This window comes from Sphingomonas sp. Leaf231 (assembly GCF_001421995.1).
GTDB lineage: Bacteria > Pseudomonadota > Alphaproteobacteria > Sphingomonadales > Sphingomonadaceae > Sphingomonas.
Map to the genome: position 1 here is coordinate 1 of NZ_LMLS01000001.1, position 55,520 is coordinate 55,520.

Sequence of the window (55,520 nt, forward strand, 5' to 3'; positions counted from 1 at the left end):
CCGAGTGCATGCGGTGCCGGTTGTAATAGCCTTCGATCTATCCGAACAGCGCCTGTCGGGCTTCCGCCTGGGTCGCCCAGCGGCATTGATGGACCAGTTCAACCTTCAGGGTGTGGAAGAAACTCTCCATCGGGGCATTGTCGTAGCAATTGCCGGTGCGGCTCATCGAGGGCACGGCGCGGATCGCCGACAGGTAATCGACATAGGCACCGGYGGCACATTGCGACCCGCGATCCGAGTGGCAGATGAGGCCGGGCGCTGGACGCTGCCGCTGAGCGGCCATCATCATGGCAGCGAGTGGCAACTCGGTTCGCATATGGTCAYGCATCCCCTCCACAGCCATCCCACGATGCTGCGCATCGTCGGAACCTTGGGCTGCTCCGCCCACCCGACGATCTTGCGGGTTGCCAGGTCGAGCACGGCCGCCAGATACAGCCAGCCTTCGCCGGTCGCTATGTAGGTGATATCGGCGAGCCAGATCGTATTCGGCGCGGTCGCCACGAAGTTCTGCGCCAGCAGGTTCGGGGCAATCGGCAGATAGTGACGGCTGTCGGTCGTGCAGGGCCGGAACCGGCGCCCGGCCAGCGCACGGATGCGRTGTCGACGCATCAGGCGCTCGACGCGGCCMCGGCGGCACTGCCGGCCCTCCGCCCGCAGGGCGGCATGCATCCGGGGAGACCCGTRGCGCCCCTGATGGCGCGCCTGGAGCCGACGCACGTCGCCGAGCAACGCCAGGTTCGCCATCGTTCGCGCGCTCGGTGCCCGGCCACGCCAGTCGTAATAGCCGCTCCGCGACACGCCGAGCATGCGGCACATGACGTTCACCGACCAGGTAGACGCATGCTGCTCGATAAAGGCGAACTTCACCGCGGCATCTCCGCAAAGATGCCGACGGCGTTTTTTAATATGTCGCGCTCCATCCGCGCCCGGTCCAGCTCGCGCCGCAGCCGTGCGATCTCCGACGCCTGATCCGCTGGCGACGCCAGCGCCAATACTGGCGGCTTCGCCGCCGGGCTTGCCGGCACAGCGCTGCCATCCCCCAACTKGCGCTGCCAACGACGCAACATCGTCGGCATGATCCCCAACTCGGCGGCCACCTCGGTCTGCATCCGACCGCTCGTCTCCCACAGCGCCACCGCTTCACGCTTGAACTCGTCCGTGAACCGACGCTTCGTCGTAATCGCCATTMTACACCTCCTGGCTCCGCAGAACCTAGGTCAGGATGTCGGAGGGCTTGAGATCCTNTGATCCCCAACTCGGCGGCCACCTCGGTCTGCATCCGACCGCTCGTCTCCCACAGCGCCACCGCTTCACGCTTGAACTCGTCCGTGAACCGACGCTTCGTCGTAATCGCCATTCTACACCTCCTGGCTCCGCAGAACCTATCATCGGTGTCCGTCAAACCGAGGGAAGATCACCCGCACGTACATCGTGCGTGACGCACACAGCCGCACATGAGACCTTCACGCACATCGGCTTGCTCGCGATCTCGACGTCCTCGTGGCTCCGGTCCAACTGATATCGCGCTGCGATGAACGAACTGGGCAACGCCAAGAAGCAGGAGGTCGGACGGTGGGCGAACAACCGGGTCGAGAACAGCCACCTGCCGTTTCGACGAAGAGAACGAGCAATGCAGCGGTTCAGGCAGATGAAGACGCGGCAAAAGTTCGCCTCCGTGCACGCCAACGTCCACGATCATTTCAGCCTGGAACGCCACCTCATCGATCGACAGACGTACCGGGAAAGACGCTCCGCCGCACTGGCGGAGTGGCAGGCGCTCGTCGGCTGAGTGCAGCCGTCGAAGGTCGGCCTGCATCGTGTAGAGAGCGGTTCGCATTAGACTGACAGCACCCATGCGGGTGATAGCGCTGCCGGGCTTCGTCGGGATCGCGGGTGTGCTTATACTCGCTCGCGCCACCGTCGAAGAACGGGCGGAGTGCGACCGGGATGATGCGGCGGAAGTGGAAAATGCCGGTGTGAGGATCTTTGAACGGAGCAGCCATACGGATCACCTTGTACGCATCCTTTGTACACAAGGATGGGTGCAGCGTCCGTGAAAACCTAAGAAACCGAGCTTTTCCGCCACTTGGGCAGATGCTGGTGACCCCTACGAGAATCGAACTCGTGTTTTCGCCGTGAGAGGGCGACGTCCTAACCGCTAGACGAAGGGGCCGTGCGCGGTGTGAGGCGCGCTGTTAGGAGGCGGTGGAAGAATCGTCAAGCGACTTTATCGCGCACGCCGCGCTTTCCCGACGCGCCCCCCGGTAACGGCGGCGCGCCGGGCTGCAGTTCACGCTGCCTTGCGCCGCTCCGCCATTTCCGTGTTGAGCATTTCCGCGAGCAGGAACGCCAGCTCCAGGCTCTGCCCCGCGTTCAACCGCGGGTCGCAATGCGTGTGGTAGCGATCCGCGAGACTTTGTTCGGTGACGTCGATCGCACCACCGGTGCACTCCGTCACGTTCTGTCCGGTCATTTCGGCATGGATGCCGCCGGCGTGCGTCCCTTCGGCACGATGTACCGCGAAGAACCCGCGCACCTCTGCCAGGATGCGGTCGAACGGGCGGGTCTTGTACCCGCTCGCCGCCTTTACCGTGTTGCCGTGCATCGGATCGCAACTCCACACCACGGGATGCCCGGCTCGTGTCACCGCACGTACCAACCGCGGCAAATGTGCTTCGATCCGGTCATAGCCATAGCGGGTGATGAGCGTCATCCGCCCGGGCACCCGATCCGGGTTGAGCGTGTCGAGCATCCGCAGCAGCGCATCCGGGTCGAGTGACGGCCCGCACTTCACGCCGATCGGGTTGCCGATCCCGCGGAGGAACTCGACGTGTGAAGACCCTTCGAAGCGCGTCCTGTCACCGATCCACAGGAAATGCGCCGAGGTGTCGTACCAGTCGCCGGTCAGCGAATCCTGCCGGGTCAGCGCCTGTTCGAAGGGCAGCAGCAGCGCCTCGTGACTGGTGTAGAAGGTCGTCTGCGACAGTTGCGGAACGGTGTCCGGACTGATCCCGCACGCCTCCATGAAATCGAGCGCCTCTCCGATCCGGTCGGCGGTCTCGGCGTATTTCTTCGCCCACGGGCTGCGGCCCATGAAGTCGTGCGTCCAGCGATGCACCTGATGCAGGTTCGCGTAGCCGCCTTGCGCGAACGCGCGCAGCAGGTTCAGTGTCGCCGCGGATTGCGCATAGGACCGGATCATCCGCTCGGGATCCGGGATGCGCGATTCAGCGGTGAACGCGATGTCGTTGACGTTGTCGCCGCGATAGCTGGGAAGCTCGACGCCGTCGATCGTCTCGGTGTTGGTCGAGCGCGGCTTGGCGAATTGCCCCGCCATCCGCCCGACCTTCACCACCGGCAGCTTCGACGCGAAGGTCAGCACCACAGCCATTTGCAGGATCACGCGGAACGTGTCGCGGATCGTGTTCGCATGGAATTCGGCAAAGCTTTCCGCGCAATCGCCGCCCTGAAGCAGGAATGCCTTGCCCTCCGCTACCTTCGCGAGATCGGCGGTCAGGTTGCGCGCCTCGCCGGCGAATACCAGCGGCGGAAAGGATGACAGCCGTCGCGTCGCGTGATCCAGTGCCACGGGGTCGGGATAGACGGGGAGCTGGCGCGCCTCTGCAGTCGTCCAGCTGTCCGGGGCCCAGTTGGGCATCGCATTCATCCTTCCAAAAACAGCCGCCGCCTTGAACCAATCGTGCGCACGTCGCAATCGACTTCCTCTTTAAAGGACGCCGGGATAGGCACCGCCGTCGATCAACAGGCTTTGTCCTGTGATGAAGCCGGACGACGCCGCGCACAGGAAAGCGCACGCCTCGCCGAATTCGCGCGGCTCGCCAAAGCGCTGTGCCGGGATACGCTCGCGCGCAGCGGCCTCCGCCGCTTTGATCGACATCCCCCTCGTCTGTGCGTTATAGGCGTGGACCCCCGCCAAACGTCGCGTGGCGAACAACCCCGGCAGCAAGAAGTTGATCGTGACGTTGGCATGCGCGACCTGCCGGGCAACGCCCGCAAGGAAGCCCGTCAACCCGATGCGTGCGCCGCTCGACAGGTCGAGGCCGCCGACCGGGGCCTTGACCGAGCCGGAGGTTATGCAAACGATCCGCCCGAAACGACGCTCGATCATCCCGTCGACCACCTTCTGGATCAGCCGGATCGGCGCGACCATGTTCGCATCTATCCCTGCGTGAATTGCGGCTCCGTCGAGGGTGCGGAAGTCACGCAGGGGCGGGCCACCGTTGTTTGCGACCAGAACGTCGATCACGCCGCCGGCAGCGTCGATCAACGCCTGCTGCACCTGCTCGTCCGCGATGTCGCCAGCGACCGTCCGTACGGTCGCGCCACTTGCGCGCAGCGACGCCGCAGCCTCAGCGAGGCCCGCTTCATCGCGACCATTGAGGATGACGGTACATCCCGCCGCAGCAAGCGCCGTCGCGCACGCGCGACCAAGCCCCTGGCTGGAGGCACAGACGATGGCGGTACGCCCACCAAGGCCAAGATCCATATCGCTCAATCCCTCGCTGTCGGCAGCTTCCAGTCCCACCCGAGCGGGTCGCCGTCCATCAACTCGACTCCCGCGTGCGCAAGTTCGTCGCGAATCGCGTCGGAGCGGGGGAAGTCCCGCGCCGCCCGCGCCTCGCGGCGATCGGCCAGCCGGGCTTCTATCGCGGCCTCTTCGATCGTGGCATCGCCGGGTCGCGTCCGCAGTGCCTTGCGCGTCAGAACCCCAAGGTTCAGTCCCAGTACCGCATCGAAGGCGGCCAACGTCGCCAGCCGGTCGGCCGGCGACAGTTTCTTGTCGGCAAGCAGGCCATCCAACACAGGCAGCGCGCGCGGGGTTGCGAGGTCGTCGCTCAGCGCGGCATCAAGCTGTTCGACATACGCGCCTGCGATCGAACCGTCTCCAGATCCGTCTCGCGCCCGCAAGCCTTCGATCGCGTGCACCCAGCGTTTCAGCCGCACCTGCGCTGCGGCCAGGTTCTCCCACGAAAATTCCAGTTCGCTGCGGTAATGCGCCTGGAGGCACATCAGGCGATAGGACAGCGGGTGAAAACCGCGCTCGATCAAACGCGCCAGCGCCAGGAAGTCACCGGAGGATTTGCTCATCTTTCCCGTGCGATCGACCAGAAAGTTGTTGTGCATCCACAAGCTGGCACCGGTATCGGCGCACTCGCAATGCGCCTGGTTCTGCGCGATCTCGTTCGGGTGATGGATCTCGCGATGGTCGATCCCTCCGGTGTGGATGTCGAATGCTGGCCCGAGATATTTCGTCGCCATCACCGAGCATTCCAGGTGCCATCCCGGCGCGCCGCGCCCCCACGGCGAGTCCCATTCCATCTGGCGGGTTTCTCCCGGCGGTGTCGTTCGCCAGATCGCGAAGTCCTGCGGGTGGCGCTTGCCCGCCACCGTTTCGATCCGGCCGTGCGCGGCATCGTCGACAGCGCCGGCCAGCCGCCCGTAATCAGGCACGGTCGTCGTGTCGAAATAGAGGCCGTCGTCCAGCAGGTAGCAATGCCGCGGCGCGATCTTCTCACCCCAGGCGATCATCTCCGCGACATGATCGGTAGCCTTCGGCATGTGCGTTGGCATGCGGATGTTCAGGTCGATTAGATTTTGTTTAAATGCATCGGTATAATGCTTTGCAATTGCCCAGATGTCGCGCCCTGACCTACGTGCCGCCGCCTCCATCTTGTCATCCCCGGCATCGGCATCCGAGGTCAGGTGGCCGACGTCGGTGATGTTGATGACGTGCGTCAGCGGCCATCCTCTGGACGTGATCGTGCGGGTCAGCGTGTCTGTGAAGACATAGGCGCGCAGATTCCCGACATGGGCATAATGGTAGACGGTCGGTCCACAGGAATAGACGCGCACGTTGCCGGGATCGCGCGGCGCGAACACCTCGAACTCGCGGGTGAGGCTGTTATAGAAGGTGAGGGGCATGCCGGTCATGGCGCGTTCTTAATCGGCGAAGCGCGGGACGCCAACCGTTCGCGCGAATGTCGATGCTGCAACGGTTGCGCCACTGATGCGCTTGCTGTTCCGCTACATGTACCAAAGGAGTGATGCGTGACGAAGATTGCCGTCGTCCAGACCACGACCGGGATCGACCCGCAGGCGAATGCGACAGACCTGGTCGCCGCGATCGAGGAGGCGGGGCGGAGCGGCGCCACAATGGTGTTCACGCCTGAAATGTCCGGCCTGCTCGACCGGGATCGGGCGCGCGCCGCGGCGATCGTGGCGAAGGAGGGCGACGACGGGGTTCTGGTTGCGGTTCGAGAGGCGGCGATGCGGGTCGGTGTCTGGGTCCAGTTGGGATCGCTGGCGCTGCGCCGTCCCGACGGCCGATTGACCAACCGGAGTTTCGTAATCGACGCAGCCGGCAACATCCGCGCACGCTACGACAAGATGCATCTGTTCGACGTCGACCTGCCCAACGGCGAAAGTTGGCGCGAGTCGGCATCTTACGTGGCGGGCGAGCGACCGGTGGTGGTCGGCAGTCCGCTTGGGCCACTTGGACTGTCGATTTGTTACGACATGCGCTTTCCCGATCTCTACCGTGCGTTGACCGACGCAGGCGCGCAGGTCCTGTCGGTTCCCGCCAGCTTCACGCGCCCGACCGGCGCGGCGCACTGGCACGTGCTGCTTCGTGCCCGCGCGATCGAGGCAGGAGTACATCTGGTGGCCGCCGCACAGACCGGCATCCACGAGGACGGGCGCGCCACCTACGGGCATTCGCTGGTCGTCGATCCATGGGGAGATGTGTTGCTCGACATGGGCGACGCTTCCGGGATCGGTTATGCGGAGATCGACGATGAGCGGCGCCGCGACGTTCGCGCGCGGGTGCCCGCGCTCCAGCATCGACGGGTCGTGAGCGCGCCGATCGTCATCGCGTGAGTGCTTGCGGCACAAGGTGGTTGCTGCTAGGGCCGGTGCGTTCGGCGCGAGCCTTCGCTCGCCGCCGCATTAGCTGTTTGATCCGGAGTTGAAGGTTCCAATGCAGATCATCGTTCGCGACAACAATGTTGACCAGGCTCTCCGTGCGCTCAAGAAGAAGCTGCAGCGGGAGGGGGTGTATCGCGAGATGAAGCTGCGCCGCCACTACGAAAAGCCGTCGGAAAAGCGTGCACGTGAGCGTGCTGCTGCCGTGCGTCGCGCTCGCAAGCTGGAGCGCAAGCGCGCTGAGCGTGACGGCGCACGGTAGACGTTGTCGGATCGCGGCGCGCCTGTCGGGGCTGCCGCGATGACTCGTTACCGTAAGATGCTCTGACACGCGGCCGTTCTGTGGTTCGCGCAAGCAAGGTTGCCTCGCCCATGACGACTGTCACCGCCGTTCCGATCCCGCCCGTCAAGCGCGCCTACGTGCTGTGGCTGGTCGCCGGATTGCTGATCGCGCTGGTGGCAGGCGTGGCGCTCGCCCGGGCCGGGGACACGGGGATCATAACCACTCCCTCGGGACTCCGCTATCAGGTTCTGAAAGCGGGCGAAATCAAGGGAGCCCGTCCGACGGATGCGGACGTCACACTCGTGAATTACGAGGGACGGCTGGTCGATGGGACCGTGTTCGACAAGTCCCAGCAACCGACGCCTTTGCCCGTCGGCGGCGTCGTGCCAGGTTTCTCCGAAGGGCTGAAGCTGATGCACAAAGGTGCCAAGTATCGCTTCTGGATCAAGCCGGAGCTTGGCTATGGCGATCGTTCCACCGGGCCGATCCCGCCGAATTCCACCTTGGTGTTCGACGTCGAGTTGCAGGATTTTATTCCGGAGGCGACCCTGCGTCAGCTACAGATGCAACAAAGCATGATGGGCGGTATGCCCGGGGCTGGTGGCCCAAGCGGCATGCCGGGCGGGACGGGGATGCCTGCTGGCCCCGGTGGCCCCGGCGGCCGCTGAACACCTCACGTTCTGGTTAGAAAAGGGCGGCCTGCGGGTCGCCCTTTTTTCGTTGCGTCACGATCGGACCGCACGGATGGGATCGACTGGTCAAGGCTCGCGGTCTCGTCACTCGATGTTGAACACGAGCACCGCACGATTAGGCACTGCACGAGCCGCATGCCGTCTGGAACAGTCCGCCATGGCGCGGATCGACATCAGCCGCATCTGCCGCAGGTGCCGTCATCGCGAGCCTCGCAAGGCGATCCAGGGCGTCGCGCGGAACGATGGATCGCTTCGCTACGCTCGTGATGAGGGGTGGATGGAGCATATCCTCCCGATCATGCATGCGAGCGTGGTCCGCCCGAGCAGATGGACCATCTTCGATGGCGAGCAGCTCGACACCCGTGAAACGCTGAAGGTCGATCATACCGGACGATTGGCAATCACGCCATCAGACAGCCGGCGGTGCGCCGAGCGGCGGACGTGATGATCCTGATCCCTCACGTCGCCGTACACCGTCCAGTGCCTCCTGGCCGGTCGGGGCGGGCGATACACTCGGCGCGCTGATCGGCACGACCTGTCGTTTCATGCAAAGGCCCGGGCCGGTGTGCGGGAACTCGCGGCAATTCCACAACTCGCGCTCGAGACCCGCGTCCTTGTCACGCAGATAGCTGAACGACATGGCCGCCATCTGCTGGGGCGTCATGGCGCTGCCGGCGGGCAGCGAAGCGCGATCGGTCCAGCCGAGGAACTTGCACTTGGCCCGCGTGCCGCAGGCCGCCTTCGCGATGTCGGGATAACGTTCCGGTGCATCGCTCTTCACGATCGCCATGAAGCTGTCCGGGTCTCCCGGCACCGCTGCCGTGGTGACCGAAGCAGCGTCGAGTAGCGGAGTGGCGGCCGTGATCGCCGTCGCCGCCTCCGATAGAGCGGTTCCCAATCCGTGTGCCGTCGAAATGGTGGCCAGCCCTACGATCACCGGCTCGTCGCTCGACACCACGCGACGGAACGCGGCCGGCGTGCCCCACCATCCCGTCCAACGGAAGAACAAGTGCGTATGCACCTCCGCAAGCTTGTCGAGGCTCGCACTCCAATAGGGTACGACCCAGTCGGTATGGTAATGCGTCGCATAGCCGACCTTGCCGAACACCGCCCCGTCGAGCGCCGCCGCCGCGACCTTGCGGGCACGATCCCAGGCCGGCTCGGACGGATGGCGGCCTAACGCACCGTCACAGGTGAAGGTGAACTGGCACCCCGTGCTGCGCTCGTGACCCTGGAAGACGACGCCACAGACGGTCTTCGGAAATGCGGGATGGCGTAACCGGTTAAGCACCACCTGTACGACCCCCCGTTGTCCGACCGGATCGTCGCCTGCCTCGTACCACGCTGCGGCGGCGAGACAGTCGGTCGCGCGGGCGCGCTGCGCATCGTCGCCGACGAAGCGGAACGCCTGCGCTGCGGGACGGGGGCCGCGTACGAACGGAATGCCGGCGTTGTAGAGGCGCGCGTCCTGCGGTGTCAGCGCCTGCATCTCGACGGGATCGACCGCCGGCAATTCCGTCGCGGCCACGACCCGTTGCGGGCGCGTCACCTTGGCCGTGATCGCAAGCGGTACCGCGTGCGTGCGGCTGACCACGACCGCGGGGACGGCGATCGCCAGCGCCGCGACCCCGCCAAGGATCGCGCGCATCGTCCAGCTTGGTTCGGGCAGGTCAGCTCTCCGGCAAGAAGTCCGGTACCGACAGGTACCGTTCGCCAGTGTCGTAGTTGAAACCGAGCACGCGGACGTCATCGGGCAGGTCGGGCAACTTCTGGAGAATAGCCGCCAGGGTCGCACCCGACGAGATGCCCACGAGCAAACCCTCCTCGCTGGCGGATCGACGTGCCATGTCCTTGGCGACCGCCGCATCGACCTCGATCACGCCGTCCAGCGCGCGAGTGTGCAGATTGGCGGGGATGAAGCCTGCACCGATTCCCTGGATCGGATGAGGTCCGGCCTGCCCGCCGGAAATCACGGGCGACGCCTTGGGCTCGACCGCGAACACCTTCAGCTGCGGCCATTCCTTCTTCAACACCTCCGCCACACCGGTGATGTGTCCGCCGGTGCCGACCCCGGTGATAATCACGTCGATCGGCGAGTCGCGGAAGTCTTCGAGGATTTCGCGAGCGGTTGTCCGTACATGCACGTCGATGTTCGCAGGGTTCTCGAACTGTTGCGGCATCCATGCGCCCGGCGTCCGCTCGATCAGTTCCATCGCGCGCTCGATCGCGCCCTTCATGCCTTTCTCGCGTGGTGTCAGGTCGAACTCCGCGCCATAGGCCAGCATCAGCCGGCGGCGCTCCACGCTCATGCTTTCAGGCATGACCAGCACCAGCTTGTAACCCTTGACCGCGGCGACCATCGCCAGCCCGATCCCGGTATTGCCGCTCGTCGGCTCGACGATCGTCCCGCCGGGCTGCAAGGCGCCGGACGCTTCGGCGGCCTCGACCATCGCCAAGGCGATACGATCCTTGATCGACCCGCCCGGATTGGCGCGCTCGGACTTGATCCACACTTCGGAGCCGGGGAACAGCTTCTGCATGCGAATGTGGGGCGTGTTGCCGATCGTCTCCAGGACGCTGTGGGCCTTCATGGCTGCGCTACTCCGTGCTGTGGTGCGGTATCGATCATGTCGGGCGGATCAAAGGTTCTGGCGCGGCGGAGTTCCGGAAACAGCCGCGACCAGAGCAACGTGATCGCGATCGCGCCGGCTCCGCCGAACACGACCGCACCCACTGGCCCCAACAACCAGGCGAGCACGCCGCTTTCCGCCTCGCCGAGTTCGTTCGAGGCCGAAATGGTGAGTTGCGACACCGCGCTGACGCGCCCGCGCATCGCGTCCGGCGTATGAAGCTGGATCAGCGAGGTGCGGACGTACACCGACACCATGTCGGCACCGCCCGCCACGATCAATGCCACGAGGCTGACGACGAAATCGACCCGGATGACCCCTTCATCGGTCACGATACTGGTGATGCCGAGCAGGTCGGTCAGTTGCGTCGCGACGCCGAACGTCAAGATAGCCAGCCCGAACACGATCACGGCGGTCAGCATCTTCACGCCGACATTCGACTTCATCGGCCGAAAGGAAAACCAGATAGCGGTCGTGCCGGCGCCGATCCCCATGCCAGCCGCCAGAAAGCCCAGCCCGCTCGCACCGACGTGCAGGATATCACGAGCGAAAATCGGCAACAGCGCGGTCGCGCCCGCCAGCAACACGGCGAACAGATCAAGCGTGATCGCGGCCAGAACCAGACGATTGCGCCCGACGTAGGCGAAGCCGTCCAGAATACGGCGCAGCGGGTGGCGGTCCTTCTGGGCGGGCGGCTGCGGCACCTTGCCGATCAGGAACATCGTTCCCAGCGCGAAGGCCAGCAACGCGGACACGACGCCATATGCGACATCCGGGTGGATCGCGTACAGCAACCCGCCGACACTTGGCCCGGCGACCGTTCCGAACTGCCAGGCAATCGAGGAAATCGCGATGGCGGTCGGCAAACTTTCTCTGGGCACCAGATTGGGCGCGAGCGCCGAGTACGCCGGTCCGGAAAACGCGCGCGCGATCCCGATCAACACCGCGGCACCGAACAGGAACGGCAATGAAAGATTACCAGACCACGTCAGCCACCCCAATGTGGCGGCGTTGACGACCAGCAGAGCGGTGGTTGCGCGCACGATCCAGCGGCGATCGACGCTGTCCGCCACCAGGCCCACGATCGGCGTTAGCAGAAACAGGGGTATGAACTGCACCAGGCCGATCATGCCCAGCATGAACGCAGCCTCTTGTATGCCCATGGATTCTCTGGCGATTCCATAGACCTGCCAGCCAATGATGATCGCCTGTGCGCTGACGGCGATCGTGCCGGCAAAGCGCGACAGCCAATAGGCCCGAAAATTGGCGATCCTGAGTGGATGCAAGGGCGTTGGCTGGTCGATCGATGCGCTCATCGAGGCCGGCGTAGCCGTGGCCCCAAGGCCTTGCAAGTCGGTGGGGTTTGCAGTCTGCACCGTGCCGTGGCTATAGGCCGCAACGTCTTCCAAGAAACGAGGTAGTGTCCATCGTGGCAAAAGCCCCAGCACGCAGCGAAGCACCGGCTGCCGAACCGCAGAAATCGAATCGCGAGCGGCCCGCCGATCCGCGCCCCTATGAGGCGACGAGGGAGGAGCTGCTCAAATTCTACGAGGACATGCTGCTGATCCGCCGCTTCGAGGAGAAGGCCGGACAGCTGTACGGCCTCGGCCTGATCGGCGGCTTCTGCCATCTCTACATCGGCCAGGAAGCGGTCGCGGTCGGCCTCCAGTCGGCGCTCACCGACAAGGACTCGGTCATCACCGGTTACCGCGACCACGGCCATATGCTGTTGTGCGGGATCCCGCCCAAGGACGTCATGGCCGAGTTGACCGGGCGTCAGGCCGGCATCTCCAAGGGCAAGGGCGGCTCGATGCACATGTTCAGCGTCGAGCATAAATTCTATGGCGGCCACGGGATCGTCGGGGCGCAGGTGTCGCTCGGCGCCGGACTGGCGTTCAGCCACAAATATGCCAACGATGGTGGTGTGTGCCTCGCGTATTTCGGCGATGGCGCAGCGAACCAGGGCCAGGTGTATGAAAGCTTCAACATGGCAGAGCTATGGAAGCTTCCGATCATTTTCGTTATCGAAAACAACCAATACGCCATGGGCACCAGCGTAAACCGCGCCTCGTCCGAGGATCAGCTGTACCGCCGCGGCGAAAGCTTTCGCATCCCCGGCCTGCAGATCGACGGCATGGACGTGCTGGCGGCGCGCGGCGCTGCCGAGGAAGCGCTGGCATGGGTTCGCGCCGGCAAGGGGCCGATCATCCTTGAGATGAAGACCTATCGCTATCGCGGCCACTCGATGTCGGATCCCGCCAAATACCGGTCGCGCGACGAAGTTCAGGCGGTCCGGGACAAATCCGATCCGATCGAACACGTCAAGAAGCTGCTGACCGAGGCGCATGGCACCAAGGAAGAGGACTTCAAGGCGATCGAACAGCGTATCCGCAAGCAGGTCGCCGAGTCCGCCGATTTCGCGGAAAGCACGCCGGAGCCGGAGCCGGCCGAACTGTATACCGACGTTCTGGTGGAGAAGTACTGAGATGGCGATCGACATCAAGATGCCGGCGCTGTCGCCCACCATGGAGGAGGGTACGCTCGCCAAGTGGCTGGTCAAGGAAGGCGACACGGTGAAATCCGGCGACATCATGGCCGAGATCGAGACCGACAAGGCGACGATGGAGTTCGAGGCGGTCGACGAAGGAACCGTTGCGAAGATCCTGATCGCGGAGGGCACCGACGGCGTGAAAGTCGGCACGGTCATCATGCAATTGACCGGTGACGATGAAGCCGCTGGCGAGGATGCCGGACCGGCGACCAAGGACGATTCGGCGAAGCCTGACGCCGCGGCCGACGTCAAGAAACCCGACCAGGTCGAGGATTCTGCGCACCCGGCGCAGGAGAAGGTCGACACGGGCGCGCGTCAGTTGTTCGATGCCGCCAGCCACAAGGCCGAAGTCCGCGATCCCGCGATCCCCGCCGGCACCGAAATGGTGAAGACCACCGTCCGTGAAGCGCTTCGTGACGCCATGGCGGAAGAAATGCGCGCCGATGAGCGCGTGTTCGTGATGGGTGAGGAAGTCGCGCAATATCAGGGCGCGTACAAGGTGACGCAGGGCTTGCTCGACGAGTTCGGCGAGAAGCGCGTCATTGATACCCCGATCACGGAATATGGTTTTGCCGGCGTGGGCACGGGCGCGGCGATGGGCGGATTGAAGCCGATCGTGGAGTTCATGACCTTCAACTTCGCGATGCAGGCGATCGATCACATCATCAACTCGGCCGCGAAGACCAACTACATGTCGGGTGGCCAGATGCGCTGTCCGATCGTATTCCGCGGGCCGAACGGTGCAGCCAGTCGCGTCGGCGCGCAGCATTCGCAGAATTATGGTCCGTGGTACGCCTCGGTCCCCGGTCTGATCGTGATCGCGCCTTATGACGCGGCGGACGCCAAGGGCTTGCTGAAGGCGGCGATTCGCTCCGCCGATCCGGTAGTTTTCCTCGAAAACGAACTGCTTTACGGCCGGTCGTTCGAGGTGCCCAAGCTTGATGACTGGGTCTTGCCGATCGGCAAGGCGCGGATCATGCGTGAGGGCAGGGACGTGACGATCGTCAGTTACTCGATCGGGGTGGGGCTGGCGCTGGAGGCCGCGGAAACGCTGGCTGGTGAAGGCATCGAGGCCGAGGTCGTTGATCTGCGAACATTGCGGCCGCTCGACAAGGCGACCGTCCTCAAGTCGTTGGCCAAGACGAACCGCATGGTCGTGGTCGAGGAAGGTTGGCCGACTTGCTCGATCGCTGCGGAAATCGCTGCAATCGCGATGGAAGAGGGCTTCGACGACCTCGACGCGCCGGTGCTGCGCGTCACCAACGAGGACGTGCCGCTTCCGTATGCGGCTAACCTTGAGAAGCTCGCGCTGATCTCGACGGACAAGATCGTCGCGACGGTCAAGAAGGTCTGTTACCGCGGCTAAACCAAGCGCCCCCTGTCCGCCGAAAGACGGGCAGGGGGCCGACCGCCTGCGAAGTATCTTGTTCTATCTGGCGTCTGGCCTGCTGCCGATCCTGTGCGTCGGAGAGGGAGGCATCGCCGTTGTGTGCCTATGGCTGACCCGTTACCCTCCGACCCAGAGCGTGCATTAGCGCTGACGTACGCTCCGCCCGGCTCACGCCGCGCGTTCGCGGCCCTACTGGCGCTCGACGATCGTCTGGGGACCATTGTGCGCACGACGCGCGAGCCGTTGGTCGGCCAGATGCGATTTACCTGGTGGCACGCGGCGCTTGCCTCGCTGGAAAGCGGTCCTATCCCCGCCGAGCCGCTGCTCCAGGAACTCGCCGGCGAGGCGGTCACACATGCTCCCGGAGCGGCGCTCGCGACGATGGTCGAGGGTTGGGAGGCGTTGCTCGAACCGGATCTCGACGAAGTGAGCCTGAACGTGCATGCCGAGCGCCGCGGGGAGGGCTTGTTCGCTGCTCTTGGAGCAGTCTGCGGTGCCGCGCCGCTCGTTCCGCGCGCTGCCGGCCGGGGTTGGGCGCTTGCCGACTTGTCGCGGCACCTGCGCGATCCGCTTTTGCAGCAACGCGCCAGAGTAATGGCTTGTGACGCACTCTCCGAAACGACGGCGACGCATTGGCCTCCGGCCTTGCGCGCCGTAGGCGCGTTGACGCAGACCGCGCGTATGGACCTTGTTCCGTCGCCGCGCCCGCACGGCCATCCCGCACGTACGGCGCGACTTCTCTGGTTGCGGCTGAGCGGCCGCTGATCGTCGCCTTGCATGCCCCACATCCCGCGCTACCGTAGCGTCGTAACAGGGGGGTGTTGAAATGTGGCGGTACCTAATCGGCGGTGTGGCGGCGTTGCTGGCGGTCGCTGCGGGATGGCTGCTCGTAGGCAGCGCTGCACATACGGAGCCGGCATTGCCCGGAGCGCGCCATACCCTTGCCGAGAACCTTGCACCCGCCATCGGGTCAACTCCCGCGCTCCCGCAGGCACCAGCACGCGATCGTGAGCAGAAGCGTTTCGACCGATATGACAAGGATCGTGATGGCCGGGTGACACGGGAGGAGTATCTCGCGTCGCGGCGCAAGGCCTTCGCCAAGCTCGATACCGACGGCGACGGACGACTGGGCTTCGATGAATGGTCGATCAAGACCACGAGGCGGTTTGGCGTGGCAGATCGCGACCGCTCGAACTCCATGGATGCAAATGAATTCGCAGCCACGGCGCCGAAACGGAAGGCGCCTCGTCCTGCTTGTCGTTGTGCTGCGGCATCACCCGTTGAAGAGTGAGATCGCATGACGTGGGTCGCGTGCTGCCCGTGAGGACCTATATCTGGAAGGCTGAAGCAGCATTCCGATAAGCATCATTATGTAAACAGGCGAGCTGTAGTTTTCATTAAAGCTGGAATTCCAGTCCGTCGTATCCGGGTTTGATCCCCGCCGGCAGACTGCCGCAAAGTTCTTCATAGTCCATGGACTGGTCCATGTGGACCAGCGCCGTTCTCGCCGGCTTCAATTGCGCATGCCAACCGATCACCGTCGCGAGATCGGGATGTGTCGGATGTGGACGTCGACGCAGCGCATCGACGATCCAGACATCCAGTCCCTCGTACAGCCGGTGCATGTCGTCGGTCATTTCATGCAGGTCGGTCGCATACCCGATCGCGCGACCGTCTGCCTCGAAGCGCAGGCCCGCAGAAGTGATCCCGCCATGTGGCTGATCGACGACCTGCACTTCGATGGCTCCGATCCGCAATCTATCCGGCAGGTCGGAAAGTCGGACCGTCGGCGGATAGCCGCCATTCCCCTGAAAAACATAGTTGAATTGTTGGCGCAAGGCGGCCGCCGTCCGTGGTCGCGCGTAACCCGGTACCGGATGACCGAGCGCATGGTAGACCTGACGCAGATCATCGATTCCGAAGACATGATCGGCATGCTCGTGAGTCCACAACACCGCGTCGAACGTGCCAACCTGGGCGTCGAGCAGCTGCTGCCGCATGTCGGGGCTAGTGTCGATCAGGATGCGCGTACCCTGATGCTCTACCATGATCGACGACCGCATGCGCCGGTTTCTGGGCTCGGCAGGATCGCAATCCCCCCAGTCGTTGCCGATGCGCGGCACGCCTGATGAGGTGCCCGAACCGAGAATACGAACCTTCACGCGGCGCGTGTCTTCGCGAACAGAGTGTGGAAGTTAGTGGCTGTATACTCCTGTAAATTCAAAACATCCTCGCCGCGGAGCTTGGCAAGGAATGCAGCAGTATCGGCAACGAACGCGGGCTCGCCTTGTTTGCCGCGATGCGGAACCGGCGCAAGAAAAGGCGCGTCTGTTTCGATCAGCAATCGCTCTTTTGGCAGCCGGGATGCGGTCGCCTGAAGGTCCACGGCATTGCGGAACGTGACGATCCCGGAAATGGAGATGAACAATCCCAGTGCCAGCGCCTTGTCCGCGAAGGCATCGCTCGCGGTGAAACAGTGGATGACGCCGCTATAGGTCCCCTGCTCCATTTCCTCCCGCATGATCGCCGCGGTATCATCCTCGGCATCGCGGGTGTGGACAACGATCGGGACGCCGGCACTACGTGCCGCGGCGATATGGGCGCGAAAGCTCGCCCTTTGGCGCTCGCGATCGGAGTGATCGTAGTGATAGTCGAGTCCGCTTTCACCGATGCCCACGACGCGGGGATGACGCGCGCGCTCCACGAGTTTGGCGGTGTCCACGTGTGGATGGTCGTCCGCCTCGTGCGGGTGAATGCCGACCGTTGCCCAGACGTCGGGTTCGCGCTCGGCGGTTTCCAGCACCGCATCCCACTCACTCTCACGCGTCGCGATATTGAGCATGGCCGACACGCCGCGCGACCGTGCGCGTTCCAGCACGACCTGTTGTTGTTCGAACACCCCCTTGTAATTGAGGTGGCAATGACTGTCGGCGAGCATCAGGCGGGCTCCGCCTCGGCAGGCATTTCCAATCGCGGAAACGCCGGCGCGGGCGCAGCCAGCGTGAATCCCGCCTCGACCTGGCGCTGATACCAGCCATCGTCGTCGATCGCGGCATGGTCGCGGTCCGTAACGCCGAGCAGATCGAGCACCCTGCCCGCGCCATTGGGCACGACCGGAAGGATCGTGATCGCCAGCATCCTTATCGCCCGCACCAACGTTCCCAGCACGGCGTGCATGCGTTCGGGATCGGCCTTGCGCAGTGCCCAAGGAGCCTGAGCATCAATATATTGATTGCAGGCGAAAACCCCGCGCATCCACGCCTCGATGCCCTGGCTCAGCAGCAGGTCGCCGAAGGCCGCCTTGAAGCCGGCGCAGGCGACGATGACCTCTTCGATCAACTGCCCGTCGGACGCATCTGCGCGGCCGGTTCCGGGAAGAGCGCCGCCTAGGTTCTTGGCAATGAACGATAAGGTCCGCTGCGCCAAATTGCCGAACGAGTTTGCGAGCTCGGCGTTGACCCGGGTCACGATCGCCTCGGCTGCATAGCTGCCGTCCTGTCCGAAACTCACTTCGCGCAGCAGGAAGTAGCGCAGCCCGTCCACCCCGAAAACGCGTGCAAGATCAAGCGGATCGACGACATTTCCGACACTCTTCGACATCTTCTCCCCGCGATGGAGAAGGAAGCCGTGACCGAAAATCGTTCGGGGCAAGGCGATGCCGGCAGACATCAGGAACGCGGGCCAGTAGACTGCGTGGAAGCGAACGATATCCTTGCCGATCAGATGCAGGTCGGCTGGCCAGTGCGGCATCGCGGCATCCGGATAGCCCGCACCGGTCAGGTAGTTGGTGAGCGCATCTACCCAGACATACATGACGTGTCCCGGGCTTCCCGGCACCGCGACTCCCCAGTCGAAGCTGGTGCGCGACACGGATAAGTCAGACAAGCCCCCCTCGACGAAGCGCAGGATCTCGTTACGGCGCGTCTCGGGCCGGATGAAATCAGGGTTTGCGGCAAAGTGGGCGAGCAGCGGCTGCTGGTAACGGGATAGCCGAAAAAACCACGTTTCTTCGGCGGTCCAGGTAACGGGTGTACCCTGCGGCGACAGCTTCGCGCCGCTCTCCCCTTCGACCAGTTCCTTTTCGTCGTAGAATGCCTCGTCCCGAACGGAATACCAGCCCTCGTAACGGTCGAGGTACAAGTCGCCCGCGTCCGCCATCGCCTGCCAGATTGCCTGGCTGGCGCGGTGGTGGTCGGCATCGGTGGTGCGGATGAAACGATCATAGCTGATGTTCAGTGCGTCACACATCGCACGAAAATGGCCGGACATTTCGTCGGCGAGATCGCGCACTTCCACGCCCTTTTCGCGCGCGGTCTGCACCATCTTCAGCCCATGTTCGTCGGTGCCGGTCTGGAAACGCACGTCGCGCCCCGCCTGTCGCTGGAAGCGCGCGATCGCGTCTGCGGCGATCGCCTCATAAGCGTGCCCGATATGCGGGTGGCCGTTGGGGTAGCTGATTGCGGTGGTGATGTAGAAGGGTTCGCCCATGGCGTCCTCCTAACGTCCTCCATCCCGCGACGCCAGCCGTGCGACGATGCCGGTCAACTCGTAGACGGTGCCCTGCGCATCGAGCGAAAGGCTGCGGGCCGCGGCAGCGATGCCGCGTGCCTCGTCATAGGCGTCGAGCGCGGCGCGCAGGTCCGCGCCGAAGCGCAACGCGGTCATCCGCGCGATCACCGTCGGCACCCGGTCGAGGAACGCTTCGTAGCGTGGCTGCGCGGCCTTTGACGACAAAGCGCGCGCCAGCGCCGTGCGCCGGGTCAGCGCCGGATCGCCATCCCGACCGATCGCCTCCACCGCGCTGTCGATCGCGCCGAGATCAAGCCCGGCATAGCCGATCGCCCGCCCCGGTGCGCCCTGCCCGATCCGTACCAATCCAGCGCGCTCGTCCGCATCGGCGTCCGGCAGCGCGTTCGCCAGCACCGCCGCCATATCCGCATCGTCCAGCGGCTCGAACCGCAGCAGCCGGCAGCGCGAGCGGATCGTCGGGAGCAGGCGGCCCGGCGCATGGCTGACCAGCAGGAAGACGGTGCCTGCCGGCGGTTCCTCCAGGCTTTTGAGCAGGGCGTTCGATGCGCCGGGCCGCTCCAGATCGTCGGCGGCGTCGATCACGATGACGCGCCGCGACGACAGCGAAGGCATCGTTCCAAGGAATGGCCCGAGACTGCGGATCTGGTCGACGGTGATCGACCGCGCCAGTTCGTCTTCCTTGTCCTTCTTCGCCAATCGGCGCAGCACGCGCAGATCCGGATGCGATCCCGCTGCCGTCAATCGCGCGGCGCGATGATCGGCGGGCACGCCAAGTCCTGCGGGCAGCACGCCGGGCGTCATGGCCTCCGCCAGCAGCCGCAACGCGGCCGCGTGCGCGAAGGTCGCCTTGCCTACACCCTGCGGCCCGGCCAGCAACCAGGCATGGTGCAGCGCGCCGCCAGCACTCGCGGCAAGAAACGCATCGGTCGCCGCGCGATGGCCGCGGACGCCGGTCACGGCAGCCAGTCCGCCAGTGCATCGAGCATCGCCTGCGTCACCGCCGATGGCGTCAGCGTCGCGTCGATGCGGCGAAAGCGCTCCGGCTCCGCGGCGGCAAAGCCCGCGAACGCCTCCGTCACCGCGCCGTGGAAATCGTTCCCGCGCCGCGCGAAACGATCGGCGCTCTCACCGTCACGGCGCGTCGCCCGTGCCGCGCCGAGTTCGACCGGAAGCGCGAGCCAGAACGTCCGATCGGGCAACAAGCCGCCCGAACCGAAAGCATGAAGCGCGAGGATCGCGGCATCGTCGAGCCCGCCGGCCGCACCCTGATAGGCCCGGGTCGAATCGATGTAACGGTCGCAGATCACCCAATGCCCCGCCGCGATCGCAGGACGGATCACCTTTTCGACATGATCGGCGCGCGCCGCTGCGAACAGCAACGCCTCGCCTTGCGGGTTCCAGCGCGCCGCTTCCCCATGCATCAACAGCGCACGGATCGCCTCTGCACCCTCACTGCCGCCGGGTTCGCGCGTAATGACGGCCGCGATGCCGCGCGCGTCAAGCGCCGCCGCCAGCGCGCGCGCCTGCGTCGACTTTCCCGCGCCCTCGCCGCCTTCCAGGCTGAGGAAGCGCCCGGTGCGCACCGCCGTCGTCCCGCTCAGCCGAACAGCCCGGTCAGACCCTGCCACGCACGACCGAAGAACCCGGCCTCACCCACGTCGGCACCGGCGACCAGCGGCATACGCTGTTCCGGCAGTCCCGGCGACGACACCACCAGATCCGCGATATGCGCGCCCTGCTTGATCGGCGCCTTGATCGGGCCGTCGTAGACGATCCGCGCCGACAACGCGGGGCGGCTGCCCGAGGGGATCGTCATGGCCAGATCCTTTGGCGCGACCAGCTTCACCTCCCGGGCATTCCCCATCTGCACCGCCGCGGTGCCGACCTCACGCCCGGCCTTCACCACCGGTTTGGCCTGCCACGCGCGGAAGCCCCATTCCATGAACCGCACCGATTCGGTGGCACGCTGGTTGAAACTGGTCAGGCCGGCGAGCACCATCACCAGACGGCGTCCGTTCTGTTCGGCCGAACCGGTGAAGCCGTAGCCGGCCTCTTCGGTATGGCCGGTCTTCAACCCGTCCGCCCCCGCCACACGGCCGAGCAACGGATCGCGATTGGCCTGCGTGATCGCCTGCCCGCCGCCCATCGTCTTGCCCCAGGTGAAATCACGGCGCGAATAAAATTGCTTGTAGAGCTTGGGATGCTGCCGGATCGTCGCGGCAGCCAGCGTGGCGAGGTCGCGGGCGGTGACATAGGTGACGCCGCCGTCCGGCCAGCCGTTCGACGTGCCGAAATGGCTGTTCTTCAGACCCAGCTTGGCTGCATCCTCGTTCATCCGCTCGACGAACGCCTGCTCGGTCCCCGAAATACCCTCGGCCAGCACGATGCAGGCGTCGTTGCCCGACAGGGTCACGATGCCATACAGCAGGTTGGCGACCGACACCCGTTCGCCCGACGACAGGAACATCGTCGACCCCGCCTGCGGGCCGTGCCATTTGGCCCATGTTTCCGGCCGCACCTCGAACTCGGTATTCAGCTTCAGGTCGCCGCGCGCGATCATCTGGAACGCGGTGTAGACCGTCATCATCTTCGCCATCGAGGCCGGCGGCATCCGCCGGTCGGCGTCGCGCGCGAACAGCACCGCCCCCGTCGACACGTCCTCCATGAACGCCACCGGTGCCGGCGTGTCGAACTGCGGCGCGGCCGCGACGGCGGGCACCGCCAGCGCGACGACGGCGGCGGGAAGCGCGAGGACGGTCAGCAACTTGGTCATCAATGGTTCCGTGTCGAAGCGGGAGGGGACAATCGAGCACCTGCCATAGCGGGGCGCCGGGCGCGCGTCACCCGCCGCTATGATGCGATCGCATCGGCGAGCAGGCCCACCGACAGCGCGTAGAAATTCGAGCAATTGTAATCGAGGATAACCCGGTAGTTGCCAGTCAGCAGGTACGCGGTCGCCCCCGGTCCATCGGGTTCGATCAAGGTTGCCTGGACGTCATCGGCGAGCGCGCGGCCCTGCCCCGACCGATTCTGCGGCATCACGCCTAGCGCGCGCCATTCCGCGACCGAGCGCCAGCCGCTGTGCCGCTCGAACACGCGCGGACAGCGCGGCGAAACCAGCCGGTTGCGCATATCGGTGCGCACCATGCCGGCGGGCACGTCGACCGCCACACCCCAGGGCTGCCCCCGTCGCCAGCCGGCCTGGACGAAGTAATTTCCGATCGACGCCAGCGTATCCGCCGACGAGTTCCAGATATCGGCACGCCCGTCGCCGTCCCCGTCCCGCGCCAGCCGCAGATAGACGGACGGCAGGAACTGCGGATTGCCCATCGCCCCGGCCCAACTGCCGGTAAGTTGCGTCCGCGACACGCCGCGATCGATCATCTTGAGCGCAGCGATCAACTCGCCCTCGAACAATGGACGCCGCCGCCCTTCGTAGGCGAGGCTCGCCAGGCTGCGGACGATATCGAAATTGCCGGTGTAGGATCCGTAGTTCGTCTCATGGCCCCAGATCGCGACCATGATCTCCGCCGGCACACCGGTTTGCGCCTCGACCCGTGCCAGTCTTGCACGTTGCTCGGCATAAGTGGCGCGCCCGCGCGAGATGCGCGCGGTGTCGACATGGGTCGTACGATAGGGGGCGAAGCGGGGCACCGGCGCATTCGGGCGTGCCTCCGGCTGTTGCTGATCGAGCGCGACGACGCGCGGGTTGAACGTCAGCGGCGGCAGCACGCTGTCCAGCGTCGCCGCGCGCACGCCGGCCGACAGGGCACGGGCGCGCACCTGAGACAGATAAGATGCGAAGCCGCTGTCATCCTGCGCGTGCGCAGCGGCCGGCGCGATCGCGAGCGCCATTGCGGTCAGGCCGCGGGTGAGAAAAGCTGGCGGTGTCATGATGCCGCGTTTCTGGCACAGCAAGCGCCCTTGCGGAACCGCAAACCGCCGCCGCGCACGCACGGGCCGCCGCAGCGACGCAGGGCTTGAAACGTGGGGAGTGTTGCTGCCATAGCCCCCGCACCGCTTGATCGGGAAGAGTGTCCGAGTGGTTTAAGGAACCGGTCTTGAAAACCGGCGAGCGGGCAACCGTTCCGTGGGTTCGAATCCCACCTCTTCCGCCGACGCAGCTACTGCCCTCACCGCCCGATGCGCGCCGGCGGGCCGCTCGCCCCCGGCACCCCGGTACGTCAGTGGATCAGCCCGTGACGACTGACGAGCGCGTTGAAGGCGTCGACGGACAGCGGCGCGTGGAAGACGCAGCCGGCGACCAGATCGTCCGCCCACACCACCATCGCCGCGATCATCCCGAGCCCGGGCAGATTCAGCCATATCGGCTGGTCGCGATCAATGTTCGAAAAGGTGAGCAGCCGGCAACCATGCACGGACAGGTCGACGACCTTGCACAGCGTACGCGCCATCCCGCTTTGTTCGGCGGGGGCGTCAAGCTCCATTCGGGCGCGCTTGGTGCGGCGGAACGGGCGAGCGGCGGGGGCATATTCTGCAGCAAACATGGCGGCGACCCTACGCCGCCATGCTTAATCTAGTGTTAAGGACGCCGCCTACTTGCGCAGCGTCAGCCCACCACCAAAGCGCTTGTTGAAGCGCGCGACCTGACCACCGGCATCCAGCACCTGACCACGTCCACCGGTCCACGCCGGGTGCGCGAGAGGATCGATTTCCAGCGTCATCGTGTCGCCTTCCTTGCCCCAGGTGGAGCGGGTCTCATACACGGTGCCGTCGGTCATCTGGACCTTGATCATGTGATAGGCGGGATGCGTGTCTTTCTTCATGCTTCATGCTCCGGATACGGCTGGTTCCGACCAGCCTGAAAGGAAGGCGCGCGCCTACGCCAAACGTGCGGCCAAGTCAAAGCTTCACCGCGCGCGGCAAGCGATCACCGCGGCTTGGGCGGATCGGCGATCATCGCGGTGAAGTTCGCTTCCGCCGCGACCTGTCCGTCGATCCTCGCGACACCAGCGAACTTGCTGACCGACGATCGTTTCTGCACGAACTCGACCTCCAGCGACAGCAGCACGCCCGGCTCCACCGGCTTGCGGAACTTGGCGCCCTCGATCGCCATGAAATAGACGAGCTTGCCCGATCCGGCGAGGCCGAAGCTCTCGACCGCCAGAACGCCTGCCGCCTGCGCGAGCGCCTCGACGATTAGCACGCCGGGCATGATCGGACGACCGGGGAAATGCCCTTGGAAAAAGCCTTCGTTGATCGTCACTGCCTTGATCGCGCGGATCGATCGACCGGGTACGATATCCTCGACCCGGTCGACCAGCAGCATCGGATAACGATGCGGCAGCGCCGCCATCACCGCCGCGATGTCGAGCGGACCCGTCGATCCGCCCGTCTCGTCCGCTGCCGCGTCGCTCACCGGCCGGTGGGCGCGCGATTCGTGGCCGCGGGTGCCGCAGGTGCGGCCGCCGCTGCGGCACCGGCTTCGCCCTGCTGGCCCGGCTGCCAGTTGGCCGGCGGCGTGATGCCGACGGTCGGGACGGCACGGTCGAGTTCGGCGGTAATCGCCGAGGTGATGTCGGTGGTCGGCTGCGCGAACAGTGCGGCGTTCGGGCGCAGCAGCAGGCTGACGCTCTTGGCGCGAACCGCGGCGTTCACCGCGTCGGGCAGCTTGGCCGAGATCTGCTCCAGGGCATAGGCCTGCGCGCGGCTGGCCGGCGCGGTCAGGCGCTGCAGTTCGGCGTTGGCGGTCTGCTCGCGGGTCTGGATCGCCTGCGCCTGGGTGCGCAGCGATGCTTCGGTCGCACCGGGCGCGCCGGCGGCCTTTTGATAGGCAGCGACCAGCGGCTGCAGCTCGGTGGTGATCGCCTGGCGACGCGTGTTCGCCTGATCGATCTGCGCCTTGTACGTCGTCTGGATCTGCGTGCGTGCGGTCGCCCATGCCTTGGAATTGGCGACGGCGGCCTCCGGATCGGCGACGGCGATGCCGGCAACCTGCGCGGTCGCGGTGGCGGCGACGAACGTGCCCGGGGCGACCAGCGCCGCGGCGAGCAGGAGGTGCTTGAAGTTGGTCATCAGAACTGCGTCCCTACGTTGAAGGTGATAAGCTTGCGGTCGTCGCCCGGCTGCGACACCAATGCCTTGGCAAGATCGATGCGCAGCGGGCCGAACGGCGAATTCCAGTTGACGCCGATGCCCACCGACACGCGCGGTCGGGCCGAATTGCCGAGGAAACGCTCGTCGAACGGCTGCGACGCGATCTGCGGCGAGTTCGGCACGATGCCGTTACACCCGCCGTTGCCGTTCGGAATGCCCGCGGCGCAGGTCGTCGGCACTGCCAGGCCCACCGCGTTGACATAGGAATAGAGCGGGTTGCCGGCGGTGTCCTTCACCGGCAGCGGCAGCACGATAGTGTTGCCATTGGCATCGGTGGTGGTCGGGAAAACGGCGGTGGGTCGCGGCCGGGTGATGTTGAACAGACTGCCGAACTGCGCATAGATCGAGGGTCGCAGCCCCAGTTCACGCGCGCCCGAGCCGAGCGGCACCTCAAGCTCGAACCGGCCTAGATAATAGGCCGTGCCACCCAGGGCGTCGTCGATCAGTTGTTCGCGATCGGTGACCAGCACCTGGTTCCCCGTCGTGCCATCGGTCGTGTAATAGCGCCGCTGCACACGCGGGCCGACACCGCGAATATCGAAGCCGCGGAACTGCGGCTCACCCAGATAGAAGCGGTCGTTGATCCGGATGCGATCGACGCCCTCGCCGCGCGACTTCTCCAGCGACTTGATATAGCCGCCCTCGCCGACGAACGAGCCGATAAATCCGCTGCCGATGTTAACGAACTTCGAGAAATCCAGCTTGCTGCGAATATACTTCACGTCGCCGCCCAACCCGGCGAAATCCTGGCTGAACACGAAACGCTGCCCGGCGGTCGGGCGCAACCGGCTGTTGAGGCTGTCGAAGATCAACGAATAGCCGACCGAGGACGTGATCCGGTTGCCGATCGAGTCGCAGAGATAGCGGCCAGCCTTCAACGGATCGCACTCGTTGTTGGTGTAGAAGCTGTTCTCGTCCAGCCCCACTTCGTCATAGGAGAACTGGTAACGACCGGCCAGCTGCCAATATTCCGTCAACGGCACGCCGGTGCGAACCTGGAAGCCGGTCGACACCTGACTGTATGTGGTGTTCCGGTTGTTGCCGACGAAGTTGAACGCGTTGTAATCGCGCCGGAACACATCCACGCCCAGTGCGATGTTCTTGTCGAAGATATATGGCTCTGTGAAGCCAAGCTGGAGCGACTTGGAATAAGTAGAATAGTTCACGCCGGCACTAAGCGTCTGACCCTTGCCGCGAAAGTTATTCTGCGTGATATTGGCCTGGATAATGAAACGCTCCAGGCTGGAAAAGCCCGCCGAGAGCTGAAGCTGCCCTGTCGAGCGCTCCTCGACGTTGGCTTCGAGCAGCACGCGGTCGGGCGCAGAGCCGGGCGTCTGCTTGATCTCGAACTTGTCCTGGAAGAAGCCCAGCGAGTTGATGCGATCCTGCGAACGCTTCACCTGGAAGCTGTTGAACGCGTCCCCTTCGCCCAGCCGGATCTCGCGCCGGATCACCTTATCCTGCGTCTGCGTATTGCCGGTGATGTCGACCCGCTCGACGTAGGTGCGTTGTGCCTGACCGATGTGGAAGTTGATCGACATGGTCAGCGTCTCGCGATCGCGCTGGAACTCCGGCGCCACGTCGCTGAACGCGTAGCCGAACAGCCCCGCGGTTTCGCTGAGATTGTCGACGGTGTCCTCGACCATCTTGGCGTTGTACCAGTCGTTCTTCTTGATCGGCAGACCAGCCGCCAGCTTCTTGCCGTCGAAATCACGAATGTCGCTGTCGACGGTCACGTCCCCGAACTTGAAGCGCGGACCTTCCTCCACCACGTAGGTGATGATGAAGTCCTTGCGATCCGGGGTCAGTTCGGCGACCGCGGATGTGACGCGGAAATCGGCATAGCCTTCGGTCAGGTAAAATTGGCGCAGCTTCTGCTGGTCATAGGCAAGACGATCCTGATCGTAGGACGTCCCGGACGACAGCAAGCGGTAGAAGCGCGCTTCCTTGGTCGCCATTTGCGCGCGCAGCTTGCCATCGTCGAACACCTCGTTGCCGATGATGTTGATCTGGCGGACCTTCGACTTCGGCCCCTCGCTCACCTCGAAGATCACATCGACGCGGTTCTGGTCGAGGCTGACCATCTTTGGCTGGACGGTCGCGGCGAAGCGGCCCTGCCGGCGATACAGCTCGACGATCCGCGTCACGTCGGCGCGCACCGCGGAGCGCGTGAAGATCTGGCGCGGCTTGAGGCGAACCTCCTTGCCGATCTTGTCTTCCTTCAAGCGCTTGTTGCCCTCGAAGATAACGCGGTTGATGATCGGATTCTCACGCACCCGGATCACGATATTTCCCGTCGACGCCCCATCGATCGTCACGTCCGCGAACAGGTCGCTGGCGTACAGATCCTTGATCGCCTGATCGAGCGTCTCGTTGGTATAGGCGTCACCCTGGCGCAGCTTGGTGTAGCTGAGCGCGGTTTCCGGCTCGATCCGCTGCGTGCCGTCGACGCGCAGCGAGGCGATCGCGCGGGCCGCGGGTTGCTGGATCGCCGGCGTCGCCGTCGTCTGCTGACCCGGGGGAGTGGTCGCCTGCACCGCAGTGGCGGGTCGCGGCGCCGGCCGCGTCTGGGCGGTCGCGGCCAGCGGGACACCGGCCAGCATGGTGCAGCCCAGCAAGGTCGCCGAGGCACGCGCCCGCGAAGTCGAAGTGTTGAACACCGTCACTGCAATCCTACCCGAGAGTAAACGTCGTCCGCACGCGGCCTGTCGACGACGCCCGCGCCGCCCTGCCCTAGCTTGCTCACCCGATCAACCCGGCCAGATGACGCCACAGGCCGAAGTTGCCCAGATCGTTGAACGTCACGAGCAACATCAACGCCAGCACCGCCACCAATCCGCCGCGATAAGCCCATTCCACCGCCTCGGGCGCGACCGGACGTCGCCTGACCGCCTCGATCGCATAGAACAACAAATGTCCGCCATCCAGCATCGGCACTGGCAGCAGGTTGATGAACCCGAGATTGATCGACACCAGCGCTATCAGGAAAACGAACGCATCCGCGCCGAGCGAAATCTGCTCGCCCGACACCTTGGCGATCGACAGCGGCCCGCCAAGCTCCTTTACGGAGCGGCGCCCCGAGATGATCTGGCCGATCGTCTCGACCATCATCTCGACGATCTGCCCAGTACGGCGGACCGCCACGACAGGAGCTTCCAGCACCCCGACCGGCTCGATCACCGGAGCCGCGGGGGAGATGCCCAGCAACCCGACACGGTAGCTGTTGCCGAAGCGGTCTTCCTGCACCTGGGTGCCGATCACCGCATCGACGGCGGCCGGCGTGGAACCGCGGACGTAATCGACCCGGATGCGTTCACCCGCGCGGATCTTCACGAACCGCACCATGTCCTCGAACGTCTCGACCTCACGCCCGCCCAGCGCGGTCACCCGGTCGCCTGTGCGCAGGCCCGCCGCCGCGGCAGCGGTCCCGGGGATCGCCTGCCCCACGAGGCTCGGCGTGCGGGCGTCGCCATAAGCGACCGCGAAGCCGGCGAGAATCAGGATCGCCAGCACGAAATTCACGAACGGCCCGGCAGCGACGATGATCGCGCGCTGCCAGACTGGCTTGGCCTGAAACGTCTGCTGCCGTTCGGCGGCGGGCAGCGCCAGCCAGTCGGCCGTCGGCTGGCTCGCCGGGTTCATGTCGCCCGCGAATTTGACGTAACCACCCAGCGGCAGCACTGCGACCCGCCAGCGCGTACCGCGCCGGTCCGTCCAGCCCGCCACTTCGCGGCCGAACCCGATCGAAAACGCCTCTGCCTTAACCCCGAACCACCGCCCGGCGAGGTAATGACCCATTTCATGGATGAAGACGAGCGGACCGATCACCAGCACGAAGGCGAGGATAGTAAGCAACACTCCGGGAGTTTGGATCAAACGACGCAATCCTTCACGCGCTCACCGGCCATTCTCCGCGCCTCCGCATCGACGTGGAGCACCGCGTCGAGTGTGTCCGGCGCGGCCGGGTCATAGCGCTGCAGGGTATCGTCGACGATTGCGGCGATTTCAAGAAAGCCGATCGCACCGCGCAGGAACGCGGCCACCGCCACTTCGTTGGCGGCGTTGAGGATCGCGGGGCGTGCGCCACCGGCATCAACCGCCGATCGCGCGAGGGCAAGTGCCCGAAAACGTTCTGTATCAGGCGCTTCGAAGTCAAGTCTGCCGAGCTTTACTAGGTCGAGCGGCGCCATAGGTGTCGCCATCCGGTCCGGCCATGCCAGGCAGTGCGCGATCGGGACCCGCATATCCGATGGCCCAAGCTGCGCCAGCATCGAGCCGTCGACATAATCGACCATGCTGTGGATCACCGACTGGCGATGGATGACGATCTCGATACGGTCCGGTGCGACGGGGAACAACGCCGCCGCCTCGATCAGTTCAAGTCCCTTGTTCATCATCGTGGCGCTGTCGACCGAGATCTTGGCGCCCATCGACCAGTTCGGATGCGCCACCGCCTGCGCCGGGGTGACCGCCGCCATGTCGGCCAGCGACCAGTCGCGGAACGGCCCGCCGCTCGCGGTAAGGATGATCCGCCTGACCCGCGCGACCTGCGCCGGATCGAGGCATTGGAAGATCGCGTTGTGCTCGCTGTCCGCGGGCAACAACGTCGCGCCATGTTTGCGGGCGGCGGCCGTGATGATCGCACCGGCGGAAACCAGTGGCTCCTTGTTGGCGAGCACCACCGTGCCGCCCTGCTCGATCGCCGCAAGCGTCGGGCGAAGGCCCGCGCACCCGACGATCGCGCCCATCGTCCAATCCGCGCCGTTCGCCGCCGCCTCGCACAGCCCCTCCACGCCGCCGGCCGCGGCGATACCGGTGCCGGTCAACAAGGTGCGCAGCGAGTCGAGGCAGCCTTCATCGGCGACCACCGCCAGTTCGGCGCGGGTGCGGATTGCCGCCGCAGCCAATTTCGTGACGTCGCGGTTGGCGGTCAGCGCGCGCACGCGGAAGCTTTCCGGTGCACGCTCGACCAGATCGAGCGTCGACGTACCGACGGAGCCGGTCGCGCCGAGGATGTTGACCGTCCTCACGCGAGCACCAGCACCAGCACCGCGGCGACGGGCGCGACCGGCACCAGCCCGTCGAGCCGGTCGAGCACGCCGCCATGGCCCGGCAGGATATTGCCCGAATCCTTGACCCCCGCGCGGCGCTTCAACCAGCTTTCGTACAGATCGCCCATTTGCGACAGCACCGCCAACACCGGAGACCAGAGCGCCAACGCCAGTGGAAGTCCCGCGACGCCGTGAAGCGCCAGCCCGAGCGCTGCCGCCGCGACGGTCCCGCCGATCAGGCCCGCCCACGTTTTATTGGGCGACAGCCGCGGCGCCAGCTTCGGGCCGCCGATCGAGCGCCCCGCGAAGAACGCGCCGATATCGCACGCCCAGACCAGCGCCATCGCCCAGAAAGCGTAGAGCAGGCCGGAATCGCCGTATCGCCGCAACACCACCAGCGCCAGCACCGGCACTCCGCAATAGACCACGCCCAGCGCGAGTTGCGGCAGCTTCGTCACGATCACGACGAAGAACGCCGCGCCGCCGATCAACCCCAGCGTGAAGAAGTCGTGCGGCTCGATGATCAACCATGCCGGCGCCATCGTCGCCAGCGGGACGCTGAGCGCCATCTGTGCGAGGCGCTTGGTCTTGGGCGATACATGTTGCAGGTCGCACCATTCCGCCATCATGAACAACGCGATGACGATCGCGAGCAGCCAGAACGCGATGTCGCCCAGCACGATCGCCACGGAGGCGATCGCGATCATCCCGACGCTGGCGATCATCCGCAGCCGCAGATTCGACGGCGTGCGAAGCTTCGCATCGGGGGTCGGCGGAAGCGGTAGGTCGTCGCTCATGCGCGTGGCGTCACAGGCCGCCGTAGCGGCGCTGACGCCGCCCGAATGCATCAACCGCCTCGCTCAGATCCCCGGCTCCGAAATCCGGCCACAAGGTGTCAACGAACAGCAACTCGGCGTACGCTGCCTGCCACAGCAGGAAGTTGGACAACCGCTGCTCCCCGGACGTGCGGATCAACAGGTCGAGCGGGGGCAGGTCGCGGGTTTCGAGCTGCTTCTCGATCGCCTCGGCATCGATCGAGGCAGGATCGAGCCCGCCCGCCGCCGCCCGCGCCGCCAGCGTCCGCGCCGCCTCGACCAGTTCGGCCTGCGCGCCATAATTGAGCGCGATCGCGAGGATCGGCCCGCGATTGTCCGCCGTCCGCGCCAGCGCATCGTCGATCAACTCGACGACATCGCCGGGAAAACGCCGGTAATCGCCGAGCACGCGTAGCCGCACGTCCTCACGCACCAACTCGGCCAGATCGTTGCGGATGAACAGCTTGAGCAGCTTCATCAACCCGCTGACCTCCTCGGCCGGCCGCCGCCAGTTTTCCGAGGAGAAGGCGTAGAGCGTCAACGCCTCGATTCCCAGCGCGCGCGCGGCGCGGGTGACGTTGCGCACAGCTTCCACGCCGGCGCGGTGACCCATCGCACGCGGCAGGCGCCGTGCCGCGGCCCAGCGACCGTTGCCGTCCATGATGATCGCGACATGACGCGGCAACACTGCCGGCACTGGGTGCGGAACCGCCGCGGTCGCCATCAGATCGCCCTCCGAAGCGCGCGCCGCGTCACTTGTTGAGGATTTCCTTTTCCTTCGCCGCCGACGTCGTATCGATCTCCGTGATCGTCGCATCGGTCAGCTTCTGCACCTCGGTCTCGTGGCGCTTGCGCTCGTCTTCCGAAATAACGTTTTTCTTCTCGTCGGTCTTCAGCGCGTCCATGCCGTCGCGCCGCACGTTGCGCACCGCGATCTTGGCCTTCTCCGAATATTGGCCGGCCAGCTTCGCCAGTTCCTTGCGACGCTCCTCGGTCAGATCCGGAATCGGCAGGCGCAGCGTCTGCCCGTCGTTGATCGGGTTCAAACCCAGACCGGCGGAGCGGATCGCCTTCTCGACCGGACCGACGTTGGTCTTGTCCCATACCTGAACCGACAGCATCCGCGGCTCTGGCACCGACACCGTCGCGACCTGATTGAGCGGCATGTGCGCGCCGTAAACCTCTACCGTCACCGGATCGAGCAGCGAGGTCGAGGCGCGGCCGGTGCGCAGGCCGGAGAGATCGCCCTTCAGCGATTCCACCGCACCATGCATGCGGCGCTCCAGATCGGCCTTGTCATACGCGGGCATCGATATTCTCCATCTGCTTCTGCACGACCGTCGAAATGCCGTTCCCGCCCAGCACCGCGGCGAAATTGCCGTGCTGCCGGATGTTGAACACGACGATCGGAATGTCCGAATCACGGCACAGCGCGACCGCGCTGGCATCCATGACCTTCAGGTTCTTTGCCAGCACCATGTCGTAACTGACTGTCTCATAACGCGTCGCGCCAGCCACCTTCTTCGGATCGGCATCATAGATACCGTCGACCGACGTGCCCTTGAACAGCGCGTCGCAGTTCATTTCCGCCGCACGCAGCGCTGCGCCGCTGTCGGTGGTGAAGAACGGCGAGCCGACGCCGGCGGCGAAAATCACCACACGGCCCTTCTCCAGATGCCGCTCGGCGCGACGACGGATGAAGGGCTCGCACACCGATTGCATCGGGATCGCCGACTGTACGCGCGTATCGACGCCGATCTGCTCCAGCGCGTTCTGCACCGCCAACGCATTCATGACCGTGGCGAGCATCCCCATATAATCGGCGGTGCCGCGCTCGAAACCCTGCGCCGCCGCGGCCAGACCGCGGAAGATGTTGCCGCCGCCCACGACCACGCACAGTTCGTAGCCCTGCGCCTTCACGTCGGCGATCTCCTCGGCGACCCGCGCGGTCACCGCAGGATCGATCGCGAGGCCCCCCTCACCCATCAGGACTTCTCCCGACAGCTTGAGCAGGATGCGTTTGTAGCGAGGCTCGGTCACACGAATTCCGTTGTTTTGGGGAGGCGAAGCGGCTCGGACCCTAAGCGGCAGGTACGCGGCTGGCAATGGGTTGACACGATCGTCGTGGCGCATCCCTTGGCATCCAAACGCAGACCGCCGCCCCGGCGCAAACCGGAGCGGCGGTTCGATTGGTCGTGTAATGCCGCGGATCGCGCCCGCGGCATCACGCCGGGTCAACCCTGCGGAACGCCCGAAGCAGCCGCCACTTCGGCCGCGAAATCGGACACTTCCTTCTCGATGCCTTCGCCGAGCTGGAAGCGCACATAGTCCGTCAGCACGATCTCGGCACCGGCGTCCTTGCCGGCCTTGGCAACGACGTCGCTGATCTTGGTCTTGCCGTCCATGACGAACAGCTGGCTGACCAGCGCATGCTCCTTGCGGTACTTGGCGATCGAACCCTCGACCATCTTGGCGATGATGTCGGCCGGCTTGCCCGATTCCGCAGCCTTCTCGGTCGCAATCGCGCGCTCGCGCTCGATCTCCGCCTCGTCCAGGTCGCCTTCGTTCAGCGCCTTGGGGAATGCGGCGGCGATGTGCATCGCCAGCTGCTTGCCCAGACCCTGCAGCACGTCGTCGGCCGCGGCGCTTTCCAGCGCGACCAGCACGCCGATCTTGCCGAGTCCGGCGCTCTGCTGGTTGTGAACATAGGCGACGACCGCACCCTGCCCGACGCTCAGCTGGCGCGCACGACGGATCGACTGGTTCTCGCCGATCGTGGCGATGTTGTTGGTCAGAGCCTCTTCGACCGACGTCCCCGACGGCATCTTGGCAGCCTTGATCGCGTCGACGTCGCCACCGGTGGCGAGCGCGATCTGCGTCACTTCGCGTACGAAGTTCTGGAACTGCTCGTTCTTGGCGACGAAGTCGGTCTCGGAGTTCACCTCGACCACCGCACCCTTGGTGCCGGCGACTGCGATGCCGACCAGCCCTTCGGCGGCGGTGCGGCTCGACTTCTTCTGCGCCGCGGCCAGACCCTTGGTGCGCAGCCAGTCGAGCGCGCCGTCCATGTCGCCGGCGGTCTCGTTCAGCGCCTTCTTGCAATCCATCATGCCCGCGCCGCTCTTCTCGCGCAGGTCCTTGACCATGGCTGCCGTGATATCGGCCATTTGACTGTCCTCAGCTTGATTGCATCGACGCGCCGCGATCAGGCGATCGCCGCGCGTCGAACGGAATATAGGAAACGGAAATCATGAAGGCCCCGATTACGACGCCTCCATGACATTCGCGCGTCGCCATCAGGCGGCGGCGGGCTCACCCTCAGCGGCCGGAGTTTCTGCGGTGGCTTCCGCCGGCGCTTCGGCGTTCAGCGCCTCCTCGACCGGCGGCTCGCTCATCGCGCCCATATCGATGCCACGGTTCGACTGCTGCTGCTGGTTGCCGCGGGTCGAGGCGATCGCGATCGCCTCGCAATACAGGCGGATCGCACGAGCGGCGTCGTCATTCGCGGGCACCGGGAAGGCGATACCGTCCGGCGACACGTTCGAATCGAGGATCGCGACGACCGGGATACCCAGCGTGTTGGCTTCCTTGATCGCCAGCTCTTCCTTGTTGGCGTCGATAACGAACATCACGTCCGGAATGCCACCCATGTCGCGAATGCCGCCCAGCGACAATTCCAGCTTGTCGCGCTCGCGCGTCAGCTGCAGTACTTCCTTCTTGGTCAGGCCGGCGGTGTTGCCCGACAACTGCTCCTCAAGCGACTTCAGGCGCTTGATCGAGTTCGAGATCGTCTTCCAGTTGGTGAGCATGCCGCCCAGCCAACGGTGGTTGACGAAATGCTGGCCGGCACGGCGGGCCGCCTCGGCAACCGGCTCCTGCGCCTGGCGCTTGGTGCCGACGAACAGCACCTTGCCACCGGCAGCCACCGACTGGCTGACGAAGTCCAGCGCGCGCGCGAACAGCGGCACGGTCTGCGACAGGTCGATGATGTGGACGCCATTGCGATCGCCGAAAATGTAAGGCTTCATCTTCGGGTTCCAGCGGTGGGTCTGGTGACCGAAATGCGCGCCAGTCTCGATGAGCTGCTGCATGGAGACGACAGGAGCCGCCATGGGGTGTTTTCCTTCCGGTTAAGCCTCTGGGGAGCGAGTGACGCGACCTGCAAGGCCAGCGCACCGGTTGATGATGCTCCCCATGCGGGGTTGAGGCGCGCGCCTTAGCCGAGTGTGTGGCGCATTGCAATGTTCGGATCATGATTGACAGGCCCGAACATAGGTGGAACAAGGGTTGGGAACAGAGCAGGAACCAGGTGGTATCGTGGCCGCTCTGATATTGATTCAGGAACCATGCAGCTGTGCGGGAATTTACAGCTTCATGGTTCGCACTATGTGCGAGGAGGCATGTATGGCTACGTTGATGGCGGTAGTGGTGTTCGGCGGCGCAGCGGTGTTTGCGGTCTACGCGCTGGCGGTGACGATCCGGCCGCAGGCGGCGCGGATCGTATCGGTATTGCGCGGGGGCCGCGGCGATGCTCGTTTCGAACCATTGTCCACGCTGGTGCGCGCCGAGCGGCGGATCGCGGTCAGGCGCTGGGCGGCAGGATCGGCGTCGATGGCGTTGCGGCCGCGCGAAGCCGCTTGATCCGGGCGTAGCTCGCCACGCTGAACGGCATCGAGACGAGATAGGCGATTCCGGCCACCGCCGCGGTCTGCCACGGCGCGCTGACCGCCGCGGCGCCGACCGCCACGACGATGGCGATCGCCTCGAAGCGGATATTGGGACGCAGTTTCATCGATCCCCATGAGAATGTCGCGAGGCTCGACACCATCAGCAATGCGACCATGATCGTCCATGGCGCTATCAGATAGGGATCGCGCAGCAGCGGCTCTTCCGTGACGAACCACAGGAACAACGGCAACAAGGCCAGCGCCGCACCCGCGGGTGCGGGAACGCCGGTCAGGAAACCGGCCGATTTGTGTGGCTGGTCGTCGGCGTCGATATGGGCGTTGAAGCGCGCGAGGCGCAGCGCACAGAATACGGCGAGAACGAGGGTCGCCATCCAGCCGAAGCGTGGCAGGGTGTGCAGCGACCAGAGATACAGGATCAGCGCCGGCGACACCCCGAACGAGATTGCGTCGGATAACGAGTCGAGCTCGGCACCGAAGCGGCTTTCGCCATGCAGCATGCGCGCGACCCGCCCGTCGAGTCCGTCGAGAACCCCGGCGACCAGCACCATCACCACTGCCAGTTCCCAATGCCCGGAGATCGCGAAGCGTATCCCCGACAGCCCTGAACACAGCGCCAATGCCGTGACGGCATTGGGGGCGACGGCGCGGAGCGGCAGCCCGCCGGGCTTGCGACGGAGCGGGCGGCGGATCGGCGGCTGCATAACCGGCGCGCTTACTGCGACACGCCGGTGATACGGGCGACGCCGGAGCGGCCAAGCACCGTTTCACCCGCCACGGCACGCTGTCCCAATGCGACCTGCGGCTCGTAACCTTCGGGCAGATAGACGTCGACGCGGCTGCCGAAGCGTATCAACCCCACCCGCTGCCCCGCCGCGACGATGTCGCCGATCTTGGCGAAGCCGACGATCCGTCGCGCGACCAGCCCGGCGATCTGCGTGAAGCCGACCCGACGACCATCGAAACCCTCGACCACGAAATGCTGGCGCTCATTCTCTTCCGACGCCTTGTCGAGGTCGGCGTTCAGGAACTTGCCGGAGATATAGACCACCTGCCGGATCGTGCCCGCGATCGGCGACCGGTTGATGTGGACGTCGAATACCGACATGAACACCGACACGCGCACCATCGGCATGTCACCGAGATCGCCGACCAGCTCGCGCGGCACCGGCACCCGCTCGATCATCGTGATCAGGCCGTCGGCGGGCGAGACGATCAGGTCGTCGCCGACCGGCGTGGTGCGTACCGGATCGCGGAAGAACGCGGCGACCCACAGCGTGAGCCCCAGGAATGGCCAGAAGAACACCTTCGACACGATCGTCATCAACAGCGTGATGCCGAACGCGATTGCGGTGAATTTCTGCCCCTCGGGGTGGACGGCGGGAAAGCGCCACTTGACGGTGGTCGTGACGACCGGCGGCTTGTCGAGCGAAGTCATCGCTTCGTCCTACCGGTGCGATGCCCCGGTGACAACGCCGTTGACGGCCGCGCGGTTGATCCTCGTCCGCCTTCCCCCTATCGCCGCACCAAACACCCCACGCGAAGGAAAAGCGAGCATGGCCAAGATCAAGGTGAAGACCCCGGTCGTGGAGATCGACGGCGACGAGATGACCCGGATCATCTGGGAATGGATCCGCGAGCGCCTGATCAAGCCGTACCTGGACATCGATCTCGATTATTACGACCTGGGCGTGCAGGAGCGCGACCGCACCGACGATCAGGTCACCATCGACAGCGCGAAGGCGATCCAGAAGTACGGCGTCGGCGTGAAGTGCGCCACGATCACGCCGGACGAGGCGCGCGTGGAGGAGTTCGACCTCAAGAAGATGTGGCGTTCGCCCAACGGCACGATTCGCAACATCCTGGGCGGCGTCGTTTTCCGCGAGCCGATCGTGATGAAGAACGTTCCCCGCCTGATCCCCGGCTGGACGCACCCGATCGTCGTCGGCCGCCACGCCTTCGGCGACCAGTATAAGGCGACCGATTTCAAGGTGCCTGGCAAGGGCAAGCTGACCATGAAGTGGGAAGGCGAGAACGGCGAGACGATCGAGCACGAAGTATTCGATTTCCCCGCCGCCGGCGTCGCGATGGGCATGTACAACCTCGACGAGTCGATTCGCGATTTCGCGCGCGCTTCGCTCAACTACGGGCTGGGCCGCAACTGGCCGGTGTACCTGTCGACCAAGAACACGATTCTCAAGGCATATGACGGCCGCTTCAAGGACATTTTCGCCGAAGTGTTCGAAAGCGAGTTCGTCGACCAGTTCAAGGCCGCGGGCATCGTCTACGAACACCGCCTGATCGACGACATGGTTGCCTCCGCGTTGAAGTGGAACGGCGAGTTCGTGTGGGCGTGCAAGAACTATGACGGCGACGTGCAGTCGGATCAGGTCGCGCAGGGTTTCGGCTCGCTGGGACTGATGACCTCGGTGTTGATGACCCCCGATGGCAAGACGATCGAGGCCGAGGCCGCGCACGGCACCGTCACCCGCCACTATCGCCAGCATCAGCAGGGCAAGGCCACCTCGACCAACCCCATCGCCTCGATCTTCGCCTGGACGGGTGGCCTCAAGTATCGCGGCAAGTTCGACGGCACGCCCGACGTGACGCGCTTTGCCGAGACGCTGGAGCAGGTTTGCGTCGAAACGGTCGAGAGCGGCGACATGACCAAGGATCTCGCGATCCTGATCGGGCCGGACCAGCGCTGGATGACCACCGAGCAGTTCTTCGAGGCAGTCCGCGCCAACCTCGAGAAGAAGATGGCCAACTGGGCCTGACCCGGACGGCATGGACGGCGGGTACCCCCGCCGTCCATGCTTCTCAGGCGCCGCTGATCCCGTCGACGGCGACCCGACCGTCGCTGCACAGCATTCCGCGGATGCGCACGCGTTTCTGCACATGGTCGACGGGCACCCGCGCCAGTTCCAGCACGTAGCGGCCGCCGCGGTCCCGTTGCAGCACGAAGGCCGCTCCGTCGCGCAGCAACATCCCCGTTTCGTCGATCATCCCGTCATCGGTACCCATCGCGGTCACATGGCGATTGCGGCTTGCCCGTGCAATCGAGAGAACGGCTTGCCAGCACGCGGGAACCGGCGCTACGGAACTGCGGGGTGTGGGCCTGTAGCTCAACGGTTAGAGCTGGCCGCTCATAACGGCTAGGTTGCGGGTTCGAGTCCTGCCGGGCCCACCACCGCGGACGATCACGGCATGCCGGTTGTCGCATGCCCGGCGTGGTCGAGTGCCGCGGCGGGCAGCAGCAAGGTGAAATGTCCCGGCGCGATCACGAACCGACCGCCGAGTTCCGCCGTCAGGTTCCTGACCAGCCGCAATGCGAAGCCGACGCCCAGCAAGGGCGCACCCTCGTCGACGGTCGCATCCTCGTCGTCCAGCGCCAGCAGCGTCGCCTCGTCGCGCAACGCGAACGCCGCGGGGGGCACGACTGCCAGAGCCAGCGTGCCCACCCCCGATATCAGCGCCATGGTCAGCCGCTCCCCCGGCTGTGCCGCGGACAGCAGCGTGGCCAGCAGCCGCGATATAAGCCGCTCGGCATCATATGGATCGAGCGACCAGGCGGCCTCTTGCTGCATCGGCAGCACCAGTTCGGCCCCACGCAGTGTCGCCAGCGGTGCCAGATCGTCGCCGATCCGCTGCAACAACGCCGGCACGTACGTGACGCCGTCACGGCGATCGAGCGCGCCGCCATCGATGCGTGCGGCCAGATCCAGGTCCTCGATCGCCCCGATCAACCCTGTGACGTGACGGCGAATGTCGTCCGCACGATCCCGGTAGACCGGCGCGACCGGCCCCAGCAATTCCCGCCCGATCAGCTCGGAAAAGCCGGCGATCGCATTGGCCGGTGTGCGCAGTTCATGGACCAGCCGCCGCAACCCTTCCGAGACGGCGGCGCGCGTGCGTTCGTCGCCATGCCCCGCGCGCTCGTCGATGCGCGGTCGACGCGCTTGCCCGCGCATTCCGGTGAAAGCGCCGGTCGCATGGTCGAACATCGGCACGCCTGCGATCCGCCAGTCGCCCGCGATGGCCGACGCACCAGGCACCACCAGCCGCGCGTCGGAGAATGCCGCGCGCTTGCGAAACGCACCCGAAGCGACGCCGTCGACCGCCGCTCCGGCCCAGCCCGCGTCGCGGTGATCCAGCGTCAGCCCGATCACCGCGCCGCGCGGCGCCGCATCCAGCCAGCGAATCACCCCGGCCGCATCGGTTTCGAACTGGAAGGCGGTCAACGGCGACGGCGCATCGCCCTCCGGACCGGCCTGCGCCTGTTGATGCGCCTCGATCCGGCGGACCAGTTCGGCGACCTCGAACCGCGGGCCGGCCTGTTCGGCAATCGGATCGCAGGCGCCGCCGTTCTGCACGCCGGCCGGTGCGTAGCCGAGTACGAGATCGTGTGCGCCAAGCATGTTCAGCGCACGGACCACCGATGGTGCGAGGTCGCGTCGGCGGCGTAACACGCTACGCCCGATCGGCCCGATCCGTGGCAACAGCGCTTCCCAATCATCGCTATCGAGCCGCACCGCACGCAGCGCCGCAGCGATCACGTCGGGCGTGTCGCTGGCGAAAAAGTCGACGAGCGCCACCGGCGCCTCCATCAGTGCCAGCGACCGCGCCGCAGCCAGCCGGACCGGTTCGGGCACCCGGTCACGTAGCGCGTTCAGCCGGGCCAGCAACGGCGCATCGGCGGATGCCCGCCCGCGACCGATCAGGTCGACCAACTGCCGGAACGCCGCCTGTGCACCCAGCGCGGACGTCGACTCCGCGGCCAGCACGGTCTTCAGGCTATCGTCGAACCGCACGAAACCCAGCACTCCCCGGAACACCCGCGTCCCTCGTCGCAGCCGTTTTAGGGGCATGCCGCTGCCGGGTACATCGCCGAGTATTCGGATCTATCCCGGAATGAAGCAGCTTTGGACAATTGCGTTTCCACGCAATATTCCTATAGCGCCACTGTAGGCAGCTTTCGCGAAGATACGCGGGAGCAAGCAGAGTGAGAAGTATGACCCTCGATCGGATCGACCGTGAAATCCTGGCGCTGCTACAGGAGGATGGACGAATGACCAACGTCGATCTCGCCGAGCGGGTGGGCCTGACCGCGCCGCCGTGCCTGCGCAGGGTCCGTGCTTTGGAACAGGCCGGGGTGATCCGCGGCTATCATGCCGAATGCGACGCCACCAAGCTGGGCTTCCCGATCACCGTCTTCGCGATGGTCAGCCTGCGCAGCCAGGCCGAACAGGATCTGGCAATGTTCGAGGCGCATGTCGCCGCGATCCCGGAAGTGCGTGAATGCCATATGTTGAACGGCGAGATCGACTTCATCCTGAAGATCGTCGCCGCCGACCTGGAGAGCTTCCAGCGTATCCTGACGACGAAGCTGACCTCCGCGCCCAACGTCACCAGCGTGAAATCGTCGCTGACGATCCGCACGTCGAAGTCGCGGACCGGCGTGCCGATCGACTGAGGTTCGGGCGGTCCGGGACAGGGCCTTGACGAAAAGGGGCGGCCCGCAGGCCGCCCCTTCGCTTCGTCGGTGCGATTCGAACGATCAGGCGACCGGCGGATGATCGAGGAAGTCGATCCACCATGCCGCGATGTCGGCGCGCGGGGTACCGGTGACCGCCTGGAACGCCGTCTTCGCAGCGGCCTTGTCGCCCGAATTGGTCAGCGCGATGCCAAGCCGCGTGTTGACGGTGTTCGCATCCACCCCGCCCTTCTGCAAAGCCGCGCGATACAGCGTGATCGCCTTGGCATATTCGCCGGTGCCGAGGTATGCGTCGGCGGTGCTGGCGGCCAGCTTGCCGTCGGCCGCCTTCATCGCACGTCCCTCGACTGCGGCCATCGAGCCTTCGTTCGAGATCGACTTGTTCGCCGCCGCCAGCAGGCTGCCGGCATCCGGGCTGTTCGCCGGGATCTTGCCCGCGGCCTTGCCCTCGGTCAGCACCGCCTTCGACTCCCACGGCAGGCCCTGATCGAAGGTCCACTGCGCGTAGATCTCGTAATCATACTGATCGGCCAGCGCCTTGCCGGAACGCAGCAGGCGATACAGATCGACCTTCTGCGACTTGTCCAGCGTCGCCATCGACTGCGGCTGGATGCCCCAGAACACCAGCATGTCGCGCCAGTTCTTCGGGGTCGGATAGGCGGTCAGGTATCGGCGCATCCATGCGCGCGCTTCCGTCGGGTTCTTGGCGGTGTTGTTGCGCGCGATCGCATAGCGGAAGATGTCCTCCGACGGCTTCTGGCCAGCGGCCATCTGCTCGTCGACCATCTTGGCCAGCGCCGCCGAACCACCGGCGATATCGCCCGAGTCCATCTTCAGCTTGACCAGCTGTAGCGGCAGGTTCGGGTCGTTGTACCCCAGCTGCTGCGCCTGCTCGAAGAACCGGAGCGCGCCGGGAGCATCCTTGGCATTCGCCGCGATCACGCCGCGCTGATAGGTATATTTCGCCTTGTCGGCCTGCGCGGTGCGCGGGCTGGCGATCAGCGCGTCGAGCGGCGCGACCAGGTTCGCGTTGTTCGGGCCACCCGGCTGGATCACCTCCAGGTTCAGGCGCAATGCCGCGGCGATATACTTCTCGTCGTCGGTCTTGGCGGCGGCCTCTACGGCGGCGACCAGCGGCGCAGCGGTGGCGACGTCCTTGGCCGAAAGCGCGGTCTGCGCCTGCGCGGCGGGGCCACGCACCTCGTTGCTCAGCTTGAGCTGATCGCCCTTCTGTTCTTCCTTCTTCTGCTTCTGCGCCACGGCAGGCTGCGCGAGCGCGACTGTCGCTCCCCCGGCCAGAAGCACGGCCATCACGGCGTTCGAAAGGGTCTTCATCGACACGTCTCTCCAGATTTCGCGGGCGTAACGCTCGTCGGCCGCTCTAGTGCCGGTCGCGCGCGTGTTCAAGGAATGTACCGTAGCAATGCGTGTCCGCCGCTGAACCGCGATTGAACGCGCGCCGGACGGGGCGTACGGGGACGCGGATGATCGCCGTTCTCTCGCCGGCCAAGACGCTGGACCTCGACACTCCCGCCCCGTTCCCCGCCACCCCCGCGCGCTTCGCCGGGGAGGCTGCGACGCTGGCGAAAGCCGCCTCGCACCTGACGCAGAAGCGGCTGGCCGAGTTGATGAAGATCTCCCCCGCCCTCGCCAAGCTCAACGCCGACCGCTTTCACGACTTCCCCGATGCGCAGGAGCGCCCCGCGCTCTATACCTTCGCGGGCGACGTCTACACCGGGCTGGATGCGGCGACGCTCGACGAACCGGCGGTCCATTTCGCGCAGGATCATCTGCGGTTGCTCTCGGGCCTGTACGGCCTGCTGCGTCCGCTCGACGGGATCCGCCCTTACCGGCTGGAAATGGGCACGCGCTGGGCGCCGCGGCGGGACCGGCTGACCGACTGGTGGGGCATGCGCATCGCCGACGCACTGGCGCAGGACGTGGCGGCGGAAGGATCGGGAACGGTCCTCAACCTCGCCAGCCAGGAATATTGGGAAGCGGTGTCGGGCAAGCTGCCGGACGACGTGCGCGTGCTGGCGGTCGATTTCCGCGAGGTCGACGGGCGCTTCGTCAGCTTCCATGCCAAGAAGGCGCGCGGGATGATGGCGCGCTACCTGATCGAGCATCATGTCGCCGATCTCGACGGCATGAAGGCGTTCGACACCGCTGGCTATCGCTTCGATGCCGATGCCAGCGACGAGGCGCGCTGGTCGTTCCGGCGGGCCGCCTGATGCGCGCGGTCGTCATCGGTGCCGGCGGCGGAATCGGCGCGGCGTTGTCCTCGGCGTTGGAGGAGGAGGAGAACGACGTCGTGCGCCTGACCCGCGCCGACCTCGACCTGACCGACGAGGCGAGCATCGTGGCCGCCGCGTCGCGGGTGGCGAAGGCGGATCTGGTGGTCGTCGCCACCGGCCTGCTCCACGATGCGGACCATGGCCCCGAAAAGGCGCTGCGCGATCTCGATCCGGTCTGGCTCGCCAGGCAATATGCGATCAACGCGATCGGCCCCGCGCTGGTCGCCAAGCATTTCCTGCCGCTCCTGCCGCGCACCGGCCGCTCGGTGTTCGCCGCGCTATCCGCGCGGGTCGGCAGCATCTCCGACAATCGCCTCGGCGGATGGTACGGTTATCGCGCCAGCAAGGCCGCCCTCAATCAGCTGATCCGCACGCTGGCGGTGGAGGACAAGCGCCGCAACGATCGCGGCATCGTCGTCGCGCTGCACCCGGGAACCGTGGACACGCGACTTTCCAAACCGTTTCAGCAAGGTGGCCGCGACCTGTTCCAGCCGGATCGCGCCGCGGTGCAGTTGCTGGACGTCCTCGATGGGCTGAAACCGGTCGACAGCGGCAAGCTGTTCGCGTGGGACGGCGTCGAGATTGCGCCCTAGGCGTGACTTTGGCCCGCGTGCGTCCTAGACACATGCCTGAAACGAATCCGTAAAACAGAAAGACGTTACATTGGCCGACGACACCGTCCTCGCCGATCATTCCGCTATCGCCCCCATCTCCATCGTCGAGGAGATGAAGACCAGCTACCTCGACTATGCGATGAGCGTCATCGTCGCGCGCGCGCTGCCCGACGTGCGCGACGGGTTGAAGCCGGTGCATCGCCGCATCCTGTATTCCGCCAACGAAAGCGGGTTCCTCTACAACCGGCCGTATCGCAAGTCGGCGCGCATCGTCGGCGACGTCATCGGTAAATATCACCCGCACGGCGATACCGCGATCTATGACGCCCTGGCGCGCATGACGCAGGACTGGTCGATGCGCCTGCCGCTGATCGACGGTCAGGGCAACTTCGGTTCGATGGACCCCGATCCGCCCGCCGCGATGCGCTATACCGAGGCGCGGCTGGCGAAGTCGGCGAACTACCTGCTCGAGGATCTCGACAAGGATACGGTCGATTTCCAGCCGAACTACGACGGGTCGGAACGCGAGCCGCAGGTGCTGCCGGCGCGCTTCCCGAACCTGCTGGTCAACGGTGCCGGCGGTATCGCGGTGGGCATGGCGACCAACATCCCGCCGCACAATCTGGGCGAGGTCGTCGACGCGTGTCTGGCGTATCTGGATAACGGCGCGATCACCACCGAGGAGCTGATGGAGATCGTTCCCGGTCCCGACTTCCCGACCGGTGCGATCATCCTGGGCCGCGCCGGCGCGCGATCGGCGTACGAAACCGGGCGCGGCTCGGTGATCGTGCGCTCGCGACACAAGGTCGAGACGAGCCGTGGCGATCGCACCTCGATCGTGCTGACCGAAATTCCGTTCCAGCAGGGCAAGAACGCGCTGGTCGAAAAGATCGCGGAGGCCGCCAAGGACAAACGGATCGAGGGCGTCAGCGACATTCGCGACGAATCGAACCGCCTGGGTGTGCGGATCGTCATCGACCTGAAGCGCGATGCCACTCCCGAAGTGGTGCTGAACCAATTGTGGCGGCACACGCCGGCGCAAGGGTCGTTCCCGGCCAACATGCTGGCAATCCGCGGCGGCCGGCCCGAGTTGCTGAACCTGCGCGAGATCATCAGCGCGTTCGTGCAGTTCCGCGAACAGGTCATCACCCGCCGATCGAAGTTCGAGCTGAACAAGGCGCGCGAGCGCGCCCATATCCTGCTGGGGCTGGTGATCGCGGTCACCAATCTCGACGAAGTGGTGCGGATGATCCGCGGTTCGTCCAGCCCTGCGGAGGCACGTGCCAAGCTGATCGCGCGCGAATGGCCGATCGCGGAGATCGCACCCTATCTGCGGCTGGTCGAGGCGCTGGAAACCGACGTCGCGGGCGACAGCTACCGATTGTCGGAGGTGCAGGTTCGCGCGATCCTCGATCTGCGCCTGCATCGCCTGACCGCGTTGGGCCGCGATGAGATCGGCGACGAGCTGAAGACGCTTGCCGATTCGATCGCAGAATTGCTGGCGATCCTGTCGGACCGGGTGAAGCTCTACGCGGTGATGCGGGAGGAATTCCACGACGTCCGCGACCAGTTCGCCACGCCGCGCCGCACCGAGATCGCCGCCGCTGCGGACGGCATCGACGACGAGGATCTGATCGAGCGCGAGGACATGGTGGTGACCGTCACCATGGCCGGCTACATCAAGCGCACGCCCCTCGATGCGTTCCGCGCCCAGGCGCGCGGGGGCAAGGGCCGCGCCGGCATGACGACCAAGGACGAGGACGTCATCACCAAGCTGTTCGTCACCTCGACGCACACGCCGGTGCTGTTTTTCTCCACGCTGGGCCGCGTCTATCGCATGAAGGTGTGGCGCCTGCCGGAGGGTGGCCCTGCGACGCGCGGTCGTCCGATGATCAACCTGCTGCCGCTGGAGCAGGGCGAGACGATCTCGACCGTCCTGCCGCTGCCCGAGGACGAGGCGGAATGGGGCAAGCTGCACGTCATGTTCGCCACCGCGAAGGGATCGGTGCGCCGCAACTCGATGGACGCGTTCACCAACGTGCCGTCGAACGGCAAGATCGCGATGAAGTTCGAGGGCGATGATACCGACGACCGGCTGATCGGCGTCGCGTTGCTCGACGAGGGCGACGATGTGCTGCTCGCCACCCGGCTGGGCAAGGCGATCCGCTTCGCCGCGGACGAGGTGCGCGAGTTCCAGAGCCGCAATTCCACCGGCGTGCGCGGCATCGCGCTGAAGGGGGAGGATCAGGTGATTTCGTTGTCGGTGCTCCACCGCGTGGAAGCAGATGGCGAACTGCGCGAAACCTATCTGCGCAACGCCCCGTGGAAGGATCGCGAAGGCGAGTTGACGATGGACCAGCTCGATTTCGAGCGGTTGCGCGGTGCCGAGCAGTTCATCCTGACGGTGTGCGCCAACGGTTATGGCAAGATCAGCTCCGCCTACGAATATCGGCGTACCGGGCGTGGCGGACAGGGCATCACCAACATCGACAACATCCCGCGCAACGGCCCGGTCGTCGCCAGCTTCCCGTCGACCAAGGCCGAGCAGCTGATGCTGGTCACCGACCAGGCCAAGATGATCCGCATGCCGCTGGGCAGTCTGCGCGTCATCGGGCGCGGATCGGCCGGCGTGCGGCTGTTCAACGTGGCGAAGGACGAGCATGTCGTCTCCGCCGCGCGGATCGACGAGGAGCCGGAGCCCGAGGATGCGGCCGAGGCGCTGGTCGCCGCGGAACTGGCCGGCGACGCCGCGATCGTTCCAGACGATGGCGCGTCGATCGGCGACGATGCCGCCGCCGGCCCGGAGGATGGCGAATGAGCGACATGCCGCTCACCGCCTACAAGGTGCTGACCGCCGAACAGATGACCGCGCTGGAACGTGACGGCCACTTCGCGGGCGCACCGGTGGACATCGCCGACGGGTACATTCACCTGTCGACCGCCGCGCAGCTGACCGAAACCGTCGACAAGCACTTCGGCGGGCAAGCCGACCTCCACGTCGCGGCGATCGATCTCGCCGCGCACGGCGACAAGGTGAAGTGGGAGGCATCGCGGGGCGGACAATCGTTCCCGCACCTCTACGGCGAGGTGCTGCTGGAGACGGTAGTCGCCTACGGCCCGCTGGAGCGTGGCGACGATGGAACGGTGAAGCTGCCGATCGCCGGCTGAGCGGCACGGGCAGCGACCGACTGGAAATCGGTGCGTCCGGAACCGTCCGGCAAGCAGCCTTCCACCTTTGCAGCCTTTCGTCGGCCCCGACCTCGAACCGGGGGCCGCGCCGTCACCCGGCGAACAGATCCACCACCTCACGCCCCTCGCCCACCGCACGCAGCAACAGCGTACGGTGGCAATGGCACGGATCCCGTTCGTAGCAGACCAGCGCGCTGGGCATTTGATCCGCCAGCGCCAGCATCTGCGCCGCTTGCCCCTGCGCCTCAGGCAGTTCGAGCTGCGCGTCATACACCGCAGTCAACGTCGCCACGTCGCCCTTCTTGGCCGCATCGCGCCCGCGCTTGGGCGTGCCCAGCGCCTTCAGATGGACATAGTCGATTCCCGCCTCCATCAGCGACGCCCTCAACGGCGACTTGGAGAAACCGGGCCGCCGCGACAGCGGCAGTGCGCGGACGTCGATCACCCGCCGCACGCCGGCGTCCTGCAACGCGGCGATGAACCCGGCCATCGTCGTGCCTTCATAACCGATGGTGTAGATCGTCATCACCACGAAGTGGCCGCACGCACCTGACAAGACAAGTCGCAGCGGCTATCCGCGCATCCATGACGCATGACATTCATATCGTGGGCGGCGGGCTGGCCGGGTCGGAAGCCGCATGGCAGTTGGCGGAGGCCGGCTTCAAGGTCCGCCTTTCCGAAATGCGCGGTGCGGGGGACACGACCCCTGCGCACCACACCACCGATCTCGCCGAACTGGTCTGCTCCAACAGCTTCCGCAGCGATGATGCGGACAGCAATGCGGTCGGCCTGCTGCATCAGGAGATGCGTGCGCTGGGTTCGCTGATCCTGCGTGAGGGGGACCGGCACCGCGTACCCGCCGGTTCCGCCCTCGCCGTCGACCGTGACGGCTTCGCTGCCAGCGTCACCGCCGCGGTGGCGGCGCACGCCAACATCACCGTCGTGCGCGAGCGCGTCGACATGCTGCCCGATACGCCCGCGATCGTCGCCACCGGGCCACTTACCGCGCCGGCGCTGTCGAACAGCATCGCCGCCGAGACCGGGCGCGATTCGCTGGCGTTCTTCGACGCCATCGCCCCGATCGTGCACCGCGACTCGATCGACACCGATATCGCGTGGTTCCAGAGCCGCTGGAACAAGGGCGAAGGCAGTGATTACATCAACTGCCCGCTCGACAAGCAGCAATATCTGGCGTTCATCGAGGCGATCCTCGCCGGTGAGAAGACCGAATACCGGGAATGGGAAAACGTCCCCTATTTCGAGGGCTGCATGCCGATCGAGGTGATGGCGGAGCGCGGCATCGACACGCCGCGCTTCGGCCCGATGAAGGGCGTCGGGCTCGACGATCCGCGTACCGGGCGCTGGCCCTATGCCTGCGTCCAGCTGCGGCAGGACAATGCGTTGGGCACGTTATGGAACATCGTCGGTTTCCAGACCAAGCTGAAACATGCCGAGCAGGTGCGTCTGTTCCGCACCATCCCGGGGCTGGAGAAAGCCGAGTTCGCGCGGCTCGGCGGGCTCCACCGCAACACCTTCCTGCGCTCGCCCGAGCTGCTCGACGAAACGCTGCGGCTCCGTTCGCGCCCGAACATCCGCTTCGCCGGGCAGATCACCGGTTGCGAGGGCTATATCGAGAGCGCGGCGATCGGCCTGCTCGCCGGCCGGTTCGCCGCGGCCGAACTGCGTGGCGAAACGCTGGCGCCGCCGCCGGTCGAGACCGCCTTCGGTGCGCTGCTATCGCACATCACCGGCGGCGCGGAGGCGGATAGCTATCAGCCGATGAACGTCAATTTCGGGCTTTTCCCGCCGATCCCCGGCCGCACGAAGAAGGCGGATCGCAAGAAGATGTACACCGATCGCGCACGCACCGCGCTGGCCGGATGGATGGCCGCCTGACGGTCACACCGGAATCGCGGTGGTATATTTGGTCATCGACAACGCGAAATGGGACGATGCCCCGGCCACCGACGGGTGGCCGAGCAGCGTCTGCATCAGAAAGTGATTATAGTCGCCGACATCGGTGACCACGATCCTGAGCAGGTAATCCCACTCGCCCGACATCGAGAAGCTCTCGACGATCTCGGGCCGCCCGTCGACGAAGCGCTCGAAATCGTGCCGCGCCTCCATGGCGTGGCTGCGCATCCGCACGTTGCACAACACGTTCACCCCGCGCCCGACAGCCGCCGGATCGACCAGCCGCACCGTGCGCGTCAGCACCCCCGCCGCCTCCAGCGCCTTCACCCGGCGCCAGCACGACGCGGAGGACGCGCCCACGCTTTGCGCCAGATCGGCGTTGCTGAGCGTCCCGTCATGCTGGAGCGCCGAAACAATCCGCCGATCGATCGCATCCAGTGGAACCGCGTGTTTCATGAAACCCGCCATAGGCTGCCATCCGTTTCATCGATAGGGGTTTGCGCGGCATTTCTGATAGGCATTGATCGCCGGCATCTGACATCGTGCCATCATGGCAGATACAGCATTGATCCGGCCGGAAGAGGCCGCCGAAGACTGGACGATCCCGCAAGGGTGGAACGCCTATACCGCTGAGGAACACGCCACCTGGGACACGTTGTTCGCGCGTCAGATCGCGATGCTGCCGGGCCGTGTCACGCCGGAGTTCATGGCCGGGATTGACGTACTGCGGCTGTCCAAACCCGGCATCCCCGATTTCGAGGAACTGTCCGAACGGCTGATGAAGGCGACCGGATGGCAGGTCGTCGCCGTGCCCGGGCTCGTGCCCGACGACGTGTTCTTCGATCACCTCGCCAATCGGCGCTTCGTCTCGGGCAATTTCATCCGCCGCCCCGACCAGCTCGATTACCTGCAGGAACCCGACGTCTTCCATGACGTGTTCGGCCATGTGCCGCTGCTCGCCAATCCGGTCTTCGCCGATTACATGCAGGCCTATGGGCGCGGCGGGCAGCGCGCGGCGGCGATGGGCGCGATCCAGCGGCTGTCTCGCCTGTACTGGTACACCGTCGAATTCGGTCTGGTCCGTTCCGGCGAAGGGCTGGCGCTGTACGGTGCGGGCATCGTGTCGTCGCGCAGCGAGTCGCTCTTCGCGCTTGACGACGCGTCGCCCAATCGCATCGGCTTCGATCTGAACCGGGTGATGCGCACCCGTTATCGGATCGACGATTTCCAGCAGACCTATTTCGTCATCGACAGTTTCGAGGATCTGCTCGACCAGACTCTCAACACCGATTTCGCGCCGCTCTACGCCGCGCTCGATGGTCAACCAGATCACGATCCGGCGACGGTCCTTCCCGACGACCGTGTCTTCTCGCGCGGCACGCAGTCGCATGTAGCGGCGCGCTGATCCCTCTTCCTTCGAAAGGTTCGACATGACCGACCAGACCAATCCGCTCGGCCTCGACGGCTTCGAATTCTGCGAGTTCACATCGCCCGACGCGGATACGCTTGCCCATCAATTCGAACAGATGGGCTTCGTCGCCGCGCATCGTCATCCCACCAGGCAGGTAACGCGCTACGTGCAGGGCCGCATCAACCTGCTGCTCAACCGCGAGCCGGCCGGGCAGGCCGCCGATTTCCGCGCGCTCCACGGCCCGTCGGCAAGTGGCATGGCGTTCCGCGTCGCCGATCCTCGATCCGCGTATGAGCATGCACTGTCCGAAGGCGCGACCGCCGTGGACGCGGCGGCGGGGACGCTCGGCGAGGGCAGCTACCCGATCGAGGGCATCGGCGGCAGCTACCTCTATCTCGTCAAGGCCGGCCAGGATCTCTACGCGGATTGGGACGAAGTCCCCGGCTGGCGCGAGGCGGCGGCACAGAACAACGTCGGCCTCGATATGCTCGATCACCTCACCCACAACGTCCGCCGCGGCGAGATGCGGACATGGTCCAGCTTCTACGGGCGGCTGTTCGGGTTCGAAGAGCAGAAGTTCTTCGACATCAAGGGCAAGGCCACCGGCCTGTTCAGCCAGGCGATGATTGCCCCCGATATGGCGATCCGCATCCCGCTGAACGAGAGCAAGGACGAGACCTCGCAGATCGAGGAGTTCATCCGCGAGTATAATGGCGAGGGAATCCAGCACCTTGCGCTGACCACCGATGACATCTTCGCAACCGTCGAGAAGCTGCGCGAGCGCGGCGTGCGATTGCAGGACACGATCGAGACCTATTACGAACTCGTCGACAAGCGCGTTCCCGGCCATGGTGAGGATCTGGAGCGTCTGAAGCGCAATCGCATCCTGATCGACGGCAACGTCGGCGACGAGGGCATCCTGCTCCAGATCTTCACGGAGAACATGGTCGGTCCGATCTTCTTCGAGATCATCCAGCGCAAGGGCAATCAGGGTTTCGGCAATGGCAACTTCCAGGCCCTGTTCGAAAGCATCGAGCTGGACCAGATCCGGCGCGGCGTGGTGAAGGTGGACGCATAAGCGTCCATCAAACGCGCGCAGGCACCTGCGCGCATGCGCCTGGTCGGCACGGTAAGCCGGGCCTGCGGGCAAGGCCTTGCCGGGTCCGACGGCCCGGCGTGTTAGGACGGAGAGCGAAATGACCGAGAACCGCTACCATCCCGGGTTCGGCAACCACGTGTCGACCGAGGCGGTGCCGGGCGCGTTGCCGGTCGGGCGCAATTCGCCGCAGCATGTGCCGTTCGGCCTCTATGCCGAGCAACTCTCCGGCAGCGCCTTCACCGCGCCGCGACACGAGAACCGCCGCAGCTGGCTGTATCGTCTCCGTCCGACTGCGCAGCACCCGGCGTTCACCCGCTACGCCGGTGCCCCGCTCCTGAAATCGGCACCGTTCGACTTGCCCCCCTCCCCCAACCGGTTGCGCTGGGATCCGCTGCCGTGGCCGGACCGCGCCACCGACTGGCTCGACGGGCTCGTCACCTATGGCGGAAACGGCAGCGTCGCCGAACAATCGGGCGTCGCGATCCACCTCTTCGCTGCCACCGCCGACATGCATCGCGCCTTCTTTTCCGCCGACGGCGAGCTGCTGATCGTGCCGCAGGACGGTGCGCTGGCGATCGACACCGAACTCGGCCGGCTCGACGTCGCCCCGTTCCAGATCGCGGTGATCCCACGCGGCGTGCGGTTCCGCATCGCGCTGCCGGACGGGCGCGCGCGCGGCTACGTTTGCGAGAATCACGGTGCGCCGTTCCGTCTGCCCGATCTCGGCCCGATCGGCGCGAACGGCCTCGCCAATTCCCGCGACTTCGAGGCACCGACCGCCTGGTTCGAGGATCGCGACGATCCCTGCACCGTGATCCAGAAGTTCCAGGGCGCATTATGGCAGACCACGCTCGATCATTCACCGTTCGACGTGGTGGCATGGCATGGTAATCTTGCGCCGTATCGCTATGATCTGAACCGTTTTAATACGATCAACACCGTGTCGTTCGATCATCCTGATCCGTCGATCTTCACCGTGCTGACCGCACCGGGCGACGCCGCGGGCACCGCCAATTGCGACTTCGTGATCTTCCCGCCGCGCTGGATGGTGGCGGAGGGCACGTTCCGCCCGCCGTGGTTCCACCGCAACGTCATGAGCGAATTCATGGGGCTTATCGACGGTGCCTATGATGCCAAGGAAGGTGGCGGCTTCGTCCCCGGCGGCGCCAGCCTCCACAACCAGATGAACGGCCACGGTCCCGATCAGGCCAGTTATGAAAAGGCGATCGCCGCGGACCTGAAGCCTGTGAAGATCGACGGCACGATGGCGTTCATGTTCGAAACCTGCCACGTCGTGCGCCCCACCGAATGGGCGACGACCAGCCCAACGATGCAACTGGATTACGATGACGTCTGGCGCGGCTTCGCCAAGGCGATCCTGCCATGATCGCGCCGCCCACTGGAAATAGCCGCCCATCGTGCTAGCGTAGCGGCCATGCAGTTCCTGAAGATCCTGTTCTGGTCCCTGCTGGCGTTCGTCGCCGCGGTGTTCACCTTCGGCAACTGGACGAACGTATCGATCCAGTTGTTCGGCGGGCTGGTGGCGGAGGTAAACCTGCCGCTGCTGTTGCTCGCCACCTTCCTGCTCGGTTTCCTGCCGACGCTGGTCTACCAGCATTGGATCCGCTACCGCCTGCGCCAGCGCCTGACCGCGGCGGAGCGCGGGATGGAAAGCGCGCTCGCCGCCGCGCGCGGCCCCGATCCGGTACCTCCCCCACCCCCGCCGCCCACGGCCGCGGAAGAGCCGGTCGTTGCGATCCCTCCGACCGGAGCCATGTGATGGCCAATCGAATCTTCGTCGCGCTCGACACGCCGGATCTGGAACGCGCGCGGGCGCTGGCGCAGCGCGTCCGCCACCATGTCGGCGGTATCAAGCTCGGACTGGAATTCTTCTGCGCCCACGGCCCCGCCGGCGTTCGGACGATGGAGGAGGTCGGCTTGCCGGTCTTCCTCGATCTCAAGCTGCACGACATCCCGAACACCGTCGCCAAGGCGGTACAATCGCTAGCCGCGCTCGCTCCTGCGGTGCTGACCGTCCACGCCGCCGGCGGCCGTGCGATGCTGGAGGACGCGAAGGCCGCGGCGCATCCCACTACCAAGGTCGTTGCGGTGACGATGCTCACCAGCCTCGACGAGGGTGATCTCGCCGCCACCGGCGTCGCCGGCAGCGCGCACGACCACGTCCTGCGGCTCGCCGATCTCGCGCGTGACGCCGGGTTGGACGGCATCGTCTGCTCGGGCGCGGAGGTGAAGGCGGCGCATGCGGCATGGCCGAAGGGCTATTTCGTGGTGCCCGGGGTTCGGCCCGCCGATGGCGATGCCGGCGATCAGAAACGCGTCGTCACGCCCCGCACGGCGCTCGATCACGGGGCGTCGATGCTGGTGATCGGCCGGCCGATCACGCAGGCCGAGAATCCCGACGCCGCCGCGCGCGCGATCGCCGCGACGCTGTAATGCGTGCGGGTCGGCGGGCGGCGATGCGACGCACTTCCGCCGCGCTGGCCGCTCTGACACTGGGTTCCTCACGCTCGGCGGTCGATCCCGACCTGCCGATCGCGGCGCACCTCGACCATGACGACGGCGTCATGATGCAGGCCGGGCTGTTCGGCCGGCTGGCGATCCGCAACAATTGCCTGGTGCTCCTTTCACTCACTCCCGAGCGAGGACGGCCCGCCCTCGCCTTCACGCCGATCTGAAACGACGATGCCGAGGTCGGGCGTGACGCGCGGGGTATCTACGTGCGGGCGCGATCGAGCGGCGCGATCATCCGGCCCGGCGATCGCGTGAGCGGCGGCGGCGGGTTCATCGCCAGCGATCCGCCCCACTCGAACGAGCACAATCTGGACCCGAACCCCGAGGTTCGCGATCGCGCCTGGGTCAATCGCCGCGTCACGCCCGACCTGCCGCCCGCGTGCGGCGGCGACTACGCGACCTTCCACTCTTTCGAGACGATGGGTGCCCGCGACCCGCAGTAGAGGCTTGCCACCCGCCACGTTCGGCGCGACACACGCCGCCATGCCTGCCACTGCCAAGATCTGCGGCCTGTCCACGGCCGCGACGCTCGACGCCGCGATTGGCGGCGCGGCCAGCCACGTCGGCTTCGTTGTGTTTCCCGCCTCCCCGCGCCACGTCGCGCTCGATTTGCTCGCCGGACTGGCGGCGCGCGTCCCCGCCGACGTCGGCAAGGTCGGCGTCTTCGTCGATCCGCCCGACGACCTGCTGGCCGCCGCGATCGCCGCCGGAGCGCTGGACGCGATCCAGCTGCACAAGAGCACGCCGGCGCGCGTCGCGCACCTTCGCCGCCTGTCGGGTCGCGAGACGTGGGCGGCGATCGCGGTCAAGACTCGCGCGGACGTCGCGTCTGCCGCCGGCTATGTCGATGCCGCCGACCGCCTGCTCTACGACGCGAAGACGCCGGAGGGCTCGGCGCTTCCCGGCGGGATGGGCGTGCGTTTCGACTGGCATCTGCTTCGCGGCGTACGCCATCCACTGCCATGGGCGTTGTCGGGCGGCCTCGACTCCGCCAATGTCGGCGACGCAATCGCGACGACCGGAGCCTCGCTGGTCGACGTCTCCTCGGGCGTCGAAAGCGCGCCGGGCGTCAAGGACATGGACAAGGTCGCCGCCTTCCTGCAACGGGTTTCCGCATCATGAACGCACCCAATTCCTTCCGCGCCCAGCCTGACGAGCGTGGGCATTTCGGACCCTATGGCGGCCGCTATGTGTCCGAAACGCTGATGCCGCTGGTCCTCGATCTGGAGCGCGAATATCGCGTGGCGAAGAACGACCCGGCGTTTACGGCGCAGTTCGACGACCTGC

58 protein-coding genes, 3 tRNA genes and 2 pseudogenes (1 of these 63 running past the window's edge) are annotated in these 55,520 nt (G+C 65.7%); 28 read left to right on the top strand and 35 right to left on the bottom strand.

Features of this window, described 5'->3' with window-relative positions; translation table 11 throughout:
- Positions 1–40 precede the first annotated feature (40 nt).
- Positions 41–1,187 (bottom strand): annotated as a pseudogene (locus ASE95_RS00005) (IS3 family transposase); the annotation flags it as partial.
- Positions 1,188–1,519: 332 nt separating this feature from the next.
- Here ASE95_RS00005 and ASE95_RS00015 point away from each other — a divergent pair.
- A pseudogene (locus ASE95_RS00015) lies at positions 1,520–1,789 on the top strand (DDE-type integrase/transposase/recombinase); the annotation flags it as partial.
- A gap of 309 nt (positions 1,790–2,098) precedes the next feature.
- Here the strand turns inward: ASE95_RS00015 and ASE95_RS00020 are convergent.
- The 4 genes from ASE95_RS00020 to cysS all read right to left on the bottom strand — a co-directional run bounded on the left by ASE95_RS00020 (position 2,099) and on the right by cysS (position 5,952).
- Positions 2,099–2,173 (bottom strand) — tRNA-Glu (locus ASE95_RS00020).
- A 117-nt stretch (positions 2,174–2,290) separates the two neighbouring features.
- On the bottom strand, positions 2,291–3,667 hold the full coding sequence (locus tag ASE95_RS00025; RefSeq protein WP_235528101.1) for a class II 3-deoxy-7-phosphoheptulonate synthase: 1,377 nt from the start codon (positions 3,665–3,667) through the stop codon (positions 2,291–2,293).
- Positions 3,668–3,727: 60 nt separating this feature from the next.
- Positions 3,728–4,507, bottom strand: a complete 780-nt coding sequence (locus ASE95_RS00030) for an SDR family oxidoreductase (protein ID WP_056629740.1) — start codon at positions 4,505–4,507, stop codon at positions 3,728–3,730.
- Between the two features lie 5 nt (positions 4,508–4,512).
- The gene (cysS, locus tag ASE95_RS00035; RefSeq protein ID WP_056629742.1) at positions 4,513–5,952 is read right to left on the bottom strand and encodes a cysteine--tRNA ligase; all 1,440 of its coding nucleotides are present in this window, start codon (positions 5,950–5,952) and stop codon (positions 4,513–4,515) included.
- A gap of 117 nt (positions 5,953–6,069) precedes the next feature.
- Between cysS and ASE95_RS00040 the strand changes: the two genes are divergently transcribed.
- The 4 genes from ASE95_RS00040 (at position 6,070) to ASE95_RS00055 (ending at position 8,362) form a co-directional block, all read left to right on the top strand.
- Positions 6,070–6,897 (top strand): carbon-nitrogen hydrolase family protein, encoded by an 828-nt coding sequence (locus ASE95_RS00040; protein WP_056629745.1) that lies wholly within the window; start codon positions 6,070–6,072, stop codon positions 6,895–6,897.
- Positions 6,898–6,997: 100 nt separating this feature from the next.
- Positions 6,998–7,204, top strand: a complete 207-nt coding sequence (gene rpsU / locus ASE95_RS00045) for a 30S ribosomal protein S21 (protein ID WP_007404630.1) — start codon at positions 6,998–7,000, stop codon at positions 7,202–7,204.
- Positions 7,205–7,314: 110 nt separating this feature from the next.
- A complete protein-coding gene (locus tag ASE95_RS00050) occupies positions 7,315–7,893 on the top strand; it encodes an FKBP-type peptidyl-prolyl cis-trans isomerase (RefSeq protein ID WP_056629748.1) in 579 nt (192 codons plus the stop codon).
- 181 nt (positions 7,894–8,074) lie between these two features.
- Positions 8,075–8,362 (top strand): hypothetical protein, encoded by a 288-nt coding sequence (locus ASE95_RS00055; RefSeq protein WP_056629750.1) that lies wholly within the window; start codon positions 8,075–8,077, stop codon positions 8,360–8,362.
- On the opposite strand, the gene ASE95_RS00060 is transcribed toward ASE95_RS00055, so the two are convergent.
- The 3 genes from ASE95_RS00060 to ASE95_RS00070 are packed head-to-tail and all read right to left on the bottom strand — an operon-like array spanning position 8,327 to position 11,863.
- Positions 8,327–9,565 carry a cell wall hydrolase gene (locus ASE95_RS00060; RefSeq protein ID WP_200918702.1) on the bottom strand — a complete coding sequence of 413 codons (1,239 nt, stop codon included), beginning with the start codon at positions 9,563–9,565 and terminating at the stop codon, positions 8,327–8,329. The two genes, ASE95_RS00055 and ASE95_RS00060, sit on opposite strands and share 36 nt — an antisense overlap.
- Positions 9,566–9,587: 22 nt before the next feature.
- Positions 9,588–10,508: a cysteine synthase A gene (gene cysK, locus ASE95_RS00065; RefSeq protein ID WP_056629753.1), complete on the bottom strand. Its 921-nt coding sequence runs from the start codon at positions 10,506–10,508 to the stop codon at positions 9,588–9,590.
- Entirely contained in the window at positions 10,505–11,863 is a 1,359-nt protein-coding gene (locus ASE95_RS00070; protein WP_056629755.1) for an MFS transporter, read from the bottom strand. The genes cysK and ASE95_RS00070 overlap by 4 nt, the downstream gene beginning before the upstream one ends.
- Positions 11,864–11,976: 113 nt before the next feature.
- Here ASE95_RS00070 and pdhA point away from each other — a divergent pair, with 113 nt between their 5' ends.
- The 4 genes from pdhA (at position 11,977) to ASE95_RS00090 (ending at position 15,779) form a co-directional block, all read left to right on the top strand.
- Positions 11,977–13,032, top strand: coding sequence for a pyruvate dehydrogenase (acetyl-transferring) E1 component subunit alpha (gene pdhA, locus ASE95_RS00075; RefSeq protein WP_056632769.1), 1,056 nt, complete (start codon positions 11,977–11,979; stop codon positions 13,030–13,032).
- A gap of 1 nt (position 13,033) precedes the next feature.
- Positions 13,034–14,464: a pyruvate dehydrogenase complex E1 component subunit beta gene (locus ASE95_RS00080; protein ID WP_056629758.1), complete on the top strand. Its 1,431-nt coding sequence runs from the start codon at positions 13,034–13,036 to the stop codon at positions 14,462–14,464.
- Between the two features lie 129 nt (positions 14,465–14,593).
- Positions 14,594–15,253, top strand: coding sequence for a squalene/phytoene synthase family protein (locus ASE95_RS00085; RefSeq protein WP_056629760.1), 660 nt, complete (start codon positions 14,594–14,596; stop codon positions 15,251–15,253).
- Between the two features lie 61 nt (positions 15,254–15,314).
- Positions 15,315–15,779: an EF-hand domain-containing protein gene (locus tag ASE95_RS00090; protein WP_056629763.1), complete on the top strand. Its 465-nt coding sequence runs from the start codon at positions 15,315–15,317 to the stop codon at positions 15,777–15,779.
- Between the two features lie 106 nt (positions 15,780–15,885).
- On the opposite strand, the gene ASE95_RS00095 is transcribed toward ASE95_RS00090, so the two are convergent.
- The 7 genes from ASE95_RS00095 to ASE95_RS00125 form a co-directional block, all read right to left on the bottom strand.
- Positions 15,886–16,650: an MBL fold metallo-hydrolase gene (locus ASE95_RS00095; RefSeq protein WP_056629767.1), complete on the bottom strand. Its 765-nt coding sequence runs from the start codon at positions 16,648–16,650 to the stop codon at positions 15,886–15,888.
- Positions 16,647–17,426 carry a TatD family hydrolase gene (locus ASE95_RS00100; protein WP_056629771.1) on the bottom strand — a complete coding sequence of 260 codons (780 nt, stop codon included), beginning with the start codon at positions 17,424–17,426 and terminating at the stop codon, positions 16,647–16,649. The genes ASE95_RS00095 and ASE95_RS00100 overlap by 4 nt, the downstream gene beginning before the upstream one ends.
- Entirely contained in the window at positions 17,426–18,976 is a 1,551-nt protein-coding gene (gene metG / locus ASE95_RS00105) for a methionine--tRNA ligase (protein WP_056629774.1), read from the bottom strand. The genes ASE95_RS00100 and metG overlap by 1 nt, the downstream gene beginning before the upstream one ends.
- Positions 18,977–18,985: 9 nt before the next feature.
- Complete coding sequence (locus ASE95_RS00110; RefSeq protein WP_056629777.1) at positions 18,986–19,975, bottom strand: DNA polymerase; 990 nt, start codon at positions 19,973–19,975, stop codon at positions 18,986–18,988.
- Positions 19,972–20,601, bottom strand: coding sequence for a dTMP kinase (tmk, locus tag ASE95_RS00115; protein WP_056629779.1), 630 nt, complete (start codon positions 20,599–20,601; stop codon positions 19,972–19,974). The genes ASE95_RS00110 and tmk overlap by 4 nt, the downstream gene beginning before the upstream one ends.
- A gap of 14 nt (positions 20,602–20,615) precedes the next feature.
- The gene (locus tag ASE95_RS00120) at positions 20,616–21,791 is read right to left on the bottom strand and encodes a D-alanyl-D-alanine carboxypeptidase family protein (protein WP_056629781.1); all 1,176 of its coding nucleotides are present in this window, start codon (positions 21,789–21,791) and stop codon (positions 20,616–20,618) included.
- A 77-nt stretch (positions 21,792–21,868) separates the two neighbouring features.
- Complete coding sequence (locus ASE95_RS00125; RefSeq protein WP_056632771.1) at positions 21,869–22,912, bottom strand: lytic murein transglycosylase; 1,044 nt, start codon at positions 22,910–22,912, stop codon at positions 21,869–21,871.
- 134 nt (positions 22,913–23,046) lie between these two features.
- On the opposite strand from ASE95_RS00125, the gene ASE95_RS00130 reads away from it, so the two are divergent.
- A tRNA-Ser gene (locus tag ASE95_RS00130) sits at positions 23,047–23,133 on the top strand.
- A gap of 69 nt (positions 23,134–23,202) precedes the next feature.
- On the opposite strand, the gene ASE95_RS00135 is transcribed toward ASE95_RS00130, so the two are convergent.
- The 13 genes from ASE95_RS00135 to rpsB form a co-directional block, all read right to left on the bottom strand.
- A complete protein-coding gene (locus tag ASE95_RS00135; protein ID WP_056629786.1) occupies positions 23,203–23,526 on the bottom strand; it encodes a PilZ domain-containing protein in 324 nt (107 codons plus the stop codon).
- Between the two features lie 48 nt (positions 23,527–23,574).
- Entirely contained in the window at positions 23,575–23,805 is a 231-nt protein-coding gene (rpmE, locus tag ASE95_RS00140; protein ID WP_022686435.1) for a 50S ribosomal protein L31, read from the bottom strand.
- A gap of 104 nt (positions 23,806–23,909) precedes the next feature.
- Positions 23,910–24,398: a 3-hydroxyacyl-ACP dehydratase FabZ gene (gene fabZ / locus ASE95_RS00145; RefSeq protein ID WP_082449362.1), complete on the bottom strand. Its 489-nt coding sequence runs from the start codon at positions 24,396–24,398 to the stop codon at positions 23,910–23,912.
- The gene (locus ASE95_RS00150) at positions 24,395–25,054 is read right to left on the bottom strand and encodes an OmpH family outer membrane protein (RefSeq protein ID WP_056629788.1); all 660 of its coding nucleotides are present in this window, start codon (positions 25,052–25,054) and stop codon (positions 24,395–24,397) included. Before ASE95_RS00150 ends, fabZ begins: the two co-directional genes overlap by 4 nt.
- Positions 25,054–27,738: an outer membrane protein assembly factor BamA gene (gene bamA, locus ASE95_RS00155; protein WP_082449598.1), complete on the bottom strand. Its 2,685-nt coding sequence runs from the start codon at positions 27,736–27,738 to the stop codon at positions 25,054–25,056. Before bamA ends, ASE95_RS00150 begins: the two co-directional genes overlap by 1 nt.
- Positions 27,739–27,877: 139 nt before the next feature.
- Entirely contained in the window at positions 27,878–29,011 is a 1,134-nt protein-coding gene (locus ASE95_RS00160) for a M50 family metallopeptidase (RefSeq protein ID WP_056629791.1), read from the bottom strand.
- Positions 29,008–30,165 (bottom strand): 1-deoxy-D-xylulose-5-phosphate reductoisomerase, encoded by a 1,158-nt coding sequence (locus tag ASE95_RS00165; RefSeq protein WP_056629794.1) that lies wholly within the window; start codon positions 30,163–30,165, stop codon positions 29,008–29,010. The genes ASE95_RS00160 and ASE95_RS00165 overlap by 4 nt, the downstream gene beginning before the upstream one ends.
- Positions 30,162–30,983: a phosphatidate cytidylyltransferase gene (locus ASE95_RS00170; RefSeq protein WP_056632780.1), complete on the bottom strand. Its 822-nt coding sequence runs from the start codon at positions 30,981–30,983 to the stop codon at positions 30,162–30,164. The genes ASE95_RS00165 and ASE95_RS00170 overlap by 4 nt, the downstream gene beginning before the upstream one ends.
- A gap of 10 nt (positions 30,984–30,993) precedes the next feature.
- The gene (locus tag ASE95_RS00175) at positions 30,994–31,725 is read right to left on the bottom strand and encodes an isoprenyl transferase (RefSeq protein ID WP_056629797.1); all 732 of its coding nucleotides are present in this window, start codon (positions 31,723–31,725) and stop codon (positions 30,994–30,996) included.
- Positions 31,726–31,753: 28 nt separating this feature from the next.
- Positions 31,754–32,311 (bottom strand): ribosome recycling factor, encoded by a 558-nt coding sequence (gene frr, locus ASE95_RS00180; protein WP_056629800.1) that lies wholly within the window; start codon positions 32,309–32,311, stop codon positions 31,754–31,756.
- A complete protein-coding gene (gene pyrH, locus ASE95_RS00185) occupies positions 32,298–33,041 on the bottom strand; it encodes a UMP kinase (protein WP_200918704.1) in 744 nt (247 codons plus the stop codon). Before pyrH ends, frr begins: the two co-directional genes overlap by 14 nt.
- A gap of 194 nt (positions 33,042–33,235) precedes the next feature.
- The gene (tsf, locus tag ASE95_RS00190; RefSeq protein WP_056629803.1) at positions 33,236–34,168 is read right to left on the bottom strand and encodes a translation elongation factor Ts; all 933 of its coding nucleotides are present in this window, start codon (positions 34,166–34,168) and stop codon (positions 33,236–33,238) included.
- 129 nt (positions 34,169–34,297) lie between these two features.
- Complete coding sequence (rpsB, locus tag ASE95_RS00195; protein WP_056629808.1) at positions 34,298–35,113, bottom strand: 30S ribosomal protein S2; 816 nt, start codon at positions 35,111–35,113, stop codon at positions 34,298–34,300.
- A gap of 292 nt (positions 35,114–35,405) precedes the next feature.
- Here rpsB and ASE95_RS00200 point away from each other — a divergent pair, with 292 nt between their 5' ends.
- Positions 35,406–35,642, top strand: coding sequence for a hypothetical protein (locus ASE95_RS00200; RefSeq protein ID WP_156347824.1), 237 nt, complete (start codon positions 35,406–35,408; stop codon positions 35,640–35,642).
- On the opposite strand, the gene ASE95_RS00205 is transcribed toward ASE95_RS00200, so the two are convergent.
- A complete protein-coding gene (locus ASE95_RS00205) occupies positions 35,584–36,390 on the bottom strand; it encodes a CDP-alcohol phosphatidyltransferase family protein (protein ID WP_056629814.1) in 807 nt (268 codons plus the stop codon). The genes ASE95_RS00200 and ASE95_RS00205 overlap by 59 nt on opposite strands.
- A gap of 11 nt (positions 36,391–36,401) precedes the next feature.
- On the bottom strand, positions 36,402–37,124 hold the full coding sequence (locus ASE95_RS00210; protein ID WP_056629816.1) for a phosphatidylserine decarboxylase: 723 nt from the start codon (positions 37,122–37,124) through the stop codon (positions 36,402–36,404).
- A 118-nt stretch (positions 37,125–37,242) separates the two neighbouring features.
- Between ASE95_RS00210 and ASE95_RS00215 the strand changes: the two genes are divergently transcribed.
- Entirely contained in the window at positions 37,243–38,463 is a 1,221-nt protein-coding gene (locus tag ASE95_RS00215) for an NADP-dependent isocitrate dehydrogenase (RefSeq protein WP_056629819.1), read from the top strand.
- A 43-nt stretch (positions 38,464–38,506) separates the two neighbouring features.
- Here ASE95_RS00215 and ASE95_RS00220 read toward each other — a convergent pair whose 3' ends face one another.
- Positions 38,507–38,692: a DUF5818 domain-containing protein gene (locus ASE95_RS00220; protein WP_235528102.1), complete on the bottom strand. Its 186-nt coding sequence runs from the start codon at positions 38,690–38,692 to the stop codon at positions 38,507–38,509.
- 108 nt (positions 38,693–38,800) lie between these two features.
- Here ASE95_RS00220 and ASE95_RS00225 point away from each other — a divergent pair.
- Positions 38,801–38,876, top strand: a tRNA-Ile gene (locus ASE95_RS00225).
- A 10-nt stretch (positions 38,877–38,886) separates the two neighbouring features.
- On the opposite strand, the gene ASE95_RS00230 is transcribed toward ASE95_RS00225, so the two are convergent.
- Entirely contained in the window at positions 38,887–40,521 is a 1,635-nt protein-coding gene (locus tag ASE95_RS00230) for a sensor histidine kinase (RefSeq protein WP_235528103.1), read from the bottom strand.
- A gap of 176 nt (positions 40,522–40,697) precedes the next feature.
- Here ASE95_RS00230 and ASE95_RS00235 point away from each other — a divergent pair, with 176 nt between their 5' ends.
- Positions 40,698–41,159: an Lrp/AsnC family transcriptional regulator gene (locus tag ASE95_RS00235; protein ID WP_056629829.1), complete on the top strand. Its 462-nt coding sequence runs from the start codon at positions 40,698–40,700 to the stop codon at positions 41,157–41,159.
- 84 nt (positions 41,160–41,243) lie between these two features.
- Here ASE95_RS00235 and ASE95_RS00240 read toward each other — a convergent pair whose 3' ends face one another.
- Positions 41,244–42,515 carry a hypothetical protein gene (locus ASE95_RS00240; protein WP_056629832.1) on the bottom strand — a complete coding sequence of 424 codons (1,272 nt, stop codon included), beginning with the start codon at positions 42,513–42,515 and terminating at the stop codon, positions 41,244–41,246.
- A gap of 149 nt (positions 42,516–42,664) precedes the next feature.
- Here ASE95_RS00240 and ASE95_RS00245 point away from each other — a divergent pair, with 149 nt between their 5' ends.
- The 4 genes from ASE95_RS00245 (at position 42,665) to ASE95_RS00260 (ending at position 47,256) form a co-directional block, all read left to right on the top strand.
- The gene (locus tag ASE95_RS00245) at positions 42,665–43,411 is read left to right on the top strand and encodes a YaaA family protein (RefSeq protein WP_056629835.1); all 747 of its coding nucleotides are present in this window, start codon (positions 42,665–42,667) and stop codon (positions 43,409–43,411) included.
- Positions 43,411–44,067, top strand: coding sequence for an SDR family NAD(P)-dependent oxidoreductase (locus tag ASE95_RS00250; protein ID WP_056629838.1), 657 nt, complete (start codon positions 43,411–43,413; stop codon positions 44,065–44,067). The genes ASE95_RS00245 and ASE95_RS00250 overlap by 1 nt, the downstream gene beginning before the upstream one ends.
- A gap of 70 nt (positions 44,068–44,137) precedes the next feature.
- Positions 44,138–46,906 (top strand): DNA gyrase subunit A, encoded by a 2,769-nt coding sequence (gene gyrA, locus ASE95_RS00255; RefSeq protein ID WP_056629841.1) that lies wholly within the window; start codon positions 44,138–44,140, stop codon positions 46,904–46,906.
- On the top strand, positions 46,903–47,256 hold the full coding sequence (locus tag ASE95_RS00260; RefSeq protein ID WP_056629844.1) for a DUF952 domain-containing protein: 354 nt from the start codon (positions 46,903–46,905) through the stop codon (positions 47,254–47,256). Before gyrA ends, ASE95_RS00260 begins: the two co-directional genes overlap by 4 nt.
- A 112-nt stretch (positions 47,257–47,368) precedes the next feature.
- Here the strand turns inward: ASE95_RS00260 and ASE95_RS00265 are convergent, their stop codons facing one another.
- Entirely contained in the window at positions 47,369–47,803 is a 435-nt protein-coding gene (locus ASE95_RS00265) for a DUF488 domain-containing protein (protein ID WP_056629846.1), read from the bottom strand.
- A gap of 59 nt (positions 47,804–47,862) precedes the next feature.
- Here ASE95_RS00265 and trmFO point away from each other — a divergent pair, with 59 nt between their 5' ends.
- The gene (gene trmFO / locus ASE95_RS00270; RefSeq protein WP_056629849.1) at positions 47,863–49,173 is read left to right on the top strand and encodes a methylenetetrahydrofolate--tRNA-(uracil(54)-C(5))-methyltransferase (FADH(2)-oxidizing) TrmFO; all 1,311 of its coding nucleotides are present in this window, start codon (positions 47,863–47,865) and stop codon (positions 49,171–49,173) included.
- A gap of 3 nt (positions 49,174–49,176) precedes the next feature.
- Here the strand turns inward: trmFO and ASE95_RS00275 are convergent, their stop codons facing one another.
- The gene (locus ASE95_RS00275) at positions 49,177–49,647 is read right to left on the bottom strand and encodes an Lrp/AsnC family transcriptional regulator (protein WP_056632786.1); all 471 of its coding nucleotides are present in this window, start codon (positions 49,645–49,647) and stop codon (positions 49,177–49,179) included.
- Between the two features lie 94 nt (positions 49,648–49,741).
- Here ASE95_RS00275 and phhA point away from each other — a divergent pair, with 94 nt between their 5' ends.
- The 9 genes from phhA to trpB all read left to right on the top strand — a co-directional run.
- Positions 49,742–50,596, top strand: coding sequence for a phenylalanine 4-monooxygenase (gene phhA / locus ASE95_RS00280; protein WP_056629851.1), 855 nt, complete (start codon positions 49,742–49,744; stop codon positions 50,594–50,596).
- A gap of 25 nt (positions 50,597–50,621) precedes the next feature.
- Positions 50,622–51,680, top strand: a complete 1,059-nt coding sequence (hppD, locus tag ASE95_RS00285; RefSeq protein ID WP_056629853.1) for a 4-hydroxyphenylpyruvate dioxygenase — start codon at positions 50,622–50,624, stop codon at positions 51,678–51,680.
- 118 nt (positions 51,681–51,798) lie between these two features.
- Positions 51,799–53,088 (top strand): homogentisate 1,2-dioxygenase, encoded by a 1,290-nt coding sequence (gene hmgA, locus ASE95_RS00290; protein WP_056629856.1) that lies wholly within the window; start codon positions 51,799–51,801, stop codon positions 53,086–53,088.
- 48 nt (positions 53,089–53,136) lie between these two features.
- Complete coding sequence (locus ASE95_RS00295; RefSeq protein ID WP_056629859.1) at positions 53,137–53,481, top strand: DUF1049 domain-containing protein; 345 nt, start codon at positions 53,137–53,139, stop codon at positions 53,479–53,481.
- Positions 53,481–54,155, top strand: coding sequence for an orotidine-5'-phosphate decarboxylase (gene pyrF, locus ASE95_RS00300; RefSeq protein WP_056629862.1), 675 nt, complete (start codon positions 53,481–53,483; stop codon positions 54,153–54,155). Before ASE95_RS00295 ends, pyrF begins: the two co-directional genes overlap by 1 nt.
- A 23-nt stretch (positions 54,156–54,178) precedes the next feature.
- Positions 54,179–54,397, top strand: a complete 219-nt coding sequence (locus ASE95_RS00305) for a hypothetical protein (protein WP_156347825.1) — start codon at positions 54,179–54,181, stop codon at positions 54,395–54,397.
- Positions 54,398–54,439: 42 nt separating this feature from the next.
- Positions 54,440–54,676, top strand: a complete 237-nt coding sequence (locus ASE95_RS00310; RefSeq protein WP_056629868.1) for a hypothetical protein — start codon at positions 54,440–54,442, stop codon at positions 54,674–54,676.
- A gap of 40 nt (positions 54,677–54,716) precedes the next feature.
- On the top strand, positions 54,717–55,355 hold the full coding sequence (locus ASE95_RS00315) for a phosphoribosylanthranilate isomerase (RefSeq protein ID WP_056629871.1): 639 nt from the start codon (positions 54,717–54,719) through the stop codon (positions 55,353–55,355).
- On the top strand, positions 55,352–55,520 hold the start of the coding sequence (trpB, locus tag ASE95_RS00320; protein ID WP_056629874.1) for a tryptophan synthase subunit beta. 1,061 nt of this gene lie beyond the right edge of the window; 169 of the gene's 1,230 nt are visible here — the first part of the coding sequence; the start codon lies at positions 55,352–55,354; its stop codon lies beyond the right edge, outside the window. Before ASE95_RS00315 ends, trpB begins: the two co-directional genes overlap by 4 nt.

Coding starts and splice junctions, on each gene's coding strand:
- phhA (WP_056629851.1), top strand. CDS start 49,742: ATGGCAGATACAGCATTGATCCGGCCGGAAGAGGCCGCCGAAGACTGG.
- ASE95_RS00175 (WP_056629797.1), bottom strand. CDS start 31,725: ATGGCGACCGCGGCGGTTCCGCACCCAGTGCCGGCAGTGTTGCCGCGT.
- ASE95_RS00220 (WP_235528102.1), bottom strand. CDS start 38,692: ATGATCGACGAAACGGGGATGTTGCTGCGCGACGGAGCGGCCTTCGTG.
- ASE95_RS00085 (WP_056629760.1), top strand. CDS start 14,594: ATGGCTGACCCGTTACCCTCCGACCCAGAGCGTGCATTAGCGCTGACG.
- rpsU (WP_007404630.1), top strand. CDS start 6,998: ATGCAGATCATCGTTCGCGACAACAATGTTGACCAGGCTCTCCGTGCG.
- trmFO (WP_056629849.1), top strand. CDS start 47,863: ATGACGCATGACATTCATATCGTGGGCGGCGGGCTGGCCGGGTCGGAA.
- ASE95_RS00235 (WP_056629829.1), top strand. CDS start 40,698: ATGACCCTCGATCGGATCGACCGTGAAATCCTGGCGCTGCTACAGGAG.
- rpsB (WP_056629808.1), bottom strand. CDS start 35,113: ATGGCGGCTCCTGTCGTCTCCATGCAGCAGCTCATCGAGACTGGCGCG.
- ASE95_RS00100 (WP_056629771.1), bottom strand. CDS start 17,426: ATGCTCGCCGACAGTCATTGCCACCTCAATTACAAGGGGGTGTTCGAA.
- ASE95_RS00025 (WP_235528101.1), bottom strand. CDS start 3,667: ATGAATGCGATGCCCAACTGGGCCCCGGACAGCTGGACGACTGCAGAG.
- ASE95_RS00305 (WP_156347825.1), top strand. CDS start 54,179: ATGCGACGCACTTCCGCCGCGCTGGCCGCTCTGACACTGGGTTCCTCA.
- ASE95_RS00055 (WP_056629750.1), top strand. CDS start 8,075: ATGGCGCGGATCGACATCAGCCGCATCTGCCGCAGGTGCCGTCATCGC.
- ASE95_RS00150 (WP_056629788.1), bottom strand. CDS start 25,054: ATGACCAACTTCAAGCACCTCCTGCTCGCCGCGGCGCTGGTCGCCCCG.
- ASE95_RS00210 (WP_056629816.1), bottom strand. CDS start 37,124: ATGACTTCGCTCGACAAGCCGCCGGTCGTCACGACCACCGTCAAGTGG.
- ASE95_RS00060 (WP_200918702.1), bottom strand. CDS start 9,565: ATGCGCGCGATCCTTGGCGGGGTCGCGGCGCTGGCGATCGCCGTCCCC.
- hmgA (WP_056629856.1), top strand. CDS start 51,799: ATGACCGAGAACCGCTACCATCCCGGGTTCGGCAACCACGTGTCGACC.
- rpmE (WP_022686435.1), bottom strand. CDS start 23,805: ATGAAGAAAGACACGCATCCCGCCTATCACATGATCAAGGTCCAGATG.
- ASE95_RS00050 (WP_056629748.1), top strand. CDS start 7,315: ATGACGACTGTCACCGCCGTTCCGATCCCGCCCGTCAAGCGCGCCTAC.
- ASE95_RS00125 (WP_056632771.1), bottom strand. CDS start 22,912: ATGACACCGCCAGCTTTTCTCACCCGCGGCCTGACCGCAATGGCGCTC.
- ASE95_RS00170 (WP_056632780.1), bottom strand. CDS start 30,983: ATGAGCGACGACCTACCGCTTCCGCCGACCCCCGATGCGAAGCTTCGC.
- ASE95_RS00090 (WP_056629763.1), top strand. CDS start 15,315: ATGTGGCGGTACCTAATCGGCGGTGTGGCGGCGTTGCTGGCGGTCGCT.
- cysS (WP_056629742.1), bottom strand. CDS start 5,952: ATGACCGGCATGCCCCTCACCTTCTATAACAGCCTCACCCGCGAGTTC.
- bamA (WP_082449598.1), bottom strand. CDS start 27,738: ATGCTGGCCGGTGTCCCGCTGGCCGCGACCGCCCAGACGCGGCCGGCG.
- ASE95_RS00295 (WP_056629859.1), top strand. CDS start 53,137: ATGCAGTTCCTGAAGATCCTGTTCTGGTCCCTGCTGGCGTTCGTCGCC.
- ASE95_RS00135 (WP_056629786.1), bottom strand. CDS start 23,526: ATGTTTGCTGCAGAATATGCCCCCGCCGCTCGCCCGTTCCGCCGCACC.
- ASE95_RS00245 (WP_056629835.1), top strand. CDS start 42,665: ATGATCGCCGTTCTCTCGCCGGCCAAGACGCTGGACCTCGACACTCCC.
- ASE95_RS00215 (WP_056629819.1), top strand. CDS start 37,243: ATGGCCAAGATCAAGGTGAAGACCCCGGTCGTGGAGATCGACGGCGAC.
- metG (WP_056629774.1), bottom strand. CDS start 18,976: ATGGGCGAACCCTTCTACATCACCACCGCAATCAGCTACCCCAACGGC.
- cysK (WP_056629753.1), bottom strand. CDS start 10,508: ATGAAGGCCCACAGCGTCCTGGAGACGATCGGCAACACGCCCCACATT.
- tsf (WP_056629803.1), bottom strand. CDS start 34,168: ATGGCCGATATCACGGCAGCCATGGTCAAGGACCTGCGCGAGAAGAGC.
- ASE95_RS00120 (WP_056629781.1), bottom strand. CDS start 21,791: ATGACCAAGTTGCTGACCGTCCTCGCGCTTCCCGCCGCCGTCGTCGCG.
- ASE95_RS00265 (WP_056629846.1), bottom strand. CDS start 47,803: ATGACGATCTACACCATCGGTTATGAAGGCACGACGATGGCCGGGTTC.
- ASE95_RS00080 (WP_056629758.1), top strand. CDS start 13,034: ATGGCGATCGACATCAAGATGCCGGCGCTGTCGCCCACCATGGAGGAG.
- ASE95_RS00205 (WP_056629814.1), bottom strand. CDS start 36,390: ATGCAGCCGCCGATCCGCCGCCCGCTCCGTCGCAAGCCCGGCGGGCTG.
- ASE95_RS00275 (WP_056632786.1), bottom strand. CDS start 49,647: ATGAAACACGCGGTTCCACTGGATGCGATCGATCGGCGGATTGTTTCG.
- pyrF (WP_056629862.1), top strand. CDS start 53,481: ATGGCCAATCGAATCTTCGTCGCGCTCGACACGCCGGATCTGGAACGC.
- ASE95_RS00260 (WP_056629844.1), top strand. CDS start 46,903: ATGAGCGACATGCCGCTCACCGCCTACAAGGTGCTGACCGCCGAACAG.
- ASE95_RS00070 (WP_056629755.1), bottom strand. CDS start 11,863: ATGAGCGCATCGATCGACCAGCCAACGCCCTTGCATCCACTCAGGATC.
- hppD (WP_056629853.1), top strand. CDS start 50,622: ATGACCGACCAGACCAATCCGCTCGGCCTCGACGGCTTCGAATTCTGC.
- ASE95_RS00030 (WP_056629740.1), bottom strand. CDS start 4,507: ATGGATCTTGGCCTTGGTGGGCGTACCGCCATCGTCTGTGCCTCCAGC.
- ASE95_RS00315 (WP_056629871.1), top strand. CDS start 54,717: ATGCCTGCCACTGCCAAGATCTGCGGCCTGTCCACGGCCGCGACGCTC.
- ASE95_RS00200 (WP_156347824.1), top strand. CDS start 35,406: ATGGCTACGTTGATGGCGGTAGTGGTGTTCGGCGGCGCAGCGGTGTTT.
- frr (WP_056629800.1), bottom strand. CDS start 32,311: ATGCCCGCGTATGACAAGGCCGATCTGGAGCGCCGCATGCATGGTGCG.
- ASE95_RS00250 (WP_056629838.1), top strand. CDS start 43,411: ATGCGCGCGGTCGTCATCGGTGCCGGCGGCGGAATCGGCGCGGCGTTG.
- ASE95_RS00240 (WP_056629832.1), bottom strand. CDS start 42,515: ATGAAGACCCTTTCGAACGCCGTGATGGCCGTGCTTCTGGCCGGGGGA.